General features: G+C 40.7%; 46 protein-coding genes and 1 pseudogene (2 of these 47 only partly in view). 16 read left to right on the top strand and 31 right to left on the bottom strand.

Features of this window, described 5'->3' with window-relative positions; all coding sequences use genetic code 11:
• Window positions 1-157, top strand: the 3' portion of a protein-coding gene (locus ACQY3F_RS22320) for a sigma-54-dependent transcriptional regulator (protein ID WP_428357330.1). Its footprint begins 1,184 nt before the window's first position; 157 of the gene's 1,341 nt are visible here — the last part of the coding sequence; its start codon lies off the left edge, out of view; its stop codon occupies window positions 155-157.
• Between the two features lie 27 nt (window positions 158-184).
• On the opposite strand, the gene ACQY3F_RS22315 is transcribed toward ACQY3F_RS22320, so the two are convergent.
• The 3 genes from ACQY3F_RS22315 to ACQY3F_RS22305 form a co-directional block, all read right to left on the bottom strand.
• Window positions 185-1,750 (bottom strand): tetratricopeptide repeat protein, encoded by a 1,566-nt coding sequence (locus tag ACQY3F_RS22315; RefSeq protein WP_428357328.1) that lies wholly within the window; start codon window positions 1,748-1,750, stop codon window positions 185-187.
• Between the two features lie 161 nt (window positions 1,751-1,911).
• Window positions 1,912-2,916: an IS630 family transposase gene (locus tag ACQY3F_RS22310; protein ID WP_428353111.1), complete on the bottom strand. Its 1,005-nt coding sequence runs from the start codon at window positions 2,914-2,916 to the stop codon at window positions 1,912-1,914.
• Window positions 2,898-3,308 carry a hypothetical protein gene (locus ACQY3F_RS22305; RefSeq protein WP_428357326.1) on the bottom strand — a complete coding sequence of 137 codons (411 nt, stop codon included), beginning with the start codon at window positions 3,306-3,308 and terminating at the stop codon, window positions 2,898-2,900. Before ACQY3F_RS22305 ends, ACQY3F_RS22310 begins: the two co-directional genes overlap by 19 nt.
• 259 nt (window positions 3,309-3,567) lie before the next feature.
• On the opposite strand from ACQY3F_RS22305, the gene ACQY3F_RS22300 reads away from it, so the two are divergent.
• Complete coding sequence (locus tag ACQY3F_RS22300; protein WP_428357325.1) at window positions 3,568-5,310, top strand: DEAD/DEAH box helicase; 1,743 nt, start codon at window positions 3,568-3,570, stop codon at window positions 5,308-5,310.
• A 545-nt stretch (window positions 5,311-5,855) separates the two neighbouring features.
• Window positions 5,856-8,705, top strand: a complete 2,850-nt coding sequence (gene glnE / locus ACQY3F_RS22295; protein WP_428357323.1) for a bifunctional [glutamate--ammonia ligase]-adenylyl-L-tyrosine phosphorylase/[glutamate--ammonia-ligase] adenylyltransferase — start codon at window positions 5,856-5,858, stop codon at window positions 8,703-8,705.
• A gap of 18 nt (window positions 8,706-8,723) precedes the next feature.
• On the opposite strand, the gene ACQY3F_RS22290 is transcribed toward glnE, so the two are convergent.
• The 8 genes from ACQY3F_RS22290 to ACQY3F_RS22255 form a co-directional block, all read right to left on the bottom strand.
• Entirely contained in the window at window positions 8,724-9,701 is a 978-nt protein-coding gene (locus tag ACQY3F_RS22290; protein ID WP_428357321.1) for a glycosyltransferase family 2 protein, read from the bottom strand.
• Complete coding sequence (locus tag ACQY3F_RS22285) at window positions 9,698-10,582, bottom strand: carbohydrate deacetylase (protein WP_428357320.1); 885 nt, start codon at window positions 10,580-10,582, stop codon at window positions 9,698-9,700. The genes ACQY3F_RS22290 and ACQY3F_RS22285 overlap by 4 nt, the downstream gene beginning before the upstream one ends.
• Window positions 10,583-10,595: 13 nt before the next feature.
• On the bottom strand, window positions 10,596-11,822 hold the full coding sequence (locus tag ACQY3F_RS22280) for an SDR family NAD(P)-dependent oxidoreductase (protein WP_428357319.1): 1,227 nt from the start codon (window positions 11,820-11,822) through the stop codon (window positions 10,596-10,598).
• Between the two features lies 1 nt (window position 11,823).
• Window positions 11,824-13,434 carry a GMC oxidoreductase gene (locus ACQY3F_RS22275; protein WP_428357317.1) on the bottom strand — a complete coding sequence of 537 codons (1,611 nt, stop codon included), beginning with the start codon at window positions 13,432-13,434 and terminating at the stop codon, window positions 11,824-11,826.
• A gap of 34 nt (window positions 13,435-13,468) precedes the next feature.
• Complete coding sequence (locus tag ACQY3F_RS22270; protein ID WP_428357315.1) at window positions 13,469-13,792, bottom strand: hypothetical protein; 324 nt, start codon at window positions 13,790-13,792, stop codon at window positions 13,469-13,471.
• A 264-nt stretch (window positions 13,793-14,056) separates the two neighbouring features.
• Window positions 14,057-15,940 (bottom strand): IS1634 family transposase, encoded by a 1,884-nt coding sequence (locus ACQY3F_RS22265; RefSeq protein WP_428357314.1) that lies wholly within the window; start codon window positions 15,938-15,940, stop codon window positions 14,057-14,059.
• A gap of 475 nt (window positions 15,941-16,415) precedes the next feature.
• Window positions 16,416-17,618 (bottom strand): hypothetical protein, encoded by a 1,203-nt coding sequence (locus ACQY3F_RS22260; RefSeq protein WP_428357313.1) that lies wholly within the window; start codon window positions 17,616-17,618, stop codon window positions 16,416-16,418.
• 508 nt (window positions 17,619-18,126) lie between these two features.
• Window positions 18,127-18,708: a PhnA domain-containing protein gene (locus ACQY3F_RS22255; RefSeq protein WP_428357311.1), complete on the bottom strand. Its 582-nt coding sequence runs from the start codon at window positions 18,706-18,708 to the stop codon at window positions 18,127-18,129.
• Between the two features lie 108 nt (window positions 18,709-18,816).
• Between ACQY3F_RS22255 and ACQY3F_RS22250 the strand changes: the two genes are divergently transcribed.
• Together ACQY3F_RS22250 and ACQY3F_RS22245 are read left to right on the top strand one after the other, a co-directional pair.
• Window positions 18,817-19,299, top strand: a complete 483-nt coding sequence (locus ACQY3F_RS22250; RefSeq protein WP_428357309.1) for a dihydrofolate reductase — start codon at window positions 18,817-18,819, stop codon at window positions 19,297-19,299.
• 120 nt (window positions 19,300-19,419) lie between these two features.
• Window positions 19,420-20,499 carry an AI-2E family transporter gene (locus tag ACQY3F_RS22245; RefSeq protein ID WP_428357308.1) on the top strand — a complete coding sequence of 360 codons (1,080 nt, stop codon included), beginning with the start codon at window positions 19,420-19,422 and terminating at the stop codon, window positions 20,497-20,499.
• Between the two features lie 151 nt (window positions 20,500-20,650).
• On the opposite strand, the gene ACQY3F_RS22240 is transcribed toward ACQY3F_RS22245, so the two are convergent.
• Window positions 20,651-22,384 (bottom strand): putative transposase, encoded by a 1,734-nt coding sequence (locus ACQY3F_RS22240; RefSeq protein WP_428357307.1) that lies wholly within the window; start codon window positions 22,382-22,384, stop codon window positions 20,651-20,653.
• A 59-nt stretch (window positions 22,385-22,443) separates the two neighbouring features.
• Complete coding sequence (locus ACQY3F_RS22235; RefSeq protein ID WP_428353027.1) at window positions 22,444-22,908, bottom strand: hypothetical protein; 465 nt, start codon at window positions 22,906-22,908, stop codon at window positions 22,444-22,446.
• Between the two features lie 168 nt (window positions 22,909-23,076).
• Here ACQY3F_RS22235 and ACQY3F_RS22230 point away from each other — a divergent pair, with 168 nt between their 5' ends.
• Window positions 23,077-23,529 carry a DUF4136 domain-containing protein gene (locus ACQY3F_RS22230; protein WP_428357791.1) on the top strand — a complete coding sequence of 151 codons (453 nt, stop codon included), beginning with the start codon at window positions 23,077-23,079 and terminating at the stop codon, window positions 23,527-23,529.
• 36 nt (window positions 23,530-23,565) lie between these two features.
• Here the strand turns inward: ACQY3F_RS22230 and ACQY3F_RS22225 are convergent, their stop codons facing one another.
• Window positions 23,566-24,393: an SDR family oxidoreductase gene (locus tag ACQY3F_RS22225; RefSeq protein ID WP_428357305.1), complete on the bottom strand. Its 828-nt coding sequence runs from the start codon at window positions 24,391-24,393 to the stop codon at window positions 23,566-23,568.
• A 131-nt stretch (window positions 24,394-24,524) separates the two neighbouring features.
• Here ACQY3F_RS22225 and dnaA point away from each other — a divergent pair, with 131 nt between their 5' ends.
• The 3 genes from dnaA (at window position 24,525) to ACQY3F_RS22210 (ending at window position 32,405) form a co-directional block, all read left to right on the top strand.
• The gene (gene dnaA, locus ACQY3F_RS22220) at window positions 24,525-25,862 is read left to right on the top strand and encodes a chromosomal replication initiator protein DnaA (protein WP_428357303.1); all 1,338 of its coding nucleotides are present in this window, start codon (window positions 24,525-24,527) and stop codon (window positions 25,860-25,862) included.
• Window positions 25,863-25,988: 126 nt separating this feature from the next.
• Window positions 25,989-26,549: a sugar transferase gene (locus ACQY3F_RS22215; RefSeq protein WP_428357301.1), complete on the top strand. Its 561-nt coding sequence runs from the start codon at window positions 25,989-25,991 to the stop codon at window positions 26,547-26,549.
• Between the two features lie 699 nt (window positions 26,550-27,248).
• On the top strand, window positions 27,249-32,405 hold the full coding sequence (locus ACQY3F_RS22210; protein ID WP_428357300.1) for a RecQ family ATP-dependent DNA helicase: 5,157 nt from the start codon (window positions 27,249-27,251) through the stop codon (window positions 32,403-32,405).
• A gap of 471 nt (window positions 32,406-32,876) precedes the next feature.
• Here ACQY3F_RS22210 and nth read toward each other — a convergent pair whose 3' ends face one another.
• The 3 genes from nth to ACQY3F_RS22195 all read right to left on the bottom strand — a co-directional run bounded on the left by nth (window position 32,877) and on the right by ACQY3F_RS22195 (window position 34,313).
• The gene (gene nth / locus ACQY3F_RS22205) at window positions 32,877-33,512 is read right to left on the bottom strand and encodes an endonuclease III (RefSeq protein ID WP_428357299.1); all 636 of its coding nucleotides are present in this window, start codon (window positions 33,510-33,512) and stop codon (window positions 32,877-32,879) included.
• A gap of 272 nt (window positions 33,513-33,784) precedes the next feature.
• Window positions 33,785-34,039 carry a VF530 family DNA-binding protein gene (locus tag ACQY3F_RS22200; protein WP_428357298.1) on the bottom strand — a complete coding sequence of 85 codons (255 nt, stop codon included), beginning with the start codon at window positions 34,037-34,039 and terminating at the stop codon, window positions 33,785-33,787.
• Window positions 34,032-34,313 carry an RNA recognition motif domain-containing protein gene (locus ACQY3F_RS22195; protein ID WP_428357297.1) on the bottom strand — a complete coding sequence of 94 codons (282 nt, stop codon included), beginning with the start codon at window positions 34,311-34,313 and terminating at the stop codon, window positions 34,032-34,034. The genes ACQY3F_RS22200 and ACQY3F_RS22195 overlap by 8 nt, the downstream gene beginning before the upstream one ends.
• Window positions 34,314-34,411: 98 nt before the next feature.
• On the opposite strand from ACQY3F_RS22195, the gene ACQY3F_RS22190 reads away from it, so the two are divergent.
• Window positions 34,412-34,663, top strand: coding sequence for an ATP-binding protein (locus tag ACQY3F_RS22190; protein ID WP_428357790.1), 252 nt, complete (start codon window positions 34,412-34,414; stop codon window positions 34,661-34,663).
• 92 nt (window positions 34,664-34,755) lie between these two features.
• Here the strand turns inward: ACQY3F_RS22190 and ACQY3F_RS22185 are convergent, their stop codons facing one another.
• Together ACQY3F_RS22185 and ACQY3F_RS22180 are read right to left on the bottom strand one after the other, a co-directional pair.
• The gene (locus tag ACQY3F_RS22185; RefSeq protein ID WP_428357295.1) at window positions 34,756-35,106 is read right to left on the bottom strand and encodes a type II toxin-antitoxin system HicB family antitoxin; all 351 of its coding nucleotides are present in this window, start codon (window positions 35,104-35,106) and stop codon (window positions 34,756-34,758) included.
• The gene (locus ACQY3F_RS22180) at window positions 35,103-35,297 is read right to left on the bottom strand and encodes a type II toxin-antitoxin system HicA family toxin (RefSeq protein ID WP_428357294.1); all 195 of its coding nucleotides are present in this window, start codon (window positions 35,295-35,297) and stop codon (window positions 35,103-35,105) included. The genes ACQY3F_RS22185 and ACQY3F_RS22180 overlap by 4 nt, the downstream gene beginning before the upstream one ends.
• 541 nt (window positions 35,298-35,838) lie before the next feature.
• On the opposite strand from ACQY3F_RS22180, the gene ACQY3F_RS22175 reads away from it, so the two are divergent.
• The 6 genes from ACQY3F_RS22175 to ACQY3F_RS22150 all read left to right on the top strand — a co-directional run bounded on the left by ACQY3F_RS22175 (window position 35,839) and on the right by ACQY3F_RS22150 (window position 41,971).
• On the top strand, window positions 35,839-35,991 hold the full coding sequence (locus tag ACQY3F_RS22175; RefSeq protein WP_428357292.1) for a toxin-antitoxin system HicB family antitoxin: 153 nt from the start codon (window positions 35,839-35,841) through the stop codon (window positions 35,989-35,991).
• A 511-nt stretch (window positions 35,992-36,502) separates the two neighbouring features.
• Window positions 36,503-38,293 carry an MrcB family domain-containing protein gene (locus ACQY3F_RS22170; RefSeq protein ID WP_428357291.1) on the top strand — a complete coding sequence of 597 codons (1,791 nt, stop codon included), beginning with the start codon at window positions 36,503-36,505 and terminating at the stop codon, window positions 38,291-38,293.
• 35 nt (window positions 38,294-38,328) lie between these two features.
• Window positions 38,329-38,922, top strand: coding sequence for a Uma2 family endonuclease (locus tag ACQY3F_RS22165; RefSeq protein ID WP_428357290.1), 594 nt, complete (start codon window positions 38,329-38,331; stop codon window positions 38,920-38,922).
• A gap of 245 nt (window positions 38,923-39,167) precedes the next feature.
• Window positions 39,168-41,489 (top strand): DUF2357 domain-containing protein, encoded by a 2,322-nt coding sequence (locus tag ACQY3F_RS22160; protein ID WP_428357289.1) that lies wholly within the window; start codon window positions 39,168-39,170, stop codon window positions 41,487-41,489.
• 15 nt (window positions 41,490-41,504) lie between these two features.
• Complete coding sequence (locus tag ACQY3F_RS22155) at window positions 41,505-41,765, top strand: hypothetical protein (RefSeq protein ID WP_428357287.1); 261 nt, start codon at window positions 41,505-41,507, stop codon at window positions 41,763-41,765.
• Window positions 41,726-41,971 carry a hypothetical protein gene (locus ACQY3F_RS22150; RefSeq protein ID WP_428357808.1) on the top strand — a complete coding sequence of 82 codons (246 nt, stop codon included), beginning with the start codon at window positions 41,726-41,728 and terminating at the stop codon, window positions 41,969-41,971. The genes ACQY3F_RS22155 and ACQY3F_RS22150 overlap by 40 nt, the downstream gene beginning before the upstream one ends.
• A 74-nt stretch (window positions 41,972-42,045) precedes the next feature.
• Here ACQY3F_RS22150 and ACQY3F_RS22145 read toward each other — a convergent pair whose 3' ends face one another.
• The 12 genes and pseudogenes from ACQY3F_RS22145 to ACQY3F_RS22090 all read right to left on the bottom strand — a co-directional run.
• The gene (locus ACQY3F_RS22145) at window positions 42,046-42,264 is read right to left on the bottom strand and encodes a hypothetical protein (protein WP_428357285.1); all 219 of its coding nucleotides are present in this window, start codon (window positions 42,262-42,264) and stop codon (window positions 42,046-42,048) included.
• Window positions 42,265-42,860: 596 nt separating this feature from the next.
• The gene (locus tag ACQY3F_RS22140; RefSeq protein WP_428357283.1) at window positions 42,861-43,022 is read right to left on the bottom strand and encodes an AbrB/MazE/SpoVT family DNA-binding domain-containing protein; all 162 of its coding nucleotides are present in this window, start codon (window positions 43,020-43,022) and stop codon (window positions 42,861-42,863) included.
• Between the two features lie 175 nt (window positions 43,023-43,197).
• Complete coding sequence (locus tag ACQY3F_RS22135; protein ID WP_428357282.1) at window positions 43,198-46,029, bottom strand: AAA family ATPase; 2,832 nt, start codon at window positions 46,027-46,029, stop codon at window positions 43,198-43,200.
• A 101-nt stretch (window positions 46,030-46,130) separates the two neighbouring features.
• Complete coding sequence (locus ACQY3F_RS22130; protein WP_428357281.1) at window positions 46,131-46,745, bottom strand: class I SAM-dependent methyltransferase; 615 nt, start codon at window positions 46,743-46,745, stop codon at window positions 46,131-46,133.
• Window positions 46,746-46,840: 95 nt separating this feature from the next.
• On the bottom strand, window positions 46,841-47,674 hold the full coding sequence (locus tag ACQY3F_RS22125; protein WP_428357279.1) for a thymidylate synthase: 834 nt from the start codon (window positions 47,672-47,674) through the stop codon (window positions 46,841-46,843).
• Between the two features lie 84 nt (window positions 47,675-47,758).
• The gene (gene lgt, locus ACQY3F_RS22120) at window positions 47,759-48,550 is read right to left on the bottom strand and encodes a prolipoprotein diacylglyceryl transferase (RefSeq protein ID WP_428357277.1); all 792 of its coding nucleotides are present in this window, start codon (window positions 48,548-48,550) and stop codon (window positions 47,759-47,761) included.
• Between the two features lie 96 nt (window positions 48,551-48,646).
• Entirely contained in the window at window positions 48,647-51,061 is a 2,415-nt protein-coding gene (gene gyrB / locus ACQY3F_RS22115; protein WP_428357276.1) for a DNA topoisomerase (ATP-hydrolyzing) subunit B, read from the bottom strand.
• Between the two features lie 43 nt (window positions 51,062-51,104).
• On the bottom strand, window positions 51,105-52,211 hold the full coding sequence (gene recF, locus ACQY3F_RS22110) for a DNA replication/repair protein RecF (protein ID WP_428357274.1): 1,107 nt from the start codon (window positions 52,209-52,211) through the stop codon (window positions 51,105-51,107).
• 6 nt (window positions 52,212-52,217) lie between these two features.
• Window positions 52,218-53,318: a DNA polymerase III subunit beta gene (dnaN, locus tag ACQY3F_RS22105; RefSeq protein WP_428357272.1), complete on the bottom strand. Its 1,101-nt coding sequence runs from the start codon at window positions 53,316-53,318 to the stop codon at window positions 52,218-52,220.
• A gap of 278 nt (window positions 53,319-53,596) precedes the next feature.
• Window positions 53,597-55,012, bottom strand: coding sequence for a hypothetical protein (locus tag ACQY3F_RS22100; RefSeq protein WP_428357270.1), 1,416 nt, complete (start codon window positions 55,010-55,012; stop codon window positions 53,597-53,599).
• A 288-nt stretch (window positions 55,013-55,300) separates the two neighbouring features.
• Window positions 55,301-56,662, bottom strand: coding sequence for an IS1380 family transposase (locus tag ACQY3F_RS22095; protein WP_428352976.1), 1,362 nt, complete (start codon window positions 56,660-56,662; stop codon window positions 55,301-55,303).
• A gap of 169 nt (window positions 56,663-56,831) precedes the next feature.
• Window positions 56,832-57,671, bottom strand: a pseudogene (locus ACQY3F_RS22090) (ISL3 family transposase); it runs 393 nt beyond the window's last position.

Below are 57,671 nucleotides of genomic sequence, written 5' to 3'. Positions count from 1 at the left end.
AGGTTCTTTAGAAGAATATTTACAGGATATTGAAAAACAAGCGATTAGTGAAGCTTTGGAACAAAACAAGTGGAACCGCACGGCAACGGCAAAGCAACTGGGTATGAGTTTTAGATCATTACGCTATCGCCTAAAGAAATTAGACCTGGATATATAAATTCATACCCTCTTGCACTCACTCCACTTAGCCTGCTGGCAGCGATTGGTACAAGCGGTATTTTTGGGTGATAACCCGCCGCATATATTGCACTTTTTTTAATAAATCAGGCCGGCGACCCTGTACTCCCATTTCAGCTTCCTGCAACACGATTAACGCCTCCTGATAACGTCCTAAAGCCTGCAATGCATCAGCCTGCATCATAAAATACTGAAACGCACGCCCATATCTTGCTATGGCTTTCTTAATGGTTGTTAAAGCCTGCTGATGCATCCCATTAAGCATCTGAATGGTATATAGTTGCTGGATATATTGTCTTTTATATTTTGTCGCTACATAGCGACTTTTCAGAACAGCGTGCAACCAGCTAATGACTTCGTGAGTATGTGGCTGGCAATAACTCTGCCTGCTGATAATACATTGTCCGGCAGCTTGAAAAATAGTTAAAGACCAGGGACTTAATGGCTGATGTAAAATTAAATCCACTACATGCTTGCTAGATAAGCTTTGCTTTAATTGCTGATCCTGTATATTTGCGATTATTTCAGGCGGCGTAGTCAAAATAGTCATGACCAGAAAGGCCACTTCATCAGGATTTAGCTCGGCTGCTTTAAAGTAATGTGGGTAAGCAAGCAGGGGGTTATTGTCTGTTTTAAACAGCACCTCCGCATATAAATATTGACTGATCGCTGAATTAGGATGATTGATACCGATACTGGTAAAAATATTTCGTTCACTCGACCAATAGCTTGCTCTTAAAAAAGTTGCATAGACTAGCCCGGCAATTAAAACGACACTCATAGCCAACAATGCATAGCGTTTGATGAAACTGTTCTGACGATGCTTAAATAAATATTCAAAGCTGTTGATGAAAATATATCCGAGCAGAATAATAAAACCTATGCTCGGTAAATAATTCCGGTGTTCATACACCAACTCCAGCGGTAGAAAAGAGGATTCCATGCTATGCCCTACCAGGTACCATAGTACAGCAAAGGTAAACACTGGCAGTCTATTACGTACTAGAAATGCGATGATTAACATCATGACCCAGGCTATAACTGAAACTATAGTTGATACTGGCTGCAGCCAACCATGACTCACCGCTATATCATCATGGAACAGGCCCATATTGGTGATATCTGGGATAAATATCAGGTATAGGTAAAACCACAGTACGCGTGCTTCTGTCCACAACCGCTCCGATAAAGAAAAAGGCCTTCCCTCGTAACTAGCAATAAGATTACCTGGAGAAACAAAATAATAAATAAGCACCAGACAGATAGGAAGCACGACTAATAAAAAGTAAAATACTAACAACCCCCACTTTTGTTTAGCTGCAAAATTTTCGCGCTTAAATAAACTAAATTCTATCACTGCTGCATAACAACTGACTAATGCAGCATTTTCTTTACTTAACAGGCCTAAGATCGTTCCGCCAACGACCCCAATACACATCAAAATTAGCCCACGAGCGTAGTGATACTGGAATATCTTGCGACCATAGATAAACACGCACAAGCCTAATAAAACCGAGATTGCCGCCATGCTGGTCATACGCTGAACAACATAGGCTACTGTGCTCACTTGCAAAGGATGTAAAACCCAAAGACTGGTGATCAGGAAAATCGTTAAAGCGACTTGAATTCTGGGGAAATGATTGGGGAATTTAAGTAGCGGCCATAGTGATACTAGCAGGTACAAAACCAGGCCGCTATTAACTATAAGTACCCATGCAAAATTAATTTAACCTTTTATGCAAACTCTACTTTGTAATTCTTTCCAATATTAGACAGCACCTTAAATAATTCTTCCTGAAGAGAGGCATAGGATTCATAAGCTGAAAAAGGAAGCCATTCGTATTTTATTTTACGCCATATAATCTCGATAATATTTAACTCGGGTGAGTATGGCGGTATACGGTAAATGGATAGGTTTTTTTCTTTCCACCTTTCAAGGTTTTCATTAAATTCATTACTCGTATGAGTCGATGCATTATCAATAATAAGAGTTGTTGGTTTTTTAATCTGTTTAGCAAATTCATCAATACAAGCCACAACAACCGAAGTGTTTACACTCCCTTCAAAAACAAAAGAATCAAACCTGCAATCTCTGTTAACAAAACCTAATACATTAAGACGCTTGCTGTTTGAGCTTGGTATTTCAATCGTCTCACCTGACTGTTGCCAAGCATAAGGAACACAGGGTTCTAGTGTAAACCCCGACTCATCAAAGTAGCACAAATCAAGTTCATTCTCTTTATGTTGTTGTATTAATTCTTTTATTTCATCGGTTGCCAAATCAAATTTATCTTGATTACGCTTTATCCTTAAGGATTTTCTAACTCGTTTCCAAACAAGATCAGCTTGTTTACAAATACGTTTTATAGTATCAATGCTAACTGAAATGCCTAGATCTTCTTCAAATTTTGCTAGTACTGATTTTAATGATCTAGGAGATTTTTCAACTCTCTGGACTAAGCTTATTTGTTGTTTTTCAGTTAAAATACCTCGCCGTCCTCTTCCCTGACAGTCAACCAATCCATCGATTCCATTCTTTTCCCAGTTAGAAAACCAAGTGGAAACAGTTTGGCGGCATACGTTATAAATAGAACAAATCATGGGAACAGAATGCTCTTTGAAACTTAATAAAATAGCATGAGCTCGACTTCTACTTAAATGAAGTGGATGGTTTTTATGCATCACATTTAAAGCAGTAATTTCTTCTGGGAGTAGGTGTTTTATATAGAGCACAAACATTTAGAGTCAGCAAAATAATTGTTTATTATGACACCTTTTTTCGTTAAATTAATTTTGCGTAAGTACTTATGTATCAGTAGGTTAGTTAATTTAAAGGGCAAAGTATCATTGAAACCACCCGCCATATAGTGGTTAATACCAAATGAAAGTGCGGGTACAACTCGTTTTAATATGCCGCTTTCATTAGATAGCAAAGCTTGTTGCAGTGAAGCATAAGATAAATCATGTATGGCAACGAGAGGATTTTCTACAATATTTTGAATATCATCAAAAATCAGCGGCCCATGTAAACTAGGCCAGTAAGCAATAACAAGCAGTATTGTAATAGTACTCCAGACCAGAAATAACAATTTACCCTGATTATTGTCAAATGCATTCCAGCCACGGGTCATTTAAAGCTCCAAATAATTCTGTAGTGATGTTGAATAATGAATGTCTAGTCTGAAAAGTGTTAATCAGCGAGCAAAAACAACCCACTAAGCGACTGTATATTATAATAATAGCGCAATAATTGGGTATCTAGGGTATTATAGAGCATATTATTTTAATATCTGGCAGCTTTTTATTATGCTCTGCCTTGCTACACTCATCGTATACCCCAACTGAGTGATATAACTCAGTTGACGCACACACTATAAGTAGGAACGCTTAATGACCTCCGAAGTATCATCACTTCCAAAATTTTCTGATTTAAACCTGATAGACCCACTATTTAAAGCACTGGATGAAGTGGGCTATGAAACCCCCTCTCCGATTCAGGCACAAACCATTCCCTTAATTCTGGAAGGTAAAGATGTACTCGGCCAGGCACAAACAGGGACCGGTAAAACAGCCGCTTTTGCCTTGCCTTTATTATCAAAATTAGATCTGCAGCAAAAGGATCCGCAAGTTCTGGTTTTAGCGCCTACTCGTGAATTAGCGATACAGGTTGCCGAAGCCTTTCAAACATATGCTAAATTTATTAAAGGATTTCATGTAGCACCGATTTATGGCGGACAGGATTATTCAGGACAGCTACGCATGCTGAGACGCGGCGCGCATGTTGTTGTGGGCACGCCAGGTCGGGTGATGGACCATATGCGCAAAGGCACGCTAAAGCTCAATAACTTAACGTGTCTGGTTTTAGATGAAGCAGATGAAATGCTACGCATGGGCTTTATTGATGATGTTGAATGGGTATTAGAGCAATTACCCGAGCAGCGCCAGATTGCCTTGTTTTCTGCCACCATGCCAACCGCTATTCGACGCATAGCAAATAATTATCTGCGTGATCCTGAACACGTTACTATTAAGGTTAAAACGACGACGGCTGAAACCATTCATCAGCGTTACTGGACCGTCAGTGGTATGCATAAGCTGGATGCTTTAACGCGTATCCTGGAAGCTGAAACATTCGACGGCATGATCATTTTTGTGCGTACCAAAAATTCTACGCTTGAACTAGCCGAAAAATTAGAAGCACGCGGCTTTTCTGCTGCTGCCATTAATGGTGATTTAGCGCAAAATCAGCGCGAAAAAACTATTGCTAAATTAAAAAATGGCCAGCTGGATATTTTGGTTGCTACGGATGTCGCCGCGCGTGGATTAGACGTGCAACGTATCAGTCATGTCATTAACTACGATATTCCTTACGATACTGAAGCCTATGTACATCGTATTGGCCGTACGGGTCGTGCTGGCAGAACCGGAGATGCAATATTATTTGTAGCACCCCGTGAAAAGCGCATGCTAAGTGCAATTGAACGTGCCACCAAGCAACGCATTGAATTGATGGAAATGCCATCGACTGAGATGATTAATGACAAGCGCGTTAATCGTTTTAAGCAGAAAATTACCGATACCCTAGCTAACGAAGAACTAGAGTTTTACACTAAAATTATTGAGCAGTACGAAACTGAACACGATATTCCTGCCAATGAAATTGCTGCTGCGCTAGCAAAACTAGTACAGGGTGATGAGCCCTTATTATTGAAAAAACCGGCTAAAACCAAAGAGCGCTCTGATAGAGGTAAAGATCGTGATAGAAGCGCAGTAAAACGTAAAGGCGGTTCTGCATTACAAACCAGTATGCAGCGCTATCGTATTGAAGTAGGTAAAGAGCATGGAGCTAAGCCCGGTAATATAGTCGGTGCAATCGCCAATGAAGCAGGATTGAATGGTAAAGAAATCGGCCAGATTGATATGCATGATGACTTTAGCATAGTTGACTTGCCGAAAGGTATGCCAGCGGAGGTTTTTCAGGGCTTACAGGCAACACGCGTAGCGGGACAAAAATTAAGTATTGCACCAGTTAAAGATGGTGAGGTACCTAGACAAAACAAAGACTCGCGTAGAAGTGGTGAAAAAACGGATAAGAAACCACGCAGAAATCCACGTAAAAATAAACCTTCTTAGGGGAGTATGCACGAAATAATTTAGTCAACCTGGAAGCAGAATCTTTAGTCCCGCATCGAAATGGAAGGACTAAGGTAACGCGCAATAAATAACCCACCCATATTGCGTAGGATTTTTGTTTGTCTTCAAGGCGTAGAAATAGGAGCATAGCTAGCTACGTAACTATTTCTACAACGCAGAAGATGGACAAAAAGACCAGCAAGGTGGGTGGGTTATTTATTGCGAGTTGCCTAAGGACCCTGCTTCCATTGCTTGTTGTAGATTTTATTTCCTGCGTAGAGCGGACTTTAGTCCGCTTGTTTCGGTGTGGTTACCCTTGACCCTAGAAAAATCAGTTGCTCACGTTTTCTAGCACAAGCTCTTGATTCCACCGCACTTCCAAAAAATTCTCGCTTAACCTACGGGTGAATCTAAAATTTTTTGAAAGTGTTTTATTCATTCAATATCTTGCACTATAAATTCGCGCTCAACTGATTTTTCTAGGTTGTCCCGCTCTATATAGCTCTAAATGCATGAAAGTACTACACTTAACATAGAGAAGCATCATGTTTTCCCTAGATAATATTCCCTCTGTACTACACGATACTGCAAATCTGCATATTCAGCATTTCACTGATGCTCTAACACGAATAAACCAGGACCTACCTGAAAATCAGCAAGTCATCGCCACACTGCCTAGCGTGTTTTGTTACAGTGAATTTGTCGCGCAGACCTGCGCCCGCCAACCCAACTTCTTGCTAGATTTAATAAATAGTGGCGATTTATTAAATGCTGAAATACGCGGCGATTATAAAAATCGGCTTTACAGCTTCACTATTCAGAATGACGTGGCGCTCATGAAAGCTCTGCGTCAATTCCGTAATAAACACATGCTACGCATCGCCTGGCGTGATTTAGCCGGCTGGTCTGAACTGGATGAAACGCTACTGGATTTAACCGCACTGGCTGAAAGCTGCATACAATTTACGCTAGACTATTTATATCAACATGCCTGTCATAAATTCGGCACCCCTGTTCTATCAGATGGTAGCGAACAACAGCTCATCATTTTAGGCATGGGGAAACTAGGAGCCTGGGAACTCAATTATTCTTCAGATATAGATTTAATTTTTGCCTATCAACAAGATGGTGTACTGGCAGATCGTAAAGAGACTAGTTACGGTGAGTTTTTTAGCCGTATTTGTCGGCAATTAGTAAAAATTCTCGATGAAATAACTGCGGATGGTTTTGTCTTCAGAACGGATATACGCTTACGTCCGTTTGGGGATAGCGGTCCAGTGATTATGACATTTGAAGGTCTGGAGCAATATTACCAGACGCAGGCGCGTGAATGGGAGCGCTATGCGATGGTTAAAGCCCGTCCCGTTGCGGGTAATAAGCAGGGTGGTGAGCAATTTATGGCGATGATCAAGCCTTTTATCTATCGTCGATATCTGGATTTCAGCGCCTTTGAAGAATTACGTTCGTTGAAGCAACAGATTACTCAGGAGCTACAACGTAAAGACCGCATGGATAATATCAAGCTTGGTCCCGGCGGCATACGTGAGATTGAATTTATCGGCCAGGCGTTTCAATTAATACGCGGTGGACAAGATAGCGCATTACAGCAGCGAAGTATCCAACCTATTCTTGCCCTGCTAGGCGAAAAAAGACTGATCTCCGTCAATGATAGTCAGCACTTAATCAGTGCTTATCGTTATCTACGCCGAGTCGAAAATCATATTCAGGAATTCCAGGATAAACAAACTCACGAATTACCTAAAACAGAACTTGAGCAGACTATTTTAGCGTTTTCTCTTGGCTATGTAGACTGGGAGAGCTTCAAAGCTGAACTGGATGCAGTACGCACACAAGTGCAAAATGTATTTGTCGAAGTCTTTTCAATGCAGGAAGTGGATGCTCCGCCCAAAAGTAGTGAACAAATCTGGATGGGCCGCGCTGATGATGAAGCTAGTTTGAATCAACTAGCAGATCTAGGTTATCGTAAACCCGAACAAATTTTAACCCGGCTGTTGCAACTTAAAGCTAACCCAACGATTAAACGCTTAAGTCGTAAAGGGGCAAATACGCTGGATAAGTTGATGCCACAAATTCTGGATATGCTAGCTAAAGATCAAAACGCCTATGCGACCTTACAGCGACTATGTGCATTATTTGAAGCCATGGCGGGACGTAATGTGTATTTATCATTATTGGTTGAAAATGAGCACGCCTTACAGCAATTAATTACCCTCACCGCAGCGAGCCCATGGATTGGTGAATATTTATCTCAATATCCCTCCCTGTTTGATGAATTACTAGATACACGTTCACTCTACGAGCCTTTGGATAAAGCAGCACTGGAACAACAATTAAGCACACAAATTGCAAAAATTGACGCTGGCGATATAGAACAGCTCATGATTGCTCTACGTAACTTCAAGCAAATCAATGTGCTGCGTGTTGCTGCTGCGGATATTATGGGCGCAGTACCATTAATGGTAGTGAGTGATGAACTCAGTTATATCGCTGAAGTTATTTTGCAACAGGCGGTCAAAATTGCCTGGACCATTCTGACTGAAAAACACGGCCTGCCACCCGGTGCCAGTGTACAGAACATGCATTTTGGTATCGTGGGTTTTGGGAAATTAGGTGGTATAGAGCTGAGTTATAGCTCTGACCTGGATTTAGTCTTTATTCATGATTATCAGGATAGTAACGCGCTGACCGATGGACCAAAACAAATCACTAGCGCTAAGTTTTATGCCAACTTAGGTCAACGCGTACGCAGCTTACTCAACACCCAGATGTTATCCGGCATGGCGTATGAAATTGATATGCGGCTGCGCCCGAATGGCGAGTCTGGATTATTAGTCACGCAACTAAATAGCTACGAGCAGTACCTGCAAAAAGAAGCCTGGACCTGGGAGCACCAGGCACTAGTGCGCGGACGTTATATTACCGGAGATACAGGGACCGAAGCTAAATATCAAGCTATTCGCAATAGCGTGTTAACTGTAGCGCGAAACCAGGTGGATTTAAAACAGGAAGTCAGGGAAATGCGCGAGAAAATGCGTGACTCACTGGATAGTAGCAATCTACAAACCTTTAACTTAAAGCAGGGCAAAGGTGGCATTACCGATATAGAATTTATAGTGCAATACTATGTATTGGCTTATTCGGAAAAACACCCCGAACTAACGCAATTTACCGATAATATGCGCTTATTAGATACCCTTGCAGAACAGCAATTACTCTCTGAAGAATATGTGAGTACCCTAAAAAAAGCCTATTGTATCTTCCGTGACCGGGGGCACAAAGAAGCCCTGCAGGGCAATAAAGCCTTAATCGCACAAGACGAGCTAGTAGTCATTCGCCAGCAGATTGCTGATATCTGGCAAGTAATAATGACCTAGGAGCCTAAGTAAACAGGTTCAACTATTCTCAAACGGTGTGGATTCCGCTGGCTCTTGACTAAAGCCTTGCTTATCTTCAATTAAATAAGCGGGTCTGGCTTTAATTTCATCATAAATCTTGGCAATATATTCGCCGATAATGCCCAGGCTGATCATGATAAAACTACCTAAAATTAACAAGGTACCAATAGTCGTGGTAAAACCTGAAACAGCTTCATCATTAAACCAGTTCCAGAGTGCGTCCGCAGCAACTATAAACCCAAAAACAAGGGTAATAGAACCAAGGATTGTAATAATACGCAATGGCGCACTCGTAAATGAAATGATTGCAGTAGCTGCCAGCTCAATTAAACTCCCCAACGTCCACTTTCCTTCACCCGCATTGCGGCTTGCTACCGTAAAGGGAATCACCTGATGATTAAAGCCTACCCAATCTGTTAAGCCTCGGTAAAACCTTATTTTCTCAGGAAATTGATAACAAATGACATTGACAACCTCTCGGTCCAGTAATTTAAAATCTGATGAGTGTCGAATATCAATCCCCCCTAAACTCGAGAGTAATGCATTAAAAAGCTTAGCCCTAAGCCGCACAATAAAACTATCCTTAGAGCGGTTATCTTTGACTGCACTGACAATATGCGCACCATCTTTCCATGCTGCAATCATCTCGGGAATTATTTCCGGTGGATGCTGCAAATCAGCATCTATAGTAATCACACAATCTCCCTTAGCATTTGTTAGCCCCGCTAGAATCGCGGCTTCCTTACCAAAATTTCGACTTAATTTAATGGCCTTTAGTGTATGCTTTCCCTGCTTCACTAACTCAATAACTTTTTCATAAGTACCATCGTTACTACCATCATCCACAACAATAATTTCATAAGCAATAGAACATTTTTTGGCGACATTTTCTATTTCTTTGATGCTATGCTGAATTCCCACTGCTTCATTGTGAGATGGAATAACAATGCTCAGCAAAGCGTTAACTGTTTTCATTTCGTATGCTCCAGGCCGGACAAAAGATTATGTTTTTTTCTATTTAATTCATCCAGCTGCCGATAATTAATAAGTTCGATCCCGTGCTGCACACACAATTGACCAAACTCGTCACTTAACAGAAGATTAAGCTCAACTTCCCAGCGATGGTACCTTAGTAAATCAGGATCGGTGATTTCATCTCTATCAAAATACCCGGGATGGCACATTAATTCATAGACTTGGCCTGATTTGAGAGAGCCAAAAATTTTGTTTAAATAAGCAATCGTTAAATGACCACTTGCATTCAAGCCTAATAACTTAGGGGACTGAGGCATCGATTGTTGAGAATTAAAAACATTAATAGCAGAGAGTGCAGAATTTCTAAACAAAGCCCCAAAGGTTAACGGGGTGTGCCACTCTGACAGAGTCTTGCGGCTATTAAACAACTGGAATTCATTAACTAGCTGACAGAAAATTTTGTAAAGAGGTGGCAGCATATGCAGATGCTCATGAGAATTTAAAAACTTGATATCAATCTGCTGTCTTAAGCATCGTTCAATTTGCAAGCGCCACTCTTTCTCTATCATCGGTACAGGCAACTTACCGCTTAATATAGCGCGAACCATGCTTAATTTACCGGGAAATTCTCCCTGCCATGGACTTAAATAGTCCGCCAGTTCTATAGATAAAGGCGTTCCATAACTAATATTGAGGTGTACCCCGGTATCTAATTCAGTAACTGGCTTTAACCATTGCGCATACTCTTCAAAACCAGGGCTATTAGCCATAAAGCCCGTCGCTGTAATTGCACCATGCTCTGCACCTTGCAAAATGCCTTTGCTGGTACATGCATAAAAGCCGTAGTCATCGGCATTGATTATAAGATATTTTGCACTCATTGAATCACTCAGCTTATTGTTCTTTTCCTATAGACTTACGCGCTCTGGCAAAAAAATAATTTTGAAAATTTCGCCCGCCAAGGCATATCGTCCATGTTAGTAACGCAAACCAGTAGGGGTAGCGTAACGTTTTCTTACCGGCCAGCGCGCCGCAAATAATTCTTTCAGCCAGCTTTCTTCGGGAGGCAAATAGAAACTGACTGCTCGCCGATTTCTTCATCATCCCCGATTCAAAAATTCCCGGTTCAACGATCATGATACTGCAATCTTTTCGACCCATAGCGTAAAGTTCCATTTCTAGACTTTCTCCCCATATACTCAGTGCAGACTTGGCAGCATTGTAGCCAGCACTTGAGTGCATACCATGCCAGCGGCCAATACTTGAAATCAGCACTAATGAGGTTTTATGCTCTGCACAACATAACCATTTAGATAATTCCATACTGGAAAAACAGTTTACCTGAAAAGTTTCTCTTATTTTCTCTAGAGATAAAACGGAGGTATCAGAATGTTTTATGCCTGCACATAACACCGCAATATCTATTGAATCAGATGTAATCTGGTTTTCTTGTAGCGCTTGGGTTATGCCATTTACTTGCGATAAATCTGCGATAACAAGCTTTACCGGCGCTGTTTCGGGTAATTGAGCGATTAATTCAGCATACGCTTGACGATTTCTTACTGTGCCCACTACGTCAGCGCCCTGCTGTAGGGAGTATAAAAGAATCTCCAGGCCTAAGCCACGACTAACCCCGGTGATCAAAACCCGCTTTCCAGATAAATCATTCTTTGCCTGAAATGGCAGAGCTATTAAATATTTCATATAATTCCAGAAAAACCAGACCATTGTGATGGCCAGTGAAAGCACAAAACCAGCACCCCACCTGAGCAGTGAAAATGGAACCTGCCAGCCTACAGGCGCAGCAGATAATTCGACATAGCCTTTGCCATCACACTCATGCAAAGCAATCACAGCATTTAAAATAAATCTTACTGGATGATCCCTAAACAAGAACTTACTCAGCATGTCCAGCCGGGCAATGCGAAATTTACTCAGGCCTGGTTTAGCCAGAAACAAGGCAAAACCTTTCGGTCGGGTAAAAACAAAAGGAGCCTGCAGCAGATAATCGGCTAGCTTATCAAAGAGCTGCGGTTGTGGAGAAATATCCAGATAAGCGCAAATCGCATTATATTCCTGCGGGTCAACCTGCCACAGTGGAAAAAGAGGACTATTTGTCATGTTACAACTTTGCATTCTGGGCAACTCTTGTCGCATGCGCGGCTAGAGAGAGGGTAATAGATTTACTGGGTAAGGAGGGGAAAGCGGCACCATCAGCAATATACAGATTAGAAAAAAGGTTTGCCTGGCCATTTTTATCACACTTTTTAGGACCATTTCCCATAGGCACAGTACCTGCGTAATGTATTCCGCTTCCAAAAGGCGATTGAATTATCCCTTGCGGAATACAAGCCAGTCGCCACAGCGCTTTACGCACAGTGGCAACAGACTGCTCGACATAGCGTTTACTCTCAGCCGTCTCAGTGTATTGAAGCTGTATCTTATCCCACCTACCGCCCTCGTCCACGAGCAACTGTTTATTATTCGACGTTATTTTATCAGGAAAAAATAAACTCACTGTCCCAAGTGCTGACTTTAAGGTGAAAAAAAGTTGTTTTGATAGCTTAGCATCAAAGGGCAATGATTCAATCAGGGGGTGATAGATTAAACTAGTCAGTTGTAGCATTTCACCGTGCAGGTAGCGTGGCCAGGAATCATGTGCAGGAGATGCATTAACAATGCCCATAATTAATCGATTAAATTGAAATGACCGCTCTTCCACAGCCTGGCCAATATTTCGCAGTGCCACATAGGGTAATTTAATAACCTGGGTATCCATTAAGCCTTCGGTCTCAGTTGACAGTTCAGGATACGCTGACTTTAGGGTACGTAGAAAAACGCCACCTGTCTGCAATGCCCCAGCGGCAAGAAATACCGTATCACAGGTGCTTTCATGAATTTCCTGAGTCTTGGTATCCAGATAACGAATGCCGCAAATTCTGCGTTCACTCGACAACAGAGAGAGTACATATCGCCCTGATATATAATTAAAGCCTGCATACTTTGCACACTCTTCAAGTGTACTCACAGGATTATAAATTGATTGCCTCGGGCAGCCCCATAAACACCGCTCACAGTAATCGCAAGCATCATCTCGCAGCGGATCGGTAACAACAGCGAGCCTTGCCTGACCAATTCTAACCCCCATCTTGTTAAACGTTTTGCTATTTTTCTTATAGGTCTGCAATATCCTTTGATCTACTCTGGACATTTGTATGGCAGATTGGGACGGATATGCACCTGATAAGAAGGGGCTTAAATCATCTTTATCAGGCCCCGCAACTGCAATACGTTTATAAACGCTTTTATAGGCCGCTTGCATTTCAGTAGAAGAAATGGGCCAATCGCCAAGATCATCATCATCGAAGGATAACGCATTTGCCCCCCAGCCATTTGCCAGTCCGCCTTTATTTAAAGAGCCATAAGGGAAAAAGCTTTCCGAATTGAAGCCCCAGAGGGAGTCATCTTGTGACGTTAAAAAATGCCTGGAAGGTGGATATCGGAGCAGTTCATCAGTAGCGGGAGGAATTAATGCGGATAAGTCTTTACCAAGGAAATAAGCAGTGGGGTCATCAAGCGTCTTTTTTAACTGATGAAACGTAGTCTCTGCCTCTGGAAATGGACTTTCCTCACGCCCAACGTCCCAGAGTTCTACATCAAATTTACGTTCTAAAAGAGTCAATGCAGCATGGGCCCCAGAAACACCAGCTCCTACAACGATTATCTTTTTCATGTAATCTCAAGATTTATTAAGCTAATAATGTTTCTCAACTCAGGATCAGGTAAATTGATAACAGTCCAAACATCAATCCAATAGAATGTCGAAGACCAATAATTTCTCCTATCCATACCCCATAGATAGTAACAAGAATAATCTGGCCTACTGTCATTGCTGGATAGATTTTATTTAGCGGGAAGTACTGCAGTATTCGGGAATATAAGATAAAAGATATCCCATAAGCAACCGCACTTATGCCCATAAAAAAAATCCAGTAGGCTGTGCTGACATCGTAGACTGAAGATTTTTTTAGCAGAGCCTGCGCTAAAGACGTGGCAAAAACAGCGATTAAAACTAGCCATATATGGGACATTTAAAAACTTTCCTTAACTAAGGTGGATATAAGTACCCAAGCATAATTAATCCAACATTTTACTGGTCTTTTTTCTCATTTTCAGCGTTGTATAAATAGTTGCGTAGCCACACTGCGCCGTGTATGCGCCTTGAAAATGAAAATAAATTCTGCGTAAAATTTGTTAAATTAATTATGCTCGGGTACATACAGGATACAAGTCATCTTAACCCATCTTCGTGACTTATACAGTCAATTCCCCATTATTTCAATGAGTTAAATTTTTCAATCGGTCTCAGTTGGCACTACAGATTTCATATCAACGGTCGTTTTAATTTTTCCTATCGGGTCGGGGTTAATATTCAAAGCAGTATAGATTTGTTTTTGTCTGGTTTCTGCTTTGCTTGTGGTTCGCAAGTGAATGATTGTATCGTTATCAGTGGGTAAGGTAATGGTCAAACGTTGCTGGGTCGACATAATGTTGCGAATGCTTTCCCAGCTTAGATGAATGCCCTGCAGTTTAAGCTGATAACGCAGTGTATGTACCAAGTGGTAAGCTAATAATGTAATGAATAGGTGTCCGGTAACCCGGTCTTCTTTTTGGTGGTAGACAGGGCGCAAACCCAGTTCGGTTTTCAGGCTTCTAAAGGTCGCTTCAATCTCTGTGAGCATGGTATAGGTCGTCCATAACTGTTCTTCCGACCAGTCAGGGATATTTGTTCTTAGGCAGTACACACCACAGTGTTGATCTTTCTGGTCACTTTCAGATTTACGTTTCCATTCGATACTGGTGGCTTTGTTTTTTTTGTCATCCGCCATGACGTTGATGGTGTAGTCAGCAGCAACGCGGCTATGTTTTTCACGTAGCCGGCCGATACGTTCCAGTATTTTGTCGTATTTTTTAAGGGTGCCTTTTTTGCTCAGGCCCGTGTGCAGTTTTTCCAGGGCTTCTTCCAGACGAACATGAAAGCGGTTACGGATACCTTGTTCTTTTTTTGCCTTTTGTTCTGAGTGACAATAGAGTCGGGTTTCCCTGGTTTCTGGATCAACTTCACGATACACAACGACATTACTGTCCGGGGTATCCCTGACTGTTACCGGGCTTTCCTGGTCTCTTGGGTTTTTTACGTGCTGTTCTCGACTGACGACGAGATAATGATAATCTTGTTCGATTAACCAGGCAACATTGTCGGCACTGGCAATGCCGGCATCCATGATAACCACCGGCTTTATTTGATGAAAGGGATCCTTGTCTCGCAGTCCCTCAAGCATGAGCTTCAGAGTCGCGGGCTCACTGGCATTGCCGGGAAAAACCTGACTACTCAATGGGAAACCGTCACCATCCAAAATCAGCCCCAGGGTCACTAGTGGACAGTCTGTGCGTTTCTCTTTGGAGCGACCGAATTGCGCTTTCGGGTTTTGGGTACATTGGCCTTCAAAATAAGTATTGGTCAGATCGTACAATACAATCTTGCGGTTTAAATTGAATAAAGTCTGCTCGCGGTTAGCCAGAAATGATTCAAGAGTTGCCTGGTGTTTGAGTAACTTGTCACTGACCGTATATAATCGTGTCAGGCTTGTATTGCCGTAGTCATGATCCAGCAGCTCACCCAGCCCCGTTCGATTTTGCAACCAATCATGTGTTTTCAATTCACTGCCGGGTGAAACTATACGTCCGATGATACTGCCCAGTGCTGTCACCGTATCGATTTTATTAAAGCCCAGTGCTGTGAGTTTCTCATCTAGCTGCAATTGCTGTGCAGCATGCAGTGCCAAGGTTTCCACGCCTATACTGCGGGCATTAATGGCTTCGACATGGTTAATATCAACAGAATGATAATCCCGTTCTGAGCTTTGTGAGTCTAGTGGTTGTGACAGTTTTGCAGTCATCAGTGCGCTATAGCGTTGAGCCGTTGCTTCCAGCAGTTGATTTAAATCATCAGCTAAATGGAATAGCTCTTCCTGATGGGGTTCCGAACCTTGTTGTAATTGTTCAATTCTGGCCGTTAGCAGGGGCCAATACTTTTTCTCGATAGTAAAGTCCGCACCTATATTGAGCAATGTGCGTTGCTTGACTTGTTTCCCTATACGAAAAGACTCAACAATGCGGTAAGTGAAATAAGCGGAGCCGTCTTCCAGACTCTTTGTTTTGGTTCTTCGAATATACATGCCACTAGCATCAAGGAAAAACCAGGAAAAATCAATAGGCAGAGCAAACTAAAATGGCACTACAGGAGCCTCAAAAAAAACACCTTTGATTTTAAAGGAGCTTTTTTGATGAAAATTTTATGCGAACGATAAATCAATAACTTGGAAAGATAAAAGTGACGAAGATGGGTTAAAGATGAAAAAGCTTTTTTTCTAATTACCTTTATCTCAAAAACCAAAAAACACGATGCCTGTTTTTTTGACTTTCACAGCTCTACATAGCAAGCCAAAAGCCCTAGGAGGCTGCCCGAGAATAGCTTTCCCTCGCGACGGTTTCTACTCTCGGACAGCCTCCTAGTATATACTCCCCCCGTATAAGAATAAACCTTAAACAGGAAGCTCCCTCTAACAGCGCAAAGTCTGTGATAGGCTAGTTTGGAGAGTATTAGAGTGGCGTAATAAAGCAGCCATATACAATCGTAAAGAGCAAAGGGAGTTAATCAGGTTCTTGCAGGTTTTGTTCTTGAATATATGCCATTGCCTGTTGCGAATAACTAAGAGAGTAGGAATATTTCTTGCTATCATTCGCGGCAACCAAATTAACCAGCATGAAATAGCAAAAGATAAGCAACAGATATTTTGGCAGCTTTTTTTCATTATTCTTTGCCCAATCATTAACGAAGCTTAAAACGGGAAACAGCGCTATCGGAAAAACGATAAGAAGGTGCCAGAAGCTAAAGATAATCGGGGAGAGGGCAGAACTTAATAATACCGCGAATAGCGTACCGACAACATAGAGCAGTAACCATTTTTCATGACTTAATTCAGCCGCTGCATTTTTTCTGGTTATAAAAGGTTTAATTTTTATCCAGGCGGCATAATTGGCTTTCAGGGTAAACAATAACGAGAGGCCGCCCATAGCAAAAAGTAGACCGCGCCATGAATACAGGGTAACCGTCTGCACTAATGTATTAGCAGATAAGGCATTAAAACTAGCCCCTAGAACAATTTTATTGGTAAACAGAAAAGAAGCATATCTGAGCCAGTAATAAAATGCTTTCAAAACAGGGTATACATGCACCCCTCCCCAACCTATATACCGCCCATCGCTTTCATTACCTTCATTTTTAGGAATCCCCTGATTAATAAGTGATTCTTGCAAGTAAGGGATTAAAGATATCAAAATGACCACAGCCGAAGTTATTAAGCCTAACCAGTGAATTTTGATAATTCCTCTATAAAACAAAAAACTTGAGATCACGGCTAAAATTGGCCAAGAGTAATGTAATTGCATGGCCATACCAATAGCAAGCAGGTGCAAAAATGAATACAAAAATGACTTCTTGTGCTGCATTTGAAATGCTGTCCAGAAATGCAAGGCAGTAAAGAAAGACAAGTAAGAGGGGTTCCAGAGAGTATTCTCAAATAAAAACCATGGATTTAGCCAGTAAATGACCATAAAGACCAAGCGAATCTGCGGGTCAAATATTTTCTTTATAACCGAATCAAAAAGCAGAAAAGACCCGATATGCAAGAAAATAAGAAACCCCATGGGCGCCCAGGGCGAAAGCCAGATTTTCAGTGGCGCACCGATTATATAGGCCGAAAGAGACCCGGGGACATTGCCAAGAGAGCTTGCCGTATTACCATAACTGAGCCATATATCCTGAATGGCTCCCATATAGCCCTTAATTAACATTTGCTTCTGGGAAGGGCCTACGATTTGCTGGCTGCTATATAGAAATGCAAGTAAAAGGCCTACTATAAAAATACCAATAAAGAGTAAATGAAAGTGTTTTGTTATAAAAGGCTGAGGGGAACTCTGTTCATTACTAGTCATATTCTGTACGTTGCTAAATTAAATTATCTATTCAAGGGCCATGAAAGCTGTTCATACAAAAGACCAAAGCTTATCAATACACATGTAAAATTCGCCACCTCAAAAGAAGTAACACTGTACCTGCGCAGGCTTGCATTATACTTCGCGCGGCCACGGTTGCGCTGTTATAACGAGTCGATTTTTGTTGCGAGCAAGGCGCTGAAACAGGCGCATAGTTAGCTACGCAAAGTCTCAGTAACGCAGCTATCGGCAAAAATCGGCCGCTAGAAACCGCACCCGTGGCCGTGCGAAGTATAGTTCACGGGATTTCTATAATCGTCTGTATCAGGCCCTTTTCTAAAGTATGGAAATGAGAAAAGCAGGGCTTTTAACCGGCCTTTTTCAGATAGTCCGCAACCAGCACTATGCGTACGCCATTAACACGGCCTTCAATATGTTTCGGGTTATCTGTCAAAGAAATACTTTTCACGACGGTGCCTCGCTTGGCCGTAAACCCCGCACCTTTTACATCTAAATCTTTAATTAATGTAACCGTATCCCCTGCGAGTAATTGAGTGCCGTTATTGTCCACAGTCGCTACAACATCATCCTCTGCACTGCTACTCAAGCTTGCTGACTCCGCCCAGCTAAGAACTTCGGGCTCTAAATAAAGCATTTCAGATAAATCCTGTGCCCAGGACTCAGCCGATAAACACTGGAGTACTCGCCATGCCATAACCTGAACAGCAGGCTCTGGATTCCACATACTATCTTTAAGACTACGCCAATGGCTTGCATCCATGGTTGCTGTGTTGGCAATCTGCTGTACGCATATGTCACATAATAAGACTGATTTTTCAGCACTGTCTTCATTATCAGGTGGAACGTTATAAACAACCAGGTTTTGTTCAGCCGCACATAGCTCACATTTGGAATCACTACGTTGTAACAAAGTTTGTTCAGTACTCATAAAAAGACTCTTTATTAAATATATAAAGCCTATTATCCCTTTTTTTCTATAGCCATAGCAAAAATCATGTACTATTTCATCTCATATTAACCGGGAAAAAACCAACAAATGAAACTATCGCTCATAGTCGCCATGGCATCAAATCGGACCATTGGTTTAAATAAGCAAATGCCCTGGTACTTATCTGCCGATCTTAAGAAATTTAAGAAAATCACTATGGATCACCCTATTATTATGGGGCGAAAAACATTTGAATCCATCGGCCGTCCACTGCCCGGCCGGCAAAATATTATTATCAGTCGCAATCCAGATTATCAGCAACCGGGTTGTCTTGTTTTTAATAATCTTGATAACGCGCTACAAAGCTGTGCTGAGATTGACGAAGTATTTGTTATCGGTGGCGCAACCTTATATGAGGCGACTTTAGAGCGAGCCGATAAATTATATATTACTGAAATTCAACAGGCATTTGATGGCGACACCTGGTTTCCGGAAATTAACCTGGAACAATGGCATGAAATAGCTCGCGAAGATATTAATAATGATAACAATGTTACTTTTAACTATAGTTTTATTGTCTATGAAAAATAAGTATTTATGCTATACGAGTAGGATGAGGGTTTAGCTCGCCATTGTCTATATAGCTTACTAAAGGCAGGCGAAAATCATGTCCTACAGTTTATATTGATTTGAATAAATAAAGGTATGCCAATGAACGTAACTAAAGACCAAGAAGAAAAACTATTTACCAATAAAGTAATTGAAGTGGTCATTCGTATCGCTTTAATTTTTGTCATTATTGGATTGTGCTTTGAAATTATTAGACCTTTTATGATTATTGTTGTATGGGGTATCATTATTTCGGTTGCCATTTATCCACTTTATAACCGGCTAAGTATCGTACTGGGAGAGCGATATAAGCTAGCGGCAACTTTATATACATTGCTCGCCTTAAGCTTATTGATTGCTCCTTCCATCATGATCACTAGTTCACTGGTAGAGACATCCGCCCATCTGGCTAAAGGTTTTAGTGAGGGCACGCTGGAGATCCCCCCGCCCAACAAAAGTGTTAGCGAATGGCCCTTGATTGGTGATAAAGTTTATGCGGTCTGGAGTCAAGCTTCGAATAATCTAGAAGATACATTAAGACAAAATACCGCACAAATCAAAAAACTGGGTGAGGCTTTTATTTCTGCCATTGCTGGTGTCAGTGGTAGTATTTTACAATTCATTTTATCCATTATCATCTCTGGCATTTTTTTAGCCAACACCAGAAAAGCCTATGCTGTAACAGTGAAAATAGCTTCACGCCTTACAGACGATGAACAAGGCCTGCAATTTACGACCCTGGCCACCGCAACCATCAGAAGTGTTGCTCAGGGAGTACTTGGAGTTGCCGTTATTCAGGCTGTTCTAGGAGGTATGGGCATGTATGTTATGGATATACCAGGCTGGGGACTCTGGACAATCTTTATACTTATTCTTGCCGTGGCTCAATTACCGCCTCTTTTAGTCCTTCTTCCTGCAATTTTTTATGTCTTCTCTGTGGCTGATACTACCCCTGCAGTCATATTCACTATATGGAGCCTGGTTGTAAGCATGAGCGATAGCTTTCTGAAACCCTTACTTCTAGGTCGAGGAATGGATACTCCAACACTAGTTATCCTGCTCGGTGCCATTGGTGGCATGATGTGGTTTGGTATTCTAGGACTATTTGTTGGCGCGATTACACTGGCATTGGGTTATGAGATATTTATGGCATGGCTGGATAAAGAGGCACAACAGCAATGAGCTTATTTACCAATCAGGATACTCAATACCCCAAAGGATAAGCTTTTATGAGACAACTCTTTTTTACGATTCCCCTGCTGTTCTTATTTGCCGGGTGCGCTTCCTATACTCAGACATCTTGATTCAGACGAAACTAATTTGAGACCATTTCCTAATTTTTTGCGGATGAAGTCAGCTCATAAATTAAGCGCAGATCGGTTCCTGGATAATTGAGTTCCGTTTGATTGAGTTGTTCAAATAACTTTTCTATTGCTTTATTACTTGCAGGTCGGGAAGTACTATGCACACGTATCCGAAGTTGTTTTTTTACTTCATCGGGTAATATATCTGCTTCTGTCACAAACAGCGTTTGTAATAGTTGCCTTGCCATCGGAAAGTCGATTGTCGGTGAGGTTAGCAGAGCGGCCATTGCTGTTTCTGCCCGATAAGCGATCATGTTGACAGTATCTATCAGCCGCTTTTTCCCTGGCAGAAGCTGTTCGAACTTATCTTCGTCTCTCAACTCTTGCCAGGTAATGTGTTTGGGCGTTTGGCTTAGTTGTTCCTTGATGGTTTTTAGTTCATTTTCATAATGCTCTATTTCTTCGAGTAATTCTGCTCGTTTTCTTTCCCATTTCTTGTATTTCACATCTTCCGTTTCATCTTTTTTAATCACCGGATGAAGTTCCATCGCTGCAAATCGAGATAGACGGTAATTGAGTTTGGATTGTATCGAATTACGCTGTCCTTCCTGTTGGCGCCTATCAGGGTTGACCACCTTTTGGGTATCGGATAGTGGCTCTATTCCATACTCCTGTAGCATACCTAGCCCATAGTGGTGCTTCATATATCTAAAAAAGTTCTCTTGGCACCACCGGCTAAACATTCGCCCAGAAACAGCCGTCAATTCTAGTTCATAGGCTGTGGTAATAATACTGGTTTGGTGACCAGAATCAGTCAACTTGCGCACTTCTCTCATCCACATCGCCTGTTTTCCAGTTCCAACCAGACTGCCTCGTTCGGCGAGTTTCATGATGACTTTTTCACCACTCGGTAGGGTGATCTCCTGACTGGAAAAATTGTCCAGTGGCCAATTTTCGGTGGGAAATTTATGATAGGTCATGCAAGCGACACGATGCTTGTCCCACATCTTTCTAAAGAATGCGGGGCTATAGCCTTCTCTATCAAACACCAGGATAAAACGACAGGCTTGTTTGTTTTGCTGTAATGCTTGTGCACTCGGTTGATTCGGAATGTCTTTGAGTAATCGGGGGACGATATCTTCTTCCAGCGTTTTTAGTAAGCCCGGATCCACCGTTTTTTCAACGACAAAGAAGGGACGCCCCGTACCATCATTAACCCAGTAGTCGGTGATACCCCGTAAGCAGAGTTTTTCGCGTGAAACATGCCGTTTGGGAAGTTTAGTCAAGTGTCCATGATAGACACGGACATGACCATCTATGTAGAGTGTTCCTGCTGCCTCTGGTTCATTTTCCATCCATTGTCGACTGAGGTCGGCCGCCCAGCTTTCAACTGATTCTGGATCAGACAGTCCTTTTACTTTGGTTCTTAAACAGCGCACTTCGGGAACCCGATCCAGGCCAAGTAGTTTGCCGAATTCACCCGGTGCATGCTCGCGAAGTTGTTCGGCATTTTTGATGCGACATAGTCCCATAAAGGCGAGTAGCAATAGGATATGAAAGGTTTGATAATAACCTGTCAGTTTGCCCAGGTGGCGCTCAATGTCATTTAATAAGCCATTGCCAAGTAACGCGGGCAATGCACATAACACACCGCCTTTAGGAACATCTAAACAGGATTCGAATTCGATTGAGGCTCCCTTTTCCTGCTCACCCAAAGCAGCCTGGATTCGCTCTTCTACTCGAGTGCAGGCCGTACCAAGCACATCGGCTGCATTGGCATCTATAATATCACGGGCTGATTTGGTACTGCCATCATTGGGGTCTATTGATGCGGCAGACTTTTTTTTAAACGTCCATCACTGATCGCCTTGCGAAAGGTATCTGCCCGGATGCCTAATTCTTTAGCGGCTTCGTTAGGCGTCATACCTTGATCCAGATATTCCTGAGCTTGCTGCAAAACCTCAAGCGTAAAGAGTGGTCCTCCCTTGCGAGTCGGGCGAGGTTCAAAAAACGAATCAGCCCCTTTTTCTCGTAGTTGCCTTAATGAGCGCATAACACTACTTTTAGAGACACCAAAGGTTGTAATAATATCGATTGAACGACAGGAGCCGGTATTGATGAGTTGAGAGGTGTGAAGTCTAAATAATCTCTTATTGTCAGCCTGGTGAGAATAGATCGGGATACCGCCGAGGAAATAAAACCACTCATCATTTCGGTTATCAACACTGACCTGACCATTTATAATAGTCGTACCCTGAGGAATTATTGGGAGCATGAGTTGCTGCATTAATTGAATACCTCGTATGATATGAGGGCTTAGTTTAACCTAAATGAGTACCATTTTCATTTCTTTAGCTGAAAATATCAATCATTTGACAATAATTCCCTAACCCTTTAATTATATTGCCTAGTTTAAGTTTTAATGGATTTCTTTTAGGATAGCGAATCAAGATGTCTGGAATTAGGTTTAAATGCCGACCTCAGTCAATACCAAAGTTATGCCTGGCTAGAGACTGTCACGACGTTAAATGATCCCAGTGGTCAATGGCAGCCTTCCGGCCTGGATATCGCAGGAGAAATTAAATTTTTTATTGATCGAGAACTGAGCGACCATGGCTTATATCTTAGTAGTTCGAACCCGGAATTAGCCGTTTCATTCCAGCTCGGCGCAAATATGCAGGCCTTGAAATTAAAAAATGATCCCGATTCTAAACTGGCTGTGCTAACAAATGTACCTGATGCCGCATTAATGGTCGTTTTAATTGACACGGCTACAAACAATATTATCTGGATTAGTAAAGCGGAAGCCGAGATACAGCAACATGATAGTAAAGAAATAGTGCTTAAGCGTATTGATTATACAATTACTGAAATGTTTAAGGCACTCACTAGAAAATCATTTTTTTAAGTCTATTGCTATGGGTTTTTGACGATTAGGAAAAAGTTAAACTTTACGTGCTAAATAATCAAGTAAAACCGTGGGTAAAACTCTTTTTAAATAGCCAAATAGATAGGTTGGGAAGGTCACATAATAACGGATTTTAGGTCGCTTTGACTCCATAGCATGAATTACTTTCTGCACCACCGCATCTGCTGGTAAGGTAAAAGGCACTGCAGGACCTTTTTTCTGCAGACGCACTTCCATATTCTGATAGGTTTGTTGATGCGGGCTATTAGCCGGATCTATATTTTTTTGATATAAAGCAAAAGCATTTTTACGAAAATCACTGCTAATAGGCCCCGGTTCAATTAGAGAAAGATGAATATTAGTGCCATGCAATTCCAGTCGTAGTGTGTCCACCAGCCCTTCCAAAGCAAATTTACTAGCATTATAAGCCCCTCGATAAGTCATGGCGATAAACCCTAAAACCGAGCTATTATAAATAATCCTCCCATTGCCCTGCGCGCGCATTAGGGGAATAATCAGGTTAGTCAGCTCATGTGTACCAAACAAATTAGTCTCAAATTGCTCGCGTAAAACATCGCGCGTTAAATCCTCTACCGCACCCGGCTGTCCAAAAGCACCATTATTAAATAAGCCATCAATTTTGCCATCTGTTAATGCGATAACTTGCTTGACTGCATTCTGGATACTATCACTGTCGGCTAAATCCAGCTGTACCGCCTCAAAACCTTCATCTATCAAACGCGTAACATCTTCAGTTTTTCGGGCAGAAGCTATAACCCGATAGTCACGTTGCTTTAACATAACTGCCGCTCGATAGCCTATTCCAGTCGAGCAGCCCGTAATTAATATAGTTTGTGTGGTCATTTTGGTCTTAATTATGTAAGAGTGATTTGCACTTTTATGCTATGATTTATGACAACTGAAGTATGCTTCAGACCTTGTTTTTTCTTATTTCTAACAGCGCCTGCTGTTTACTTAATCTTACGAATCATTTAATGAGCTCAATCTGGAATTCCTGTCTGTCCCGTCTTGAAAATGAAATCTCTACAAATGATTTAAACACCTGGATTCGACCATTACAAGCGCAAGAAGCAAAAGATGTCATTACACTTCTAGCACCTAATCAGTTTATTATTGCGCATGTAAAAGATCATTTCCTGGGCAAGATTGAAGATGCCGTCTATGAATTCTCCAGCGGTCAATATACTGTAAAAATGGAGATAGGCTCAAAAAATGTTAAATCTGCCGAAATAGTCAATCGAAACACGCGCACCACTGGCCCGGCTAGGGAGCCACAGAAAAAGAAAAAGACGCCAACCTTTATTAACACTGCTTTTAACTTTGAGAATTTTGTAGAAGGTAAGTCCAATCAATTAGCCAAAGCCGCTTCCATACAGGTATCTGAAAATATCGGCAAAGCCTATAATCCTTTGCTGATCTATGGCGCTTCAGGATTAGGTAAAACGCATCTCATGCATGCCATCGGAAATGCAATTCTAGCAAAAAACCCTAATGCAAATGTAGTGTATTTACATTCAGAAAAATTTGTTCAGGATATGGTCACATCATTCCAGCAAAACAGTATCAATGCCTTTAAAGAATATTACCGCAATGTTGATGCATTATTTGTCGATGATATCCAGTTTTTTGCCGGAAAAGAGCGCTCGCAAGAAGAGTTTTTTCATACCTTTAACACGCTAATGGAAAAGAAAAACCAGGTTGTTCTAACCTGCGATAAATACCCTAAGGAAATTGAAGGCCTTGAGGATCGTTTAAAATCTCGCTTTGGCTGGGGCCTACCCGTTGCAGTCGAGCCACCCGATCTGGAAACACGCGCAGCAATTCTAATGAATAAAGCTCTGCAAAATGGCGTAGAACTGGATCATGAAGTGGCTTTTTTTATAGGTAAGCGGATTCCATCCAATGTACGAGATCTGGAAGGCGCATTACGCCGTGTTCTGGCCAATGCTCAGTTTACCAGAGCGGATATTACCATTGATTTTGCTAAAGAAGCATTGCATGACTTAATCTCGCTACAAGATAAACTGGTCAGCATAGAAAATATTCAAAAAACGGTCGCCGAATATTTCAAGATCAGGATCGCGGATATATTATCCAAAAGCCGCAAACAATCAGTCACACGCCCACGACAAATCGCCATGTCACTGGCAAGAGAATTAACCAGCCATAGCCTCCCAGAAATTGGCGATGCCTTTAGTGGCCGCGACCATACCACCGTAATTAATGCCTGTAAACGAATTAAGGCATTACGTTCCACTGATTATAAGGTGGATGAAGATTATGCAAATTTATTGCGTACTTTATCGCATTAATTTTAATAAAGAAGAGTGCGATAGCTATTGCTGTCACTAGAAAAAAGCTAACGCTTTTTGACTCCCGATGCACTGTGCTATTTATAAAAGCTAATCCACAGCCTAATATTTAATAAGCAAAGAAACATGAAAAGAGCTTTTGACATTATTTTAGCGATATTTGTTTTAATTATTATTAGCGCCCCCTGCCTAATAATTGCACTACTAGTCAAACTCACGTCACCAGGCCCAGTTTTATACTGGTCAGATCGAGTAGGTATAAACAACGACTTGTTTAAAATGCCTAAATTTAGGAGTATGAAAACTGATACACCTGAAGTTGCAACCCATTTACTAAACGATCCACATAAAGCATTGACTCCGATCGGCAATTTTTTGCGTAAAACCAGCCTGGACGAATTACCCCAATTATGGAATATTTTTAAAGGCGAAATGAGCTTTGTCGGGCCACGGCCCGCCCTATTTAATCAGCATGATTTAATTGTATTGCGTACCGAACGAGGTATCCATCAGCTAATTCCTGGCTTAACCGGCTGGGCACAAATTAATGGTCGGGATGAATTGCCGACCCCTGAAAAAGTGAGACTGGATGATGAGTATCTGCACAACCGATCCTTCGCTAAAGATCTGAGTATCCTATGGTTAACTTTCTTCAGAGTTCTCAACAGCCATGGGGTAATGCATTAAACCTTTTGAGATAAGCCGTTTTGTCCCCATACTCTCTTAAGAACGCGCACGAAATAACTTAAGAATAAACGCCTTCTCCAGAGGGAGAAGGTTGGGATGAGGGGGGTTAAAAATGCTTGATTTTATCCTCCTCACCCAACCCTTTTATGCAAGAGAGGGCTTAAGTCAACAGCATTGCCCCCCCAAGCTTCAGCACGATAAAATATGTGCCACGAATATTCCGTATTCCACATGCTCCATATTCCTCAGCTATACGTTGTCATTCCTGCATGTTTTAAGCAGAAATCTAACTGGAGAAGCATAGATTCCCGATAAAAGGACTTCGGGAATGACGAGGTTTTTAACATACTGATGTTTTAATCTTTATTCTACTATGGCTGAGAGTTATACGTCATCGGGAATAACTTTTTAAACTCCATGCAAATTATAATGTCATATTGGTCTATTGTTACACTATGACAATGAAAAACCTTATGCAACTTTATCTCGCTAATAGTGATTATATTGACTAGCAGCACCCATTAGTCCACGCAAAAGCACGGGAACTTGCTAAAGATCTTTTTTAAAATTTAGCGTAGCCTGTATGGAGCTTGCGGAATACAGGATATTCGTGGCACCCATGTCCTGCATTACATAAATTCCATATTGGGCTACGCCTGAGTTAAGCGTTCTGTGGTGTAGTAAGAACATATAAATACAATGGATTGGAATAATCATCTAAATAAAATCTGCAGCTTCGATCTGGAATCCGATGAAAACGGGGTAATATTTGCTCTTGGAGCCGTTTTTCAAGATCAGGTCTTGCAGCGTAAAGCACCGTTTAATATCCGCCAGATCCTTAATCAACTGGATGATTTTGCTAAGGATGCCGAATTTTTATTAGGCCACAATATTATCGGGCATGACTTACCACTATGCGCTGCACTTAATCCTGATCTGGCTCTGCTTAAAAAGCCAGTTATCGATACGCTATATTTATCTCCACTCGCCTTTCCGGAAAACCCTTACCATCGCTTAGTTAAAAATTACAAATTAGTACGAGACAGCTTAAATGATCCTTTAGCGGATGCCAAGCTTGCCTTGTCTCTGTATCAGGATCAGTTCCAGGCACTGCAGGAGCAGCATGTCGAGTCAGACCTGTTATCTTTTTATTATTACGCCTTTGCTGAAAACGATCGATTTAAAGGCTTGCAGCGCAGCTTGCTGGTTATGGGCGCTGATTCAATCAATGCAAATACCGCCTTTGATCTATTCAAGACTTTAACCCAAAACCAAGTTTGTAAAACGTCTTTTAATAAAGTCATTCCCGCCTATTTACCTAATCCTGCTTTACGCCCTGCATTAGCTTATTGTTTAGCCTGGTTACGAGTCGCAGGTGGTAATTCGGTATTACCACCGTGGGTACGTGAACAATTCCCTGATGTTTCTTCTGTTTTACGGCAATTACGTGATGCTCCTTGTCAGGCACCGGATTGTCATTATTGTCAGGAAATTCATGATCCTGTCGCTCAATTACAGCGCTTTTTCGGTTTTCCTACATTTCGCGCGCAGCCTGAAAATTCTCAGGGTGGCAGTTTACAGCAAAGTATTGTTCAGGCAGGTATGCGGGACTCTCCCTTGTTTGCAGTGTTACCAACCGGGGGTGGCAAGTCTTTGTGTTTTCAGTTGCCTGCTTTAGTGCGTTATCAACGACGCGGCGCATTGACTATCGTGATTTCACCCTTACAGGCCTTGATGAAAGATCAGGTGGATAATCTGCGCAGTAAAACCGGATCGCCCAGTACTTCTGCCTTGTATGGTATGTTAACCGCACCCGAACGGGGTGAAGTGATCAAAGCCATACAGATGGGTGATATTGCATTGCTATATGTGTCGCCCGAACAATTGCGCAATTCGGGGTTTAAAAAGGCAATTGAACATCGTGAAATCGGCTGCTGGGTCTTTGATGAGGCGCATTGCTTATCAAAATGGGGACATGATTTCCGTCCGGATTATTTATATGTCGCACGTTTTATTAAAGAATTTGCAATCCATCAGCATGCTCTATTACCGCCAGTACAATGTTTTACGGCAACTGCCAAGCAAGATGTAAAACAGGAAATTATCGATTACTTCAAAGCGAATTTAGCACAGGAACTCATAGTTTTTGAGGGAGGTGTAGAACGTAATAACCTGCAATTTGAAGTCCAAACGGTCAATAGCGTGGATAAATATGCGCGTATTAATGCTTTATTGCATGAGCGCTTAGATGAACTAGAAACGGGTAGCGCAATTATATATTGTGCCAAACGCAACCAGACCGAAGAAGTTGCCGAGTTTTTACAAAACCTGGAGTGGCAAGTAGAAGCCTTTCATGCAGGAAAAAATGCCGCTGAGAAAAAACATATTCAGGAAAACTTTATTAGCGGTAATACGCGCATTATTACGGCAACCAATGCCTTTGGTATGGGGATTGATAAAGAAGATGTACGCCTGGTTATTCATGCTGATATACCCGGCTCACTGGAGAACTACTTGCAAGAAGCAGGACGCGCTGGGCGTGATCAACAGCTAGCGGAATGCGTTTTATTATTTGATGAAAATGATATTGATACGCAATTTAAGCTATCCGCTGCATCGCAGGTGAGCAAGCGAGATATAGCCCAGATATTAAAAGGTTTGCGCCGGACACGTAAAGATAAATTTGATAATGTCGTCGTCACTACCGGCGAGTTATTGCAAAACGAGATTGTAGAGACCTCTTTTGCAGCTGACGAATATAACGCGGGCACAAAAGTCATCACTGCTGTTTCCTGGCTAGAAAGGGCAGGTTTTATCCAGCGTAACGAGAATAAAACCCAGGTATTTCAAGGCAAGCCCATCGTTAAAAATTTACAGGAAGCTGAGGAGAAGATAGCACAGCTTAATTTATCGATACGCCAGAAAAAACGCTGGTTAGCTATTTTGGATACCTTATTTAATGCCGAGAGTGATGAAGGTTTTAGTGCGGATGAACTAGCGCAGATACCGGACTTTGCCGAGAAAACGCCGGCAGAAGAAAATAGGCACAACGAAACCGCAAGTCAACGAGTCATTCGCACGCTATTCGATATGTCGCAAGCGGGTATTATTCAGAAGAATTTATTATTAACCGCTTTTGTGCGTTACAAAGTTAAAAATTCATCTAGCCTACTCCTGGAAAAAATCTGTGAATTAGAAAATGAATTGCTTAAGCTTATGCAGGAACAAGCCCCTGATGCTGATACCGAAGAATGGCAGATATTATCCTTACGGCATATTAATCAACACTTGCTAGATCTAGGCTTTAAGGAATGTAGCCCCGGTGTGTTGCAATTATTACTGATCTCAATGAGTAAAGACGGGCAAGGCTTGGCGGGCAATAAAGGAAGTTTTTTTCTCAGGCATTCTGGTTTAGATCAGCTTAACCGGGGTTGGCCGGCCTTATCAGCAACCGTACGCCGCAGACAAGCGGTTGCATTACTGGTTTTACAGGAGATTTTAAGCAAGGTTCCCGTAGACACTAAAGCAGGCGCGGATTTACTGGTGGAATTTTCAATAGAAGAGCTACTAGCTGCTGTAAAACAAGATATAGAAATGCACTCCTCTTTGAAAGACCCACTAGCAGCGGTAGAGCGTGGGCTGAATTTCCTACATGAGCAAAAAATTATTACGCTGCAAAAAGGACTGGCGGTTTTTCGTAGTGCCATGACGATTCAAGTGTTGCCTGAAGCAAAAGGCAGACGTTATATCAAAGGCGACTATGAACCTTTATCACAGCATTATGGCGAGCGCATCTTCCAGGTGCATGTGATGAATGAGTATGCACTCAAAGGACTGGAGAAAATAGGCCATGCGTTAAATTTTGTGCTGGCTTATTTCTCGCAAGATAAAAGCGATTTCGTCAAACAGTACTTTAAGGGCCGCAGGGATATTCTGGAACGAGCGACCAGTCAGCAATCTTTTCAAAAGATTGTCAGTGATCTGCAGAACCCCCAGCAACAAGCATTGGTAGCAAGCCATGAAGATGATAATTTATTGATCTTAGCCGGGCCTGGATCGGGTAAAACGCGTGTAGTCATTCATCGATGTGCATATTTATTACGCGTTAAACAAGTGCCTGCCCGGAGTATTTTAGTGCTCTGTTTTAACCGCAATGCCGCCACAGAACTACGCCAGCGATTGTTTGATCTAGTTGGGCCAGATGCTAAAGCAGTGACAATTCAAACCTATCACGGATTGAGCTTACGCTTAACGGGTCATGCGCTGCATACTATGGATCAAGCGAGTGCCGGTGAAGGCGAACAGCTCTTTAAGACTATGATTCAGCAAGCCATTGATCTATTAACAGGAAAACAAGCTTGTTTGAATGAGAATAGCGATGAAATGCGTGATCGTTTACTTGCGGGCTATGGTTTTATTTTAGTGGATGAATATCAAGATATCGATGAGCTGCAATATCAACTTATTTCAGCCCTGGCAGGGAGAAATCAGGATGAAGATAACCGTTTGAGTATCTTAGCGGTAGGGGATGATGATCAAAATATCTACCAGTTTCGCGGTACTAATGTGGGCTTTATTCGTCAATTTGAACAGGACTATCAGGCTACACAGCATTATTTAGTTGAAAATTACCGCTCCAGTGCACATATCATCCAGGCGGCAAATCAACTTATCCAGCAGAATCATGACCGCATGAAACAAAAGCACCCGATCCGCATTAATCAAGGGCGCAAAGGTTTACCAGCGGGTGGTCGTTGGGAAAAGCTTGATCCTTTAACGAAGGGTCGGGTACAAATATTGCGCTGTGCAAATGACACTCGGCAAGCCCAGATTGTAGTGCAAGAATTACAGCGCTTAAAACAATTAGATAACAGCCTGGATTGGTCGCAGTGCGCAGTGTTATCAACTGAATGGCGTTTATTGAATCCTGTTAGAGCAGAGCTGGAAGCGGAGCAAGTACCGCTTAGTTTAGCCTTAGCTAAGCAAAGTCAACCCTCGCCCTGGCGTATTCGAGAAAATATAGCCTTGCTTAATGCACTAAAACACAGTTCGCATAAAGTGTGTAAAGCCAGTGATTGGCTAGATTATTTACAACAAGAGAGTGGTGGTAACGCTAATATCTGGCAGCAACAATTGCAGGACTTATTACATAACTGGGCTCTAGAAACGGGGAATGCAGAAACAAGTATTCAGCAGCTACAAGAATACTTGTATGAAGCACTTGCAGAACAACGGCGTGATAACCGTCTGGGGCAAGGCGTATACCTGAGTACCATTCATTCGGTGAAAGGCATGGAATTTAGCCATGTGTTTATTCTTGACGGGGGCTGGCAAAATCCCGCTAGCGAAGAGCAAAGACGCTTGTATTATGTGGCCATGACCCGAGCGAAAGAAACCTTATGCTTATTACAACGACAAGATCAACATAACCCCTTTCTGGAGACTTTGGCAGCCGACTGTGTATTACCACGCGAGATAGACGAGTCGCCCACAGCTGAATTGCAGATAAAAAATAAACACTATCTAATATTAGGGCTGAAAGATCTAGACTTGAGTTATGCAGCAAGCTTTAACGCAAGCCATCCTATTCATCAAACACTAGACACTCTGCAGGTCGGAGAACAAGTTTGCTTTAATCAGCAGAATAATAAAATAGTGCTACAAAAAAATAGTATCAGTATTGCTGCCTTATCAAAAAATGCGCAACTCCAGTGGCAAAGCAAACTCGATCGGGTACAGAGCATTACCGTTATCGCAATGATTACACGTTATAAAACCGATAGTGAAGAACAATATCAATCGCGTTGCAAAGTCGAGCAATGGGAAGTGCCGATGGTAGAGGTTGTTTTAACCTAGAAAAATCAGTTGCTAGAATACCGGGAAAAATATAGCTATACTTCGTGCGGTCACGGATGCGGTTGTATAGTGAGCTGATTTTTGTCGATAGCAAAGCCTGCCCCGTACTTGATACGGGGGCGCTGAAACTGGCGCATAGGTATACCTGATTATGTACAACTCTCAGCCATAGTAGAATAAAGTTTGAAACATCAGTATGTTAAAAACTTCGTCATTCCCGAAGTCTTTTATCGGGAATCTATGCTTATCCTACTAGATTCCTGCTTAAAGCGTGCAGGAATGACGAAGTATAGCTGAGGGTTATGGGTAATCAGGCAAGTATATGTGGTAAATTAATTTAACATTTCAGGATGGGTAGAACGTAGCACCTGTCTTTTTAGGTGCGCAGTGACTCGCAAGAGCGCGTAGCGAAACCCATCAATCCCACGTAAAATGATGGATTCCGTACCTCAGCCTACATTTCAGCTTATATTAAACGTCAACCTTCTCTTTGAACTCACATAAATCCTCAATTACACAACTAGCACATCGAGGCTTTCGCGCAATACAGGTATAACGGCCATGTAAAATTAATAAATGATGTGCATCCAGTTTATATTGTTTCGGTACATGCTTATCCAGTCTGGCTTCAACTTCTAATACATTTTTTCCCTTGGCAATACCCGTCCGATTGGATACCCGAAAAATATGTGTGTCCACCGCCATTACGGGCTGGCCAAAAGCCGTATTTAAAATAACATTCGCCGTTTTACGGCCAACACCCGCTAAAGATTCTAGCTCTTCACGTGTTTGTGGCACCTCGCTATTAAAATCATCGAGCATCTTACGACATAGCTTAATAATATTAGCGCCCTTACTATTATATAAACCAATGGTTTTAATATATTCTTTTAAACCCACTACTCCCAGATCAAAAATCGCCTGTGGTGTATTGGCCACAGGAAATAAAATCGCCGTCGCTTTATTAACCCCTTTATCAGTCGCCTGTGCAGACAGCACAACCGCGATCAATAATTCAAAAGTGCTGTTATAGTTCAGCTCAGTAACCGGCTCTGGAATCGCCTCGGCAAGCCGGGAAAAAATCTCCAGGCGTTTATCTTTATTCATATTAAAAAATTAAAATATTTGTTTTATGCAATCAAGAGGACAAAGACTAACTGGAGTGCAATAGCTTTAGCTATTGCAAGTTGCCTAAAAACTAAGCCGGCAATATATTATTGCCCCTCACTACCATTAAGTTAAGAACCAACACAGCTAAAATGTAGGATGGGCAAAGCGTAGCGTGCCCATCACCATCGCTATGATGGGCACGGGATAAAGCTCCTTTGCCCATCCTACATTGGAAAATAGGCTTAACTTAATAGCAGTGATTCTTGCCCCTAGCTAGATTTCTTATAGGGATTATCTTCCTTACTCGACCGCGACGTAGCTATATAAAGTTGCTCCACTTTTTCCCTCGCCCACGGTGTTTTCCGCAAAAATTTCAGGCTAGAGGAAATACTGGGATCATTGCTAAAACACTTAATATTAATCCGGTTACTTAACTCCGGCCAGCCATATTTCTCAACCAACTGAGTTACTATCTCCTTTAGCGTTACACCATGTAAAGGATCCTGATTATGCAGCTTAGTCATCTTCTGAGGCTGCATCACTCTTGCTGTCAGCTGGTTTTTGCTCCGCTTTTTTAACACGAATTTTGCTACTGCCAAGCTCTTTACCGTTTAGATTTTTCATCGCTGCTTTAGCCTCGCCTATCTTAGGCATCTCAACAAAGCCAAAGCCTTTGGAAATACCGGTATCTTTATCTAAAACCAGAGTACAGGACTGCACAGTACCATAAGTTTCAAACAAGGCTTTAAGTTCTGCCTCAGTGGTATTGCGAGTGAGGTTACGTATCAGTATTTTCATTTGAATAACCGTTTAATTATGAAATAGTGTGATTATACGCTGGTCTTGTGTATTACGCTGGGGTGTTCACGTTCGATAAGAATCAGTGTTCATGAAGGCTGCGAATATGCACTCTATGGATAAGTATTGCTGACAATGGGCATGGCATGTCAGAACAAGAATTGATTAATGCAATGCACTTAGGTAGCCAGCGCTCAGGAAATGAAAGAACTGAAAAGGATCTTGGTCGCTTTGGTTTAGGACTTAAAAACCACTTCATTCTCTCAATGCAGACAATTAACCGCTGTCAGCAAAAAAACAATAAAGTTTCTGGATTTGAGTCGGATTTAGAATGCATAAAAAAACCCTGATTCAAAATGGGAAATAAGAGTTAGCTCAGAAGACGATATTAAAACTCCCCGATTCTTAACAATATCTTCACCAGCCAGTTACACAGAATTATTTACAGGGTCGGGGTAAATGAATACGATTCTTGTAATTTTTTAATACAGTACGAGTTTAAACTTTCTCCTGACCTTAAAGCATCAAGACTCAATTGCTCATGCAAATTTTCGCCAACACGAAGATTAAATTTACCTGAATATTTTTTGCCCGCTGTTGCTATAGGAAGTGTCTCTGCATCATTTTTATAGATTTCAACCCATTCTTCAACAGCTACGCATAACTCTTTATAAACTTTTGCTTCATCTTCACCATGAACACCCCCTAACATCAAATTAGGGCAATGACCGATATAACATTTGTCTTCTTCTGACCATTCAACGATCTTTAAATATTTATCACTTACTTTCATTTCGATACCTCATCAATCGCTTTTTTTACTGCCTTGACTTGATAGGCTTTTGCATCATCTCCTGCTTTTCCACTCACAGTAATCTTTGCTCCACTTTCATGAGTAAAGTTACGATGACTACCTTTACCTCCTCGATTTTCGAAGCCTATGCTTTGTAATTGGCTAATTAATTCTCTAATTTTAGGAGGCATAGATTGATAGTACTATGCTGGTACTATTTATGCAATACTTAGCTCTTTACCCCTAACCAGCCTGTAGAAAAAACCTAAAATAGAAGTTCACTCAAGCTACTCAGTCAATTTTTTAATTTTCCTAATCATCCCCGCTTTTTTCATTTGCATCAAGATTTCGATATTAACTGTTGATTTACTGGGTCTTTATAGATTGTACTAGGCGGAATGAATCTGTACTGTACAACTAATCACTCTCCACACAGAAAAAAATTTTTATATTCAATGTTAGTATGACACTATACCTTAAAGGCTTACTTGATGACGTAAGACTCTCAGCCATAGTAGAAGAAAACTTTAAACATCAGCATATTAAAAACTCGTCATTCCCGAGGTCTTTATCGGGAATCTACGCTTAACCGACAAGATTCCTGCTGACAACATGCAGGATGACGAGATGTTGAATATGGCTAATCAGGAAATATTTTAAGCAGATTGAGTTTTTGGAGTACAAGCTATCAAACCGGCAGATTTTCTTAAAGTAATGAATGAAAGGTAAATAATGACTACATTAACACTAAGACTTCCCGAGTCGATACATTTAAAAATAAAGGAACTTGCAAAACGAGAGGGTATATCAATAAATCAGTTTTTAGCCTCGGCGGCAGCTGAAAAAATGTCTGCCTTGTTAACTAAGGGAGATGGAAACAAATAATCATCCAATATTGCTGGTCTTGTTGTCCGTCTTTAGCGATGTAGCGACAGTTGCGTAGCTTGCTATGCGCCCGTTGCTACACCACTAAAGACAAACAAAAATCCTACCCAATACCGGACGGTTATTTATTTCCAGCTCCCTAAGGACTATCTGGATGAAGAAGCAAAAAATTCTAGCCGAGAAGATTTTGATAAAGTAATGCGAGCAGTACCTGTTATAGATCCTGATAAATATGACAGACTTTGATCGATACAACGTCACTGTGAGCATGCCATCACAGCATTATGAAAAAAATGTCTGCTAGATTAGACTCAAGTCGATAATAATTGTTTGTGCTATTTACCTTTAATATTTACATAATACAAATTAAAGGTTCGTTCATCGCCATAAGCTTCCTATTTTCTTTGCGTTATTAAGCAGCCTTCTATTTGATGATCGCTGCGCAAATGAATATGGGTTTATACTTTCTGACTTTAGCTCCCAGGGATAATTAAGAATATATGAGGTTATATTGAAAAAGTTATTGGAAGAAATTACTAGTGCCTGGGTTACAGCAACAGGGGAAGCATTTACCAATCATCCAGTAGCAAAAAAAATTAGGCATGAATTTCCTGAAACAATTAAAAAGTATATTTCAAATGATTATCCTTCATTTAAAATAAAATCGAGTGCAGGTGCTGGTAATTGGGCAAATGTACCATGGTTATCAATACTGGACCCTAAAATAACATCTACAACTCAGGATGGATTCTATCCAGTATATCTATTTAAAGCAGATGGAAGTGGTATATATCTTTCTTTAATCCAGGGAATTACTGCTCCTTCAGAGCAACTAGGAAAAAAGGAGGCGGAGAAACAAGCTCGAGAAATTTCTAAAAAACTACTTGAGTTAATGGCTGATTTAAAAAATTGGGGAACAACCAGCATAAATTTAGCTGCAAATTCTCCTCTTGGAAAATCTTATGAAATGTCAAACATTATATCAAAGTACTACTCTGCCGAATCTATACCTAACGATGATATTTTAGAAAAAGACCTCATGAATTTGCTTGAACTCTATGGCCAAGCATATGAATACTGGAAGATAATAAAACAAAATGAGGGAGTCGACATTAATCTTGTTATAAATTCAAATTACTTACAATTACCCAAACCCTTTATTCTCTTGTCTGGTATCTCCGGAACTGGTAAAACACGTTTTGTAAGAGAACAAGCCAAACGCTTTAGAGAAGACGGTTCAAATTATTGTATCGTGCCTGTCCGCCCCGACTGGCACGAACCCTCCGATTTATTAGGCTATATCTCTCGCCTTGGCAATAATGGATCACAATATATTGTGACTGATTTCTTGCAGTTTATAGTCGCCGCATGGAAAGAGATAAGCGGTAGTATTGAAGATGGGACGATTCATTATATAGATGATTGCGTGCCTTATTGGTTGTGCCTGGATGAGATGAACCTGGCACCCGTCGAACAATATTTTGCTGATTATTTAGCGATTGTTGAGACACGTTACTGGGAAGAAGGCCTATATCACTGTGATGCGTTGCTAAACCCTGGCGTCTTTAAACAAGTGGATAACCTGGCTCAATTAAGAACCCAGCTTAATTTGACGGGAGAAGAGTGGGATAAATTATGGGATTACTTTTTAAATAAAGGTATTAGCATCCCGCCGAATCTGATTATTGCTGGCACCGTCAACATGGATGAAACCACACATGGTTTTTCTCGCAAAGTGATTGATCGTGCTTTTACAATAGATTTTGGTGAGTTCTTTCCTAATGATTATCAAGCGTACTTTGCAGCACAGACTCAGGCAAAAACACTGAGTTTCCCCCGATATTCTCAAGTCGATTTAAGTCTTATTGCTGAATATGATCCTGGTGGAAGTCAGAGTATTATATTCTTGGAGGCGATTAATTCTGTTTTAAAAGAAACTCCATTTGAGCTGGCTTATCGAGCACTCAATGAGTTGTTAATTGCGGTGGTTTGTTTTATGCCTAAAGAAAAAACGGAACTTCAAGCGGTCTGGGATGACTTTTTGATGACTAAGGTTTTACCACGGATCGAAGGGGATAGTGAGAAATTACAGGATGATGGTGACAATAGTTTACTCAATCAACTTGAATCTGTTCTTGCAATACAGTTAAATGAAATCTGGGAAGAGACAAAGACGCGCCCTGATTTACTAAGAGAAAGTATTACAGGTGACATACTGTCTATTGGCTGCCGTTCAAAGAAGAAACTGAACTGGATGAAAGCACGCTTGTCTGCTAATGGGTTTACCTCGTTCTGGCCATAAGCTATTGAATCTCTACTGCATGGGAGTAATAAACAATGTCAGCTGTTATAAATAAAGATGCCATAAGTGCAAAAAAATACTTACAAAATGAACTAAGTAGTAACATAAAACATGAGCTCATTGCCGGACAGATTGAAGCCATGGCTGGGGCGAGTAAAAATCATGAGCGTATTGCCGGTAATATTTATGCTGAATTCAATCATCATCTAAAAAACTCCCCTTGTGAACCCTTTGCTTCCGACATAAAAGTAAAGGCTGGCGGAAACTTTTTTTACCCTGATGTGATGGTTGTCTGTGATGATAAGACCGAGGATAAACACTACACCGAATACCCTGTCATTATTATTGAGGTTTTATCCCAGTCCACCTATCAAAAAGACAGGACGACTAAACGATTTTCTTACCTCAACCTTCCCAGCCTACTTGAGTATGTTTTGGTTGAGCAGGATTTTGTGGATATTGAAGTTCTTAGAAAACAGGATGACTGGAAATCCAGGCATTATTTTTTAGGTGATATAGTTACTTTTGACTCTATTCAATTAAGCCTAGCGGTAGAAGAGATTTATCATCGAGTACAAAACCAGGATATGGTTGACTTCATGAACAAAAAAACGAGCCCGGAAATTTAATTAAAATTGATGGCTATCACTTTAAGACGGGGCACCATCATTGGCTCTCGTTCCCACCGCTCCGCGTGGGAATGCAGTGGGTGACGCTCTGCGTCACGGAACGCAGAGCGTTCCTGTATGCATTCCCACGGAGACCATGGGAACGAGAAATTAATATATAAGCTACCTTATAAAGGAATAAAGTCCCCTTAATGAAAGTATATGAATTGGTACATCGTTATTGAACATTTTTTTGATTATAAATAATGCCTGAATTACTTAATCTTGAAACCCCTAGTTGGAGACTGATCGTCTGGAGTAAGGACATTAGCCGGTCACAAGAACTACTCAGGCATACTTTAGAGGCAAGACATAAAGAGCTACCTGCTACTTGCTTACGGTTTGATCCAATAATACATATCACGGATTTAGATAGCAGGGAAAGCGAGTACCCCATATCGGGTGAGCCACTGTTTTTTGAAAACAAATTGTATGAGTTTGATTTTCAATTTCAGGCGAATCGAGGTATTACTGCCCCCGTTATTAAACATCGCTTATCTAGTATTGAAGATGCTTTTCATTATTCAGGAAACTCATTAAGAGGTAGCATTACGACGGGTAATCATATCGGGTGGCTTAAACTGGTATTAAGTTATCAATTGGACGGTAAAGAACACTCCCAGGCTATTTCATTTGAAGTCCTGCCGACTAAAATGGATATAGAATCAGACATATCCTATATTCAGAAAATTATTGATACGCAATATCCCTTGTTACGTTTTTCTTTTGCCCAGTTAACAGAGCAGGAATTAACACGTTCCCGTAAGCCACATGAGCGCTTTCCATTATTATGGCTGTCCCAGTTTGAAAGTTTGCGCTCAGAGCTGGAGCAAGGAATTAAACAAATCCTGCAGTCACCACATTCACGTTTATTAGCTCGAACCAGAAATTTAAGAGCCGAACAACTAAAAGGCCGGTTATCTCCACGTCTGGAAGCGCAAGTTAAATCTGCGCTAGTCAACCACGATATTCACAAACGCTACAGGCTTGATAGCAAGGTTTTATCAATTGATACACCTGAAAATCGTTTTATTAAAATGGTTTTAATTCGCTGTACACGAGAGCTTTCTGCCTTTATTGTGCGCGTAAAGGAAAATGATGCTGCCCCTGAAAATAGCCGCTTGTCTGATTCTTTCTTTGAACAACTTAAGCATTGGAAAACACCTTTAGAACGTTATTTAAAACGCCCTTTTTTTCGAGAAATTGGTCACTATGAAGGCTTGAATGGCGAATCATTAGTGTTGCATCAAAAAACAGGGTATGCCAATGTTTACCGTGTCTGGCAACAACTAAAACTGTACCTAGATGTGTTCGGTCAACATGCCAGTATTTCAATGAAGACTGTTGCTGAATTGTATGAAGTCTGGTGTGTGCTGGAAGTGCGTAGACTGTTAATTGATGAATTAGGCTTTGAAGAACTCAGCTCACGCAAACCTGCACTCTATAAAAAAGGAGTAGAAAAGGCACTATATGATGGAATGGGAGCTGCGTTTAACTTAACACGAGACAATATTAAAATACGATTAGCCCATGAACCCCCCTTTAATAAGCCACCTGATCAACCAAAATCTGGCCATATTTATTCATGGATCACTAGCCAGAAACCCGATATTTTATTAGAAGCAGAATTTGAAAATGGTGAAAAAATACGCTGGATTTTTGATGCTAAATATCGTATCTCACCTAGTGATACTGAGGTCGATTTTGCACCAGATGATGCAATTAATCAGATGCACAGATACCGTGATGCTTTGATTCATATTCATCAGGCAGATGATGGGTGGCAAGAAAAAACACGGCCAATTTTTGGTGCATTTGTTTTATATCCAGGCTGGTTTAAAAGTTCCACAACTCAGAACCCCTATCAAGATGCCATTGCTGAAATTGGTATTGGAGCCTTTCCTTTATTACCCAACTCAAATAATACCTGGTTAAAAGATTTTCTGCTCGATCAGTTTGGTCATGCTGATAATAAAGCGAATAAATATAAAGCCGAAGCATCCGACCGTTTTTATGTACAGGAAGCAGCACGAATAAGCTATACAGGGATGAAGTTAACAAGGTATCAGGATTTATCATTAGCAGTTGCTTTAGGCTCAAAAAGAAGTAAGAAGTATTTAGAAAGTTTTAGACAAGGTAAAGCAAAGTGGTATCACCTACCTGAACACACAACCGTTACTAAGCGAGTACAACGTGCGGCTATGCGAGAGATCAAGTCCTGTGCTTTTGTCGTTTATTTTCCTGATGATGAACAACGCCGGATTGAATATATTTACGATATTATTTCTGTTCAGTTAGTTAAGCGTCATGAAATAAGTGAAGATCAGGCTGGCGCAAAAGCGCTAACGACTAATCTGCAAAAATTCTATTGGCTGTTTGAATTGGGTAGTAAAAAGAAAGTGTCGCTATCTATTGATGTTTCAGGTGCAAGAGATTTCAAATTTAAGCTGGTAAGTATTGAAGCTTTAACGACAGCTAAAGTATGGAGTGATTTAGCTAATCATTATGCTTTTTTGCAACAAACATAATTTCGATTTCGAGTTATGGATGTCGTAGACAAACAAACCCGCTCCAGAATGATGGCAAATATCAAAGGCAAGAATACCAGGCCTGAGATGACCATCCGTTCTTTACTACATCGCCAAGGCTTTCGCTTTCGACTTCACGATAAATCTTTACCCGGAAAACCTGACCTGGTTTTAAGAAAGTATAAAGCTGTCATTTTATTTATAGCTGTTACTCGCGTAGACACGAAAACTGTCAATTGGCCAGCACCCCAAAGCAAAACACAGAGTTCTGGATAAAAAAATTTGCTGTAAATCTACGCAGAGATGGGCTGGTTTATTACCAATTAAAAGTCCTGGGCTGGAGAACTGCTATCATCTGGGAATGTGCTATTCGTGATAAACAACATTTAGCTGATTATATTGAGACGCTTACTTTATGGTTAAAATCAGAGTGCGAGTATCTTGAAGTTCCAGATATGTTATATAGGCTTGAACAAGTTTAAACTTTGTATTTGGTTGATTTAACGCGGGGGCTACTTAATTCAATCAATTACAAACAAGTTATATGTTTCAAGTTTCAGCGTTCCCACTCATCTCGTATTTTGTTTAATTGTTTCTCAACATCAACAAAATTACTGACTGAAAAAAAACTGTCTGGATTGAATTTTTTGTCTGTGCTGATTTTCTCCTGGACTGGCAACACGAGTACTTCTACTTTTTCAAAACTAAAATTATCAGGTATATCAATAATCCCTTTTAATTTCTGCGTATCAATTATTTGTCGCAATGCTTGCATCTTCCATCTCCTTTATTTTTTTAAGGTGGTATTTTTCTTTAATGCGAACTCCTTAGTTTCGACCCTTCTTTATCAGTGCTTTGCCTCCGATAATAATTTTTTACCCGGCTTTAATGTGAAATCCTCACAAAATTCAATGAATTGTTCAAATTTCTGATGACTGAGTTTTAGGTAAGCCACACTAAATAAACTACCGAAAGTGTAAACACTTTCTCGTTCCCAAACTCTGTTTGGGAATGAATGACAAGTAAGCTCTGCTTACTGAACCACCCCGCAGCAGAGCTGTTCTAACATGTATTCCCAAGCAGAGCTTGGGAACAAGCGTTGCTTGCCCTTATTTTAGTTGGTGGGTTAAGTACCCAAGCATAATTAATCCAACATTTTACTTGTCTTTTTCCCCATTTTCAGCGTTGCATAAATAGTTGCGTAGCCAGCTATGCGCCTATTTACGCGCCTTGAAAATGAAAAAAAATTCTGCGTAAAATTTGTTATATTAATTATGCTTGGGTACTTATCGACTTCATAATCAACAGGCTGACAAAGTTCTTCTGTTGATAATGAAATATTGGGGCTTTCGAACATTCCACGTAAAGAACTTATGTCCTGTTTGGATTTTTTTCCCTTGTTTGTAGAATAACCCCTCTCTCCGATGCAACGAGTGTTAGCTCTACCCCAGTATCCCAATTTAATGAATCACGCATTGCTTTAGGAATGACAACTTGTCCTTTGCTCGATAATTTAACATGGGATGCCAGCATCGTTTTTCTCAGTAAGAATAAATGTAAGACGTCAATTTATACTCTCATTATTTTTTTTTGAGCAACATAAACTTGTACAGCATCCTTTTTCATTGACTGATTGTAGTTTTTTCAAGTCATTGAAAGGTTAGATAATATTTATATTTTAACCGACACTATAAAATGGTGCTGCTCATTAACTCATCGATTTTCGTTCAACACTAACCTGTGACTGTATAAATTTTTTATTATGCTCCAGTATTTCAGATGAACGTTCATTCATATCAGATGCCCACCATTTCTCTCGTTGTTTGTGCTGGACTGCCAATTTATCTAGCGATAATAAGTCATAGATATTCACCCATTCCTCTCCAACTTTAAGCGCAAGATTGGGGTTAAATAAATAATGACCATGCTTGATACGAAAGAACAATTTACGGTTGTTTTTGTCATCTTTAGTAAATTCATTTTTGGATAGAATACTAGAAAGATAGGCACGTTTTTTACGCCGTGCTAGTAGAACACTATTGGGCAGGTGTTGAACTGCATCAACAAAATCCTGGCTAGAAAAAGCACCTGCCGAATAAATAATTTTTTTGGGCAATGCTCGATAAAATAAGGCAATCATCATATTGAGCATAAAAAACTCCATTTGATGTTTATCTAATTTAATTAAGCGCCCATCCACTTGAATACTAATGCTCGTCGGTTCTAAGGGGAGGTAGGTTTCAGCTAAATTTTTACGTGCATAATTCTCATTACCACAGGCCTTAGACAAGGCTATTTGTAATGCGGTAAATCCATTTTCGTCTACTTTTTCAGTATCTGCACCGAGTTCAAATAAGGCTTTAATCACCGCAACATTACCAGTCCACGCGGCAACCATTAACGGTGTTTGATTGAATACATTACGAAAGTCAGGTCCATATGAATTGACCTGCTTAATCACTGCATCCGGTTTTTTGAAACTATATGTGGCATAGTGTTTTTGCTGTAGTAGCTGCAGACCCTTATCTGGGTTTTTTGCCGGTTTGAAGTCTGTTTTGATTAAAGCATTCAGGAGTTTACGATCCTCATATACCAGCGCATATTCAAACAGTTCTAATTTTGCTTTTTTATTGTCTTGTGCAAGGGCTTTGTCTTTTAGTGCTTCTAAACTATCCCCGCTAATCACTGTCCAGTTGGGTGTTTTCTGTTTAAGAATTTCCTCACGAATACGCTCAGCCTGTTCCTGTTTTCCCTGTAGTTCCAGCTTATGCGCTTCTTGTCGCCAGTCATCCAGACTAGAGTTACTATCGGCAATTTCCAGAGTCGCCTGAGCATTATCCAGCCCAAGCAATCCCAGTAGTTGTTGTTTAGGTGCACTTTCTATCCAGTATAAATTTTTAATTGCACGCGTTAACGCTACATACAAAGAATTGATATAAAACTTATAGACCTCGAGTGATTTATCAGTTTTATCTTTAGCGCGGGAAAATTTAATGTCTTTTTCCAGATCCACCAGCGTGACACCTTTACTGATTTCACGATAGCGCTGTTCTTCTTGTGACAAAAAGTTATAGAGAATAATATTTTCGTATTCCAGTCCTTTGGCTTCTTGTATGGTAAAAACCAGAGGCGTACTAAAATGCTGTTGCGCCATCGGTTTTTGTTCGGGGGTCATGACAATCACCGCAAAGCGAGTCGAGGCTTTGGTTTTTTTATCCAGCTCTTGTTTGATATGGTCGTTATCTTGTAAAAAGACCACTTCACCTTGGCTGTGCCCATTGCTTTCGACCAGGTAATGACTTTCCTTGTCAATCGAGCCAAAGCGGTTATTTTTTATTTTGAGTATTTTATTGGCAATCTCGGTCACCTGCGGTGAGTTACGATAATTGGTATTTAAAATACGAATAAGATTTTCTGCTGCGCCTAAATCATCTTGTTTGTAAAACAGACTTTTTACTTTTGACCAGGAGAAAAAATTAGGATGAACAATCTGATTTGAATCACCACATAAAATAAAATCATGTGCCTGATGCAAGGACTTAATAATCAGATACAGCTGAATATTGGTGAGATCTTGTACTTCATCCACAATCACAAAATCATAGCGTGCTTGCAGTTTTTCTAAATACTGATGGCTGACGATATTGCTATCGTAGAGCTTATTTTCTTGTAAAAAGCTGAGGTATTTTTCAAAAATACCATAGACCGCGTCGCGCTCTTCTTGTAAGAAGATAGTTTCTTTGATGCCTAAAGCAAGATAATCTTCTCGGCTTAACCAGCTTTTATCCGTTGCTGGCCCAGTAATAACGCCACGAAATTCTTCAAATAATTTATGCGCATCACTCAGCAGTTTGCCTTTTTTATGACGACTAAACCATTGCTGAAAGCGTTGAAACGTAACGGGCTTGCCTTCAGGGACATGAATGCTTTCTAAAAACTCATCGAACGATAGAAAATCGACTTGTTGATCTTCATTATCATAGTTATGCGCATAATATAAATCACGCGAATTTTTGACTAGATAAGCTGATTGGGTGACATATAGAATATCCCCCACCGCATGTTTCATTTTTTCTAAGGTCAGTGCGGTTTTGCCACTGCCCGCTGAACCAATAATAACCAGAGGAGGTTGCAAGCTATAAACCGATTGCTGACTGTCATCAAACGAGACAATTTTATCCAGTAGATTAAAGCTTTTATGGTTTGGGTTTACATAAACTAAAGCTTCTGCTTTTAGCTCGTCCGGTGTTTTTATAGTGGGGATTTTATCTTCATCAAAGCTGGCATTCTGGTTTAAAAATCGCGACTTTTCATAGGCGTGATTTTTAATATATTCCAGTATCAGCGCGTAGGGTTTACCCAGGTGTTGATAGATAGAGAGGATAATTCGATCATTACGATTAAGCTTGGCACGATATAAATTATCACCCACTTTTTTAACATCGGCGGAGTGAAAGTCATCGTTTTCCAGAAACTTGATTAGCTTGGGTAAGCCTGGAATCGCTTTAGGGTTGAGTTCGTTGTATAAAAGGACTTGCATGTATAGAATAGATTATTGGTTTTATTTGTCAGGAGTGCAATAGCTTTAGCTATTGCTGTTTATGAAAAAACTCAAGCTTTTTTTCTCCTACTTTTTTGGGCTTATTTAACCGCCCTGATCAGCTTAACTATATGCGAACTTTCAGGCAAAACCTCTACTTTAGCAAACCCACAAGATTGAACCGTCTTGACCGTTTCACGATTAATATTGGCTCCGACCAGTCGTACAGTAATCGGATTTAACAGATGCATAATCGCTGCGGCAAACTTATTAGTACTTAGTACATGCTCTAGTAATAAAACTTCTCCGCCTGGTTTGCAGACTCTTTTTAATTCTACTAGTCCCTGTTTTGGACCTGGCACTGAGCAGAATAAAAAGGTACCGATAACGCTATCAAAATGATTATCTGGAAAATCCAGTTGTTGTACATCCATAATCGATAAATCAACTACCACACCCGACTGGTGACTTTTCTTTTTCGCTTCCCGAATCATGGCTGGACTAAAATCAATTGCTGTGATTGATTTTGCAGGATAGTAAGGAAAGTTTTTTCCTGTACCTACACCTACTTCCAAGATAATATCTCCACTAACTTTTTGCCAGATCTTATCTCTTAATTCACCCATCATCATTTTTTCCATCATACTTTCTATGCGGTCAAAATAAGGAGCCAGGCGGTCGTAGCGTTTTCTTATAATATCTGTTTCATTAGTCATTGTAATATACCTGTTCACCTGTAGGGGCAATCCCTTGTGGTTGCCCTCTCAGTTGCCCTCTCAGTCTGTATTTGGGCGACCACAAGGGATCGCCCCTACACTGCTATCGGGGCTGAAATAGATGCATGGGGATCGTAGCCGGTTATTTCAAAATCTTCAAACTGGTATTCAAATATACTCTCTGGTTTACGTTTGATTATTAATTTTGGCAAGGCTCTGGGTTCACGTTGTAACTGGGTTTTCGCCTGCTCAAAATGGTTGCTGTATAGATGACAGTCACCGATTGAGATAATAATTTCTCCAACATCCAGATCGCATTGCTGTGCAATCATATGCGTAAATATTGCCAGGCTGCAGGTGTTATAGGGATTACCTAAAAACAGGTCGTTGCTGCGTATATACAAAGAACCACTGAGTTTTCCTTCAGCCACATACCATTGATAAAGTAAGTGGCAGGGCGGTAAGGCCATTTTTCCATTGGCTACATTTTCCTGGGGCGATTTTGTTTCATCAGGTAAATCGGCCACATTCCAACCGCTGATAATATGTCTGCGACTATTCGGATTATTTTTAATGCCTTCTATCAGCGCTGTTATCTGGTCGTAGCTTTCTCCTTCTACACCTTTCCAGTTGCGCCACTGTGCTCCGTAAACAGGTCCTAGTTCTCCAGACTCAGTTGCCCACTCATTCCAGATAGAAACACCATTCTCGTTAAGGTATTTTATATTGGTCTCGCCTTTAAGAAACCAGAGTAGTTCATGGATAATAGATTTGGTATGTAGCCGCTTAGTTGTGACCATAGGCAGTCCATCCTGCAAATTAAAGCGTATCTGACGGCCAAAAAGAGATTTTGTACCCGTACCTGTACGATCGCCTTTTAAACAGCCTGTAGTCAGTGTTTCTTCTAGTAATTCGAGGTATTGTTTCATGTGCTCAGTATTCAGAAGCGGGCTAAAGCGCCGCCCTACAATGTTAACTCTGCTGTAGGGCGGCGCTTTAGTCCGCTGTTTAAATTAGTTAGGTACGTTATTTTTGCTATAGGCTATACCCAGCAATATCAACCCTAAAATAATCATCGGCGTGGATAAGATCTGCCCCATAGTCAACCAGTCCATTGCCAGATAGCCCAGTTGAGCATCAGGCACGCGGTAGAATTCTACAGTAAACCGAAAAATACCATAAAACAACGCAAACAGGCCAGAAACGGCCATATAAGGTCTTTTTTTACTGGAGTATATCCAGAGTATTAAAAACAGAGCTAGTCCTTCTAATCCAGCTTCATAGAGCTGAGAAGGGTGTCTGGTTAGTGGGCCTGCTCCTGGGAAAACAAACGACCAGTAGACATCCGTCGTTCTACCCCATAATTCCGCATTTATAAAATTACCTATACGTCCAAAAAATAATCCAATCGGTACCACAGGTGCAATAAAATCAGTCAGAGCTAACATCGTGCATTGATTCTTTCTAGCAGATAACCACATGGCAAAAACCACACCAATTAATCCACCATGAAAAGACATGCCGCCTTCCCAGATTTTAAGTAGTAATAAGGGATCAGCCAGGAATTGATTAAAGTTATAGAAGATGACATAACCGATTCGACCACCTAGAATTACCCCCATCGCACCATAAAATATCAAATCTTCTAATGCATCAGGCTTGATGGGAGAATATTCCTTTTTAACCCGGGTTGTGAGTAATAACCAGGCACCACCGATCCCGATTAAATACATTAGGCCATACCAGTGTATTTTTAAGGGGCCTAGGCTAATTGCAACAGGATCTATAATGGGATATGTAAGCATGAGTTTTCGTTTAATAAAAAAAAGGCGGATTAACTTTTGTTAATCCGCCCTATGATAGCAAACTTATTAGCGGACTGAAGTCCGCGCTACAATTTTTTACACGTCTAGATTAGAAACCTCTAGTGCATTTTTTACAATAAAGTCTCTACGCGGCTCAACGACATCTCCCATCAAAGTAGTAAATACTTCATCCGCTCCAATAGCGTCGGCAATTTTGACTTGTAACAATACGCGCTGATTGACATCTAGCGTTGTTTCAAACAACTGTTCCGGGTTCATTTCTCCAAGGCCTTTATAGCGCTGGATATGCTGACCTTTTTTCACTTCACGCATCATCCAGCTAAAAGCTTGTTTAAAGTTATCTACCAGTTGCTTACGCTCACCCATCTGGATAAAAGATTCATCACTAAACAAACCTGTTGTATCTTCAACGTAACTGGCAATTTTTTTATAGTCATTACTATTAAAAAAGACAGCCTCTATAATAAATGTTTTCTCTACGCCATGTTCTTTCTTGTGGATGGTTAAGGTATAGTCCTCGGCATTACGATAAGCCATTTCAATTTTAAAGGTGGCGATACTAATGCGCTTATTCAGCCCTTGCTCTACAACATGAACCCACTTTGAAAGCTCGGCCTCATCCTCCTGTGCTTCTTTTGTTAATACCTCTACCTGCGTAAGCTCTTCTAAGAAGTCATTATCATAACGTCTGCCCATACGACTAATCACTTCTTCAACACCCAGATATTCATTCGCTAGTTTCTCTAAGCCTATGCCTTTTATTTCCGGTGTTTCACTATTACTCACTAACTGAGTTTTTTCTAAAGCCAACTGGATTAAATATTCATTGAGTTCCGCATCATCTTTAACATAACGCTCTTGCTTGCCTTTTTTGATTTTATACAAAGGCGGCTGTGCAATATAAATATGCCCACGCTCAATCAACTCGGGCATTTGGCGATAAAAGAACGTGAGTAATAAAGTCCGGATATGTGAGCCATCCACATCCGCATCAGTCATGATAATGATACGGTGATATCTTAATTTCTCAGGATCGTATTCATCTTTACCAATGCCACAGCCTAGTGCAGTAATCAGGGTACCCACTTCATCTGAAGAAATCATGCGATCAAAGCGCGCTCTTTCTACATTAAGGATTTTTCCTTTAAGCGGTAATATAGCCTGCGTGCGTCTGTCTCTGCCTTGCTTGGCAGAACCACCCGCTGAATCCCCTTCCACTATAAATATTTCAGATAAGGCTGGATCTTTTTCCTGACAATCTGCCAGTTTCCCAGGTAAGCCAGCAATATCTAGCGTTGTTTTCCGGCGGGTTAATTCTCTTGCTTTACGTGCTGCGTCTCTGGCTCTTGCCGCGTCAACAATTTTGTTGACGATAGTTTTTGCTACGCCCGGTGTTTCCTGCAAGAAATCATTGAGCCGTTCATTCATAGCCGACTCAACCAGTGGCTTCACTTCTGAAGACACTAACTTATCTTTGGTCTGTGAAGAAAACTTAGGGTCAGGCACTTTAACGGACAATACAGCAGTCAGGCCTTCGCGTGCATCATCACCAGTTGTCGATACTTTTTCTTTTTTAGCCAGACCGGTTGCTTCGATATACTGATTAATCGTTCGGGTCAGTCCACCTCGGAATCCGGCTAGATGTGAACCACCATCGCGTTGAGGAATATTATTGGTAAAACAGAAGATATTTTCCTGATAGGAGTCATTCCATTGCATCGCCACTTCTACAGTGACACCTTCTTTTTCCACTGTGAAATAAAACACTTCAGGAAATAGAGGCGTTTTATTTTTATTAAGGTGCTCTACAAAGGCTTTAATACCGCCTTCAAATTCAAAAACATCTTCCTTTTCACTGCGTGCATCTTTTACATGAATGCGTACACCTGAATTCAAGAATGATAATTCACGTAATCTTTTAACCAGAATTTCATAATGAAACTCAACATCGCCAAAGGTATCTCTGCTCGGTAAAAAAGTAACCTTTGTACCTTTTTTTTCAGTTGCTTCCATTTTCTCTAAAGGTGCAACAGGTTCACCATGTTTATAAGTCTGGCGATAAACATAACCACCTTTACAAATTTCAAGGTCTAACTTTTCTGATAAAGCATTGACCACAGAGATACCCACCCCATGCAGACCACCGGATACCTTATAAGCATTATCATCAAACTTACCCCCGGCATGTAGTACTGTCATAATAACTTCTGCTGACGAGCGACCTTCCTCTGGATGTATATCAACCGGAATTCCACGACCATCATCTGAAACAGTCACAGATCCATTATCATTGATAGTGACATTAACTTCCTTACAAAACCCTGCCAATGCTTCGTCAATAGAGTTATCGACTACTTCAAACACCATATGGTGCAGACCTGTTCCATCATCGGTATCTCCAATATACATACCCGGTCTTTTGCGTACCGCATCTAAGCCTTTTAAAACCTTGATATTGGAACTATCGTAATTATCCGTATTGTCGCTCATGTTTGACCTTTATTATGTGTTCCACGTGGAACATTTTTTTACTTTACTTTTTTATCAATGTTTCACGTGAAACATTGACCTCTGTCACCACGCCATGTTTCACGTGAAACATTTTGTAATCACCGATATCTTCTAAATTACCAAATTCATTTTGTTCAGTTGCTGTCATAAACACTTGCATATCCATACTAACGAGAAATGCTAACAATTTAGTACGGCTAGAGAAATCAAGCTCAGCAACCGCATCATCGATCAACACACAGCCTGAAATAAAACCTTTGCTTAAAAGGAGTTCTACTTGAGCTAGTTTCAACGATAAAACCAATAACTTAAGTTGGCCTCGTGAAACAAAATCTTTTGCTTTTCTGGATTCTAACAATAACTGAAAATCTGCCCGGTGGGGTCCACTATGGGTAAATCCATAACGTAAATCTTTTTCCTGATCTTCTACTAGTTTATCGAGCAGTGAACTCTGCTCATCCCAGCCTTGTATTAACTTTAATTCCAGATTCTCTAGTTCTAAAAACTGTTGCGCAATCGTTGAAAAGAAAGGAGTGAGTTCTGCTAAATATTGTTTTCTATATTTAGCGACTATTGTACCGTATTGTTGCAATTCATGATTCCAAACATTTAGCTCATTAACACTGCGAATTTTTAATAATGCATTGCGCTGATTTAAGGCTTTTTTAAAATGACGCCAGTTATCTAAAAAGTCTGGATGCTGATTAAACACTCCCCAGTCTATAAACTCTCGCCGCAACTGTGGGCCAGCATCTAATAGCTGATAACTCTTCGGATGAATGAGTTGAATAGGCAGTGCATAAGCAAGATCAGATCGCGAGTGACGGGTTTCCTCATCTATACGGATTTGTAGATTTTTACCATCATGCTGAATGCCAAGGGTGGAAACATGAGCATTATTAAAGCGCACTTTACCCGAGACAATTAAGTCATTATGATCAAAGTGGATAACATTTTTGACAGAGGTAGAACGAAATGAATTCGCTCTGCCTAATAAGTGAATGGCTTCAATGATAGAGCTTTTACCACTGGCATTGTTACCAAAAATTAGGTTTAGTGTTGCAGCAGGCTCTAAGGAAACGTGTTGCAGATTACGTACACGGTAAATATCTAATTTTTGTAAACTCATGGTGCCTTATAAGCGCATAGGCATTACGATAAACTTGTATTCCTGTTCACTAGGTTCTTCTATAAAACAACAGCTAGAATTTTCAGCTATGGTCAATACAGCTAACTCAGAATCAAGATTTGCAACTGCATCTAAAATATACTGAGAATTAAATGCAATCGAGAGCGGCTGCCCCAGGTACTCAATCGTTATCTCCTCGTCCGCTTCTTCATGCTCTGGGTTGTTGGTGCTTATTTTTAGGTTATTACCTTCAATAACAAACTCTACCCCTTTAAATTTTTCATTCGAAAGAATGGCTACCCGAGTTAGTGCATCTTTTAATATTTGCTTTTGTACATGGATCGAACTATAAAAATCTTGTTCAAAGACTTTACTAAAATCCGGGTATTTGGAATCTACCAGCTTGGCAGAAAATACTAAACTACCGATCACTACGCGAATATTATTACGCGAAAATTCTACTTTTACCTGTTGTTCTTCATCATCTAATAAACGTGCTAGTTCTAGTACACCTTTTCTGGGAATGATAATACGTAATTCAACCCCTGTTTCCTCTGCAATACTATCTTCATAAATTGCCAGCCTATGACCATCTGAACCCACTAGCTTTAATTGTTGATTAAATATGCTCAGCATAATCCCGTTTAAATAATAACGTATATCCTGATTCGCCATACAAAAAGTGGTCTTATCCAGCGCCTTTTTAAGCTGGCCTGCCTGCATAAGGAACTCACAATCCATTACACCTATTTCAAACTTAGGATATTCATCTGCAGGTAAGGTGCTGACCATAAAGCGACTGCGACCCGATTGAATTTTTAATTTACTATCGATTAATTCAAATTTAATATCAGCTTCACTAGGGAGCAAGCGGCAAATGTCGAGAAGCTTACGCGCTGGAATCGTAATATTACCTTCGGCTTCATCATCTAAAAACAGCTTAGCTACAATTTGAACTTCCAGATCAGTACCGGTTAATGTTAATTGCTTATTTTCTAGCTGAAATAATACATTAGCCAGAATAGGCATGGTTTGCCTTTTTTCGATAACATTTACGATTTGCTGTAGAGGCGTAAGTAATAGCTCTCTATTAATTATAAATTTCATAAAAGAATAATGTAGTAAGTGTGACTATCAAGTAGGTTTCAGCTAACGGTATCCAGACTACAAGGGATAGATAATCAGAAAGTTTTTATATAATTATTTTAACCTGTTTTTTACTATGTGCCTAAGAATGAAATGGTAGTACTAGAAGATCTTTTATATTCTGGATCCATTAGTCTATTCAACGAATAATAATCAGCAGAGGAAGTGTGGATAAAGGGGGGTAATCAGGGAAGGTCAGGACAAGCAAAAATAAATCTCGCTAGTCCTGACGCAGTTATTTATTTAGCTTTAAAACCAAGCAATCTTTTACTAATAATCATTTTCGAAATAGATTCAGGCACTTGTTCTTCCCATTTACCACGGCCCTTAGCAATGCTTGCCAGTACTTCAGCAGGATTTATATCCTCCATAGAGTGATCCACATTCTCTAGTCCAACCAAATAACCATTATCAATACAGTGTTCATAAAGATGCTGTAATTTTTTGGGGGGGTGAAAATTCTTCACAGTCACTAACTCATCCTGCTCAGGACTTTTATACGGGTAAATGTATAACCGTGTATTGTCAGGAAACAATTTGGAAAATGCCTCCAAAATTCCTCCCTCCAATCCTATATAGTAATCTTCAGTAAAAATAAGATCCAGATTAGAAATCCCTAGAATCATACCTAGTTGTTCTTTAGTGTACCGGCGAAAATACTGGCGCAATCGGAAATAGCGTAAGTAGTTTGAAATCATTACCGTGTAGCCTTGAGTATTTAACATATCAACTCTGGCTAGAAAATCAGCATCATCAATCTGATCACCAACCGTTAAACTCGCCATAGTAATCTCAGCTAAGACCAATATTTTTCCGGTATTAATATTTTCCACTTCTCTAAAATGTGCTTCTCCACATTTAGTCATATCCAGGTGTAACTTGGTTAATGGCGTATAAGTGCCGCGTATTACCAGAATATTTTTTTTATATAAAAGCTCACTAGGAACTTGCACTTCACCATCTGGGTTAAACATAACCGCATGGGTTAGATTATGATGAACTAAATGTAAATTCATTAATCTATTCTCAGTTTCCTCAAAGTAAGGCCCTGAAAAATTAATCATATCAACTTCAATTCGACAATCTTCTAAATCATCAACCAGAGACTCGATGATTTTTTTAGGATGAGTAAAATAATTAAAGGCAGCATGAATTAAATTCACACCGACGACACCTAATGCTTCCTGTTGTGCTCCACCATCATTATCCAACATACGCACATGCAAAATAATATCGCTAGGCTCTGCTCCAGGATAAAGTTGCGCTCGAATACCTAACCAGCCATGACACTCATTTTTTTGGAGATAACTTTTAGCGGTGACTGTCGCAGCGTAAGAGAAAAAAGTAGTATTTTTAGGACGAGTCGGGGTTAATAGTTCGGTGACTGCAGTATATTCACGTTCCAGCATTTTCATCAATCGACTACGACTGACATATCGCTTGGTTTCTTCAGCACCATAAATATCATCACTGACTTGCATATCATATGCTGACATCGTTTTGGCGATTGTTCCTGCTGCCCCTCCCGCCTGAAAAAAGTTTCTAGCTACTTCCTGACCAGCCCCAATTTCAACAATTGTTCCATATTTACAATTATCAAGATTGATTTGTAAAGCTTTCTGTAATGTTTTCTGTATTTTTTCGCGATCAGACATTTTAGGTAAACCCTGGTGAGTAAGTTTTTAAATAATAGGATTGAATACTAGCACCTAAATCCTGCAAGCCCATATTTTGACTCTCATTAACCTGTCTAGCTAAGTGGTTATTAGGTTTTTACTGCCGCTTTGCCAGCCCTCTTTGTCCAACCGATCAAAATATCCAGATTTAAATCATAAATAGAGGAAATTTTTTGTATCGTATGGATATCCCCCGAGCCCAAGGCAATAAACACCCTGCCAACGTGCCATGACCTTTTAATCAAAGTGACTTAACTTCGGTTAATGTTAAGCGAGTAACCCCACCTTAACCCAATCATCCCATTCCTGTGGATAGAGCGGACCTGCAGGTGTTCTGACTCTCAGCTGATTATTGCCTGTGAGTAATTTTCCAGCCACCCGAATCAGATAAGTACGAAGTGTATCCGGCTCCCATTGGCACAACGTTTTGTTGCCACTCAATTGAGCCATCCAGCGCACGGTATTGTAGGCAAGAACGGCGCAATGAAATAATGCGGCATTAGCCAGAAATTGATTCGTTCTGATTTTACCTAAACCCATTTGTGATTTTGCTTCTTCAATCCATGTTTCGCACGTCGCTCGTTCACCATACTTCTTATGTGTTTGCCAAGGCGATAGAGGTTCAGTTGTTACATAACAAAAATAGTCATATTCTGCCGTATCCCAAAGCTCGGACTGAGGTCCTGTCACTTGTTTAGGTTGCTTTATCCTGACCGCGACAAACTGACGAGAGCGAGACCAGCCACCACAACGATATTGAAACTCGCTCTGCTCCCAACCGGGTCGGCCTTGTATGGCTGTCCAGGCCTGTTTGGCCAGCAATGCGTTCAAATTCTTAAGTTTAACCTTTATTAGATACCCATGCCCTCTGGTATCGAGAAATTCAAGCAAATCACCGACAAAATAACCACTGTCACCGCGAAAAATAATGCGCATCCGATTGGGCAAGTGTGCAAGTAACTGTTTGGTAAATTCTACAACACCATTGCTTGTAAAGGCATTGCCTGTCCGGAACCAGGCTTGTAAAATTTCTTTTGTTTCCGCTAGAAAAGCGAGTTGTGGATGGTATGAACGGGCACCTTTCTTTTTGGGGTTGAAGCCTTTGGCACTTCCTTCTTGTCGACCACAAACGGTGTCCACAGTTGAATCGACATCGACCCACTGGACGGATTGTATGCCAGTTTTCGATTTTCCGGAACGAAGCAATCGCCGCCAGTGTTGACCACGCAAAGTATGCGTGAGCGTTTCAAACTGGCTTATCTGCCTATCACTTACTTCTTTAAAGATCCGTAAAATTGTGGTTTCAACAGGAATCTTTATCCAGCCAGCTACTTTGCGCAGTACGCTATCTGCCCATACGGTCGTCACCTTTGCCATTGATGTTGCTCCCCCCATCATGCCAACCAACGTCAATAGAACCACATCAGATAAGTGATGGTCTGCATTTTCACCCCGCCGATGTGGAACGCTTTGTTTTACGGTTTTTTCAAAACCTATCCTGTCTAAATATTTCACGACGGGAATCAGTCCCGCCTGGCTTGTCAATCCATGTGCTGTAGATGTCATTTTTACCGTTCGGGTACGGTTTCTTACGTGAGATGAGGATTTTGATACTTTAGAGGGCTTCATTAAAACAATGAGATAGTGAAATCAGGAAAATGATATTATATCATTGTTTAATAAGGAGTTTTGTGGATTATTATGTATAATGCTTGCAGGATTTAGGTATTATAAAGAAACTCGATAAACAAGGTGTTGCACCAGTCAGAACTTAAAAAATTAATATAGTTTTCTGGCTCTATGTGAAATACAGTGGGTAATCGAATTTTAACTTGCCACAAAGAAAGTAAATCATATTGATAAAATTATCAATATTGCGATAGCCTCTCGCTCGTCGTTTGGCCAGTTGAACCTTACTATTAATTCCTTCAAGAATTCCATTTGTAATCCTCGTTTCAACGAAATGAATAATACCAGACCAGTGGCTCCGAACGGTCTTAACAAACTTCATAAATGCGGGTATTTTTGAACTTTCCACTTCCGCGCACCACTGCTTTAAAAAGGCTTCAGCCGATGATTTGTCAGGCATTGACCACAAGTCATTAAAAAGCTCTTTAAGACGGTATGCCTGCCCTAACTTAGGGTAAAGTTCAATCATTTCAGCTAATGAAGCCTCTTGCTTGTTGGTTAGATTCTCTCGGTTCCTTAAAAATGTGTATTTATGTCCTTTGAGTGCAGCATGCTCTTTTCGCTCATCAATCCGTACTTGATTCATTGCTTCATTTAATAATTTGACGACATGAAATCTATCGAAGGTTATCTCAGCTTCGGGAAAGGCTTCTGCGGCTCCAGCAATAAAGGAGGGGGATAAATCCATACTTATTTGTTCAATTTGTTCTTTCTCTACCCCTTTATCCTTAAGGTGTTGCTGAAGATTATGCAACGTCGCTTTGCCTTTACCCTCAGTCACAAAAACCACCCGAGACTCTTCTAAATCAACCGCTAAAGTGACATATTTATGGCCTTTTTTTGATGATGTTTCATCAATCCCAAGCTGAGTTATTGATGAAACGTCATCGGCTATTTTTGCTTTGCCGATCCAATGATTAAAGACAGTCCAGATCCGCTGAGGATTCAC

This window comes from Methyloprofundus sp., assembly GCF_965251085.1.
Taxonomy (GTDB): Bacteria; Pseudomonadota; Gammaproteobacteria; order Methylococcales; family Methylomonadaceae; genus Methyloprofundus.
This window is presented reverse-complemented; position numbering and strand designations above follow the sequence as displayed.

Bases quoted from the DNA above. Each gene is read 5' to 3' on its own strand.
- ACQY3F_RS22310 (WP_428353111.1), bottom strand. From the start codon at position 2,916: ATGTTTGTGCTCTATATAAAACACCTACTCCCAGAAGAAATTACTGCT.
- ACQY3F_RS22305 (WP_428357326.1), bottom strand. From the start codon at position 3,308: ATGACCCGTGGCTGGAATGCATTTGACAATAATCAGGGTAAATTGTTA.
- ACQY3F_RS22300 (WP_428357325.1), top strand. From the start codon at position 3,568: ATGACCTCCGAAGTATCATCACTTCCAAAATTTTCTGATTTAAACCTG.
- glnE (WP_428357323.1), top strand. From the start codon at position 5,856: ATGTTTTCCCTAGATAATATTCCCTCTGTACTACACGATACTGCAAAT.
- ACQY3F_RS22290 (WP_428357321.1), bottom strand. From the start codon at position 9,701: ATGAAAACAGTTAACGCTTTGCTGAGCATTGTTATTCCATCTCACAAT.
- ACQY3F_RS22285 (WP_428357320.1), bottom strand. From the start codon at position 10,582: ATGAGTGCAAAATATCTTATAATCAATGCCGATGACTACGGCTTTTAT.
- ACQY3F_RS22280 (WP_428357319.1), bottom strand. From the start codon at position 11,822: ATGACAAATAGTCCTCTTTTTCCACTGTGGCAGGTTGACCCGCAGGAA.
- ACQY3F_RS22275 (WP_428357317.1), bottom strand. From the start codon at position 13,434: ATGAAAAAGATAATCGTTGTAGGAGCTGGTGTTTCTGGGGCCCATGCT.
- ACQY3F_RS22270 (WP_428357315.1), bottom strand. From the start codon at position 13,792: ATGTCCCATATATGGCTAGTTTTAATCGCTGTTTTTGCCACGTCTTTA.
- ACQY3F_RS22265 (WP_428357314.1), bottom strand. From the start codon at position 15,940: ATGTATATTCGAAGAACCAAAACAAAGAGTCTGGAAGACGGCTCCGCT.
- ACQY3F_RS22260 (WP_428357313.1), bottom strand. From the start codon at position 17,618: ATGTTAATTAAGGGCTATATGGGAGCCATTCAGGATATATGGCTCAGT.
- ACQY3F_RS22255 (WP_428357311.1), bottom strand. From the start codon at position 18,708: ATGAGTACTGAACAAACTTTGTTACAACGTAGTGATTCCAAATGTGAG.
- ACQY3F_RS22250 (WP_428357309.1), top strand. From the start codon at position 18,817: ATGAAACTATCGCTCATAGTCGCCATGGCATCAAATCGGACCATTGGT.
- ACQY3F_RS22245 (WP_428357308.1), top strand. From the start codon at position 19,420: ATGAACGTAACTAAAGACCAAGAAGAAAAACTATTTACCAATAAAGTA.
- ACQY3F_RS22235 (WP_428353027.1), bottom strand. From the start codon at position 22,908: ATGCAGCAACTCATGCTCCCAATAATTCCTCAGGGTACGACTATTATA.
- ACQY3F_RS22225 (WP_428357305.1), bottom strand. From the start codon at position 24,393: ATGACCACACAAACTATATTAATTACGGGCTGCTCGACTGGAATAGGC.
- dnaA (WP_428357303.1), top strand. From the start codon at position 24,525: ATGAGCTCAATCTGGAATTCCTGTCTGTCCCGTCTTGAAAATGAAATC.
- ACQY3F_RS22215 (WP_428357301.1), top strand. From the start codon at position 25,989: ATGAAAAGAGCTTTTGACATTATTTTAGCGATATTTGTTTTAATTATT.
- ACQY3F_RS22210 (WP_428357300.1), top strand. From the start codon at position 27,249: ATGGATTGGAATAATCATCTAAATAAAATCTGCAGCTTCGATCTGGAA.
- nth (WP_428357299.1), bottom strand. From the start codon at position 33,512: ATGAATAAAGATAAACGCCTGGAGATTTTTTCCCGGCTTGCCGAGGCG.
- ACQY3F_RS22200 (WP_428357298.1), bottom strand. From the start codon at position 34,039: ATGACTAAGCTGCATAATCAGGATCCTTTACATGGTGTAACGCTAAAG.
- ACQY3F_RS22195 (WP_428357297.1), bottom strand. From the start codon at position 34,313: ATGAAAATACTGATACGTAACCTCACTCGCAATACCACTGAGGCAGAA.
- ACQY3F_RS22185 (WP_428357295.1), bottom strand. From the start codon at position 35,106: ATGAAAGTAAGTGATAAATATTTAAAGATCGTTGAATGGTCAGAAGAA.
- ACQY3F_RS22180 (WP_428357294.1), bottom strand. From the start codon at position 35,297: ATGCCTCCTAAAATTAGAGAATTAATTAGCCAATTACAAAGCATAGGC.
- ACQY3F_RS22175 (WP_428357292.1), top strand. From the start codon at position 35,839: ATGACTACATTAACACTAAGACTTCCCGAGTCGATACATTTAAAAATA.
- ACQY3F_RS22165 (WP_428357290.1), top strand. From the start codon at position 38,329: ATGTCAGCTGTTATAAATAAAGATGCCATAAGTGCAAAAAAATACTTA.
- ACQY3F_RS22160 (WP_428357289.1), top strand. From the start codon at position 39,168: ATGCCTGAATTACTTAATCTTGAAACCCCTAGTTGGAGACTGATCGTC.
- ACQY3F_RS22155 (WP_428357287.1), top strand. From the start codon at position 41,505: ATGGATGTCGTAGACAAACAAACCCGCTCCAGAATGATGGCAAATATC.
- ACQY3F_RS22145 (WP_428357285.1), bottom strand. From the start codon at position 42,264: ATGCAAGCATTGCGACAAATAATTGATACGCAGAAATTAAAAGGGATT.
- ACQY3F_RS22140 (WP_428357283.1), bottom strand. From the start codon at position 43,022: ATGCTGGCATCCCATGTTAAATTATCGAGCAAAGGACAAGTTGTCATT.
- ACQY3F_RS22135 (WP_428357282.1), bottom strand. From the start codon at position 46,029: ATGCAAGTCCTTTTATACAACGAACTCAACCCTAAAGCGATTCCAGGC.
- ACQY3F_RS22130 (WP_428357281.1), bottom strand. From the start codon at position 46,745: ATGACTAATGAAACAGATATTATAAGAAAACGCTACGACCGCCTGGCT.
- ACQY3F_RS22125 (WP_428357279.1), bottom strand. From the start codon at position 47,674: ATGAAACAATACCTCGAATTACTAGAAGAAACACTGACTACAGGCTGT.
- lgt (WP_428357277.1), bottom strand. From the start codon at position 48,550: ATGCTTACATATCCCATTATAGATCCTGTTGCAATTAGCCTAGGCCCC.
- gyrB (WP_428357276.1), bottom strand. From the start codon at position 51,061: ATGAGCGACAATACGGATAATTACGATAGTTCCAATATCAAGGTTTTA.
- recF (WP_428357274.1), bottom strand. From the start codon at position 52,211: ATGAGTTTACAAAAATTAGATATTTACCGTGTACGTAATCTGCAACAC.
- dnaN (WP_428357272.1), bottom strand. From the start codon at position 53,318: ATGAAATTTATAATTAATAGAGAGCTATTACTTACGCCTCTACAGCAA.
- ACQY3F_RS22100 (WP_428357270.1), bottom strand. From the start codon at position 55,012: ATGTCTGATCGCGAAAAAATACAGAAAACATTACAGAAAGCTTTACAA.
- ACQY3F_RS22095 (WP_428352976.1), bottom strand. From the start codon at position 56,662: ATGAAGCCCTCTAAAGTATCAAAATCCTCATCTCACGTAAGAAACCGT.